The sequence below is a fragment of the Aeromicrobium sp. Root236 genome (assembly GCF_001428805.1).
Taxonomy (GTDB): Bacteria; Actinomycetota; Actinomycetes; order Propionibacteriales; family Nocardioidaceae; genus Aeromicrobium.
This window is the reverse complement of record NZ_LMIS01000001.1, coordinates 3,347,799-3,405,469: the sequence shown is the minus strand read 5'-3', so window position 1 is coordinate 3,405,469 and position 57,671 is coordinate 3,347,799. Positions and strand designations below refer to the sequence as shown.

The window sequence follows — 57,671 nt, the reverse complement described above, 5'->3', positions numbered from 1 at the left end:
GGCGAGCTTGACCGCGTCGTCGACGTTCTGGACGCCCTTGACGACGACCTTGCCGTGCCACTGGTCCTTGATCCAGGCCAGGTCGTCGAACGTGACGGTCGGGTCGAACATCGTGTCCAGGAGCTCGGCGACCGTGCCCGACCACTTGTCGAGCGACGCGAACGCCAGCGGCTCGGTGGTCAGGAAGTTGAGCCACCACGCGGGCCGTGGGATCGCGTTGAGCACCGTGCGCGGCGAAAGGGTCGGCGGGATCGTCATGCCGTTGCGGGTGTCGCGCAGGCGCGCACCGGCGACCGGCACGTCGACGGTGACCAGAAGCGTGTCGAACCCGGCCTTGGCGGCCCGGTCGACGAGGGCCATCGAGCGGTCGCGGTCCTTCCACATGTAGAGCTGGAACCAGTTGCGTCCGCCCGGCGCCGCGGCGGCCAGGTCCTCGATCGCGGTGGTGCCCATCGTCGACAGCGAGTACGGGATGCCGGCGGCCTCCGCGGCCGTGGCGCCGGCGATCTCACCCTCGGACTGCATCATCCGGGTGAAGCCGGTCGGTGCGATCCCGAACGGCAGCGCCGAACGGGCGCCGAGGACCTCGACCGAGGTGTCGACGACCGAGACGTCACGCAGGATCGCGGGATGGAACGTGATGTCCTCGAACGCCTGTCGCGCCCGCGCCAGCGACAGCTCGGCATCCGCGGCGCCGTCGGTGTAGTCGAACGCCGCCTTGGGCGTACGCCGCTTGGCGATCGCCCGCAGGTCCCACACCGTCAGAGCGCGCTCGAGCCGCCGACGCGTCGGGTTGAGCACGGGCTTCTTGAACTTGAGCAGGGGCAGGAAGTCACGCGGGCGCGGGAAGCGGCGGTGCTGCTTGACCAGGGACGAGGCCATGGTGGTCCTTTCGGGGACTGCGTTCCACTAGGCTGTGGTTGGACCACACGATACCTGTGGTCCAACCACACGGCAAACCAAGGAGGCCGAGGTGACCGCACAGGCGTACGAGACCGTCATCGAGGAGATCGAGTCGATGATCCGCTCGAAGCGGCTCAAGCTCGGCGACCGGCTCGAGGGCGAGCGCGTGCTGGCCGACCGGCTCGGCGTCAGTCGTACGTCCGTGCGTGAGGCGATCCGGGTGCTCTCGACCCTCGGCATCATCCGCAGCGCTCCTGGATCCGGCCCGTCGGCCGGGGCCCAGGTCATCGCTGACCCGGAGGTCGCCCTCAGCGCCTCGCTGCGGCTCCACGTGGCCGTCGACTCGCTGTCGGTCGGCGACGTCATCGACGCGCGCGTGATGCTCGAGTCGTGGGCCTACCGGCAGCTCGAACGACTCCCCGACGACGTGCTGGCGCCCGCGCGCGAGCTGCTCGACGCGATGGACGCCACGGACGACCCCGTCGAGTTCCACCACATCGACACCCAGTTCCACCTCGAGCTCGTGCGACTGGCGGGCAATCCCCTGGTCAACGCCATCATGTCCTCGCTGCGCGCCTCGATCGAGAGCTACGTGCTCGACGCGGCACCGCAGCTCGAGGACTGGCAGGCGATCGCGGCCCGGCTACGTGCCGAGCACCGGGCGATCGTCGCCGCGATCGGTGAGGGCGACGGCGATCGGACCGCCTCGCTCGCCGAGGGTCACATCCTGGCGTTCGCCCGTGACGCCGGGCTCATCGCCCAGCCCGGCTAACCCGGGATCACGACGGAGTCGGGGCCGCGGCCCTCGAGCAGGTTGCCGACCTGACGGCGGATCACGGCGTCGATCCGGGGCTGCATCGCGGTGGACATGCCGCCGACGTGCGGCGAGATCAGCACGCCCGGGACCTCCCACAGCGGGTGCTCCGCGGGCAGCGGCTCGGGGTCGGTGACGTCGGTGGCGTACCGGATGCGGCCGGCCTGGCGCACGACCGCGTCGGTGTCGGTGATCTTGCCTCGCGAGACGTTGACGACGATCGCACCGTCGGGCAGCGCGCCGAGGAAGTCGTCGTCGACCAGGCCGACGGTCTGCTCCGAGAGGGGCACGGCGACGATCACGGCGTCGACGGTCGGCAGCAGCTCGGCGAGCTCGTCGGCGCCGTGCACGACCCCGCGATCGTCCTCGCGGCGGCGACCCGCGACACGTACGAGCTCGGCGTCGAAGCCGTCGAGGCGCCGCTCGACCTCGGTGCCGATGCCGCCGTGGCCGAGCAGCATGACGCGGCGGTCCTGCAGGCTCGGCGACCAGCGCCGGTTCCACTCGTGCCGCTCCCGCGCGAAGCCGTCGATCTGCCGCTGAGAGGCCAGGAGCAGCGCCACCGCGAGCTCGGCCGTCGAGCCCTCGTGCACACCAACGGCGTTGCAGACCGTCACACCGGCTGGCAACGCCTCGGGCACCCCGTCGAAGCCGAGCGTCTGGAGCTGCAGCACTGCGAGACGGTCGGGGTCGATGCGGCTCAAGCCTTCGGTCGCGTTGGGATAGGTGCTGACCGCGAGGTCGACGTGGCCCTCGGGCTGCGGATCCTGCGAGATGTCCCAGACGCCGAGGTCCACACGGTCGGTCAGATCGGGGAAGCGTTCGATCCAGCTGGCGTGGGGAAGGGTCACACGAAGAGGCATGGTCCGATCATGCTCTGGGCTCGTAGCGCGCGAGATCGTGGGTGCGCGCGATGAGCGACCGAAGATCCTCGAGGGAGCCGGAGATCGCGCCGAGCGTACGTCCTTGGACCAGCACGTTGCCGAGCGCCGTCGCCTCGACGGGTCCGGCGAGCACCGGGCGGCCGCTGCGGTCGGCGATGGCCTGGCACAGCAACCGGTTGAGCGAGCCGCCGCCGACGACGTGCACGATCCGGATCGTCCGGCCGGCGAGCCGCTCGGCGGTGTCGAGCGCGGACCCGAAGGCGTACGCGAGGCTCTCGACGATGCTGCGCATCAGCTCGGCCTTCGTCGCCGGTGGCCGGGCGCCCTGCTCGTCGCAGAGCTCAGCGATGCGGCCGGGCATGTCTCCCGGCGGGAGGAATCGCGGGTCCTGGACGTCGAACACCGGCACGTCGGTCGTCACGCCAGCGGCGGCGGCGAGGATGTCCGGCAGCGACACGTTGAAGCCGGCGCGCTCCCACTCGCGGAGCGTCTCGCTGATGAGCCAGGTGCCCATGACGTTGGTGAGGAAGCGGGTACGCCCGTCGACGCCGCCCTCGTTCGTGAAGTTGGCGTTGCGCGCCTCGTCGGTCAGCACCGGCGCGTCGAGCTCGAGGCCCACCAGCCCCCACGTGCCGCACGAGATGTAGGCCGCGTCGTCGCCCTGCATCGGCACCCCGACGACCGCCGAGGCGGTGTCGTGCGAGCCGACCGCCGTGACGGCGAGCCCGGGCACGCCGATCTGCTCGCCGACCTCGCCGGTGACCGTGCCGATCGTGGTGCCGGGGTCGACGAGGTCCGTGAACAGCGACTGACGCAGCCCCACCTGCGCCATGAGGTCGGTGTCCCACTGCCCCGTGCGTACGTCCAGCAGTCCGGTCGTCGAGGCGTTGGTGCGCTCGGTGACCATCTCGCCGGTCAGCCAGTAGCCGATCAGGTCGGGGATCAGCAGCATCCGCTCGGCCTCGGCGGCGAGGCCGTCGGCGGCGAGCTGGTAGATCGTGTTGAACGGCAGGAACTGCAGGCCGTTGCGGGCGTACAGGTCAGCGAACGGCACGCGGGCGTGGATGCGCTCCACGCCCGCGGCCGTGCGCTCGTCCCGGTAGTGGAACGGCACGCCCAGCATGCGGTCCGCCCGCATGAGGGCGTAGTCGACCGCCCACGAGTCCACCGCCACGCTCTCGAGCCCGTCAGGGGACGAGCTCGCGGCAGTCCACAGGCCGCTGAGAGCGTGGCGGTAGAGCTCGAGGGGGTCCCAGTGCAGCCCGTCCGACGTGCGTACGGGCTCATTGGCGAATCGCGCGACGGCACGCAGCTCGAGGTGATCGGCTCCGACCTCACCGACCATGACGCGGCCGCTGGAGGCGCCGAGGTCGATCGCGGCAACGGTGTGCCGCTTCGAGGAGGTCATGGCTAGCGCAGGAACGCCGCCGCGACACCGGCGTCCACGGGGATGTGGAGGCCGGTCGTCTGCGTCAGGTCGGGTCCGACCAGGGCGTACACCGCGTTGGCGACATGGTCCGGCAGGACCTCGCGCTTGAGCAGCGTGCGCTGGGCGTAGAACGCGCCGAGGTCCTTCTCCTCGACCCCGTAGACCGCAGCGCGGTTGGCGCCCCAGCCGCTGGAGAAGATGCCCGAGCCCTGCACGACGCCGTCGGGGTTGATGCCGTTGACGCGTACACCGTGCTCGCCGAGCTCGGCGGCCAGCAGGCGCACCTGGTGGGCCTGGTCGGCCTTGGTCGCCGAGTACGCGATGTTGTTGGGCCCGGCGAACACCGAGTTCTTGGACGAGATGTAGACGATGTCGCCGCCGAGTCCCTGCTCGATGAGCGCCTTCGCCGCGGTCCGCGAGACCAGGAACGAGCCCTTGGCCATGACGTTGTGCTGCAGGTCCCAGTCGGCGACCGTGGTGTCGAGCAACGACTTCGAGAGCGACAGCCCAGCGTTGTTGACGACGAGGTCGAGCCCGCCGAACGCTAGGAGCGTCGCGTCGACCGCGGCCTTGACCGCGTCCTCGTCGCTGACGTCGGCCTGCACGCCGACGGCGACGTCCGTGCCGCCGATCTCCGCCGCAGCGGCCTGCGCCTTGGCGAGGTCGAGGTCGGCGATCGCGACGACGGCACCTTGCGCGGCCAGCTTGTGCGCGATGGCCTTGCCGATGCCGGACGCGGCGCCGGTCACAAGGGCGATGCGGGTGGCCAGCGGCTTGGGCGCGGGCATGCGCTGCAGCTTGGCCTCCTCGAGCGCCCAGTACTCGATGCGGAACTTCTCCGCCTCGTCGATCGGGGCGTACGTCGACAGGCCTTCGGCGCCGCGCATGACGTTGATCGCGTTGACGTAGAACTCGCCGGCGACACGGGCGGTCTGCTTGTCCTTGCCGAAGCTGAACATGCCGACGCCGGGCACCAGCACGATCAGCGGGTCGGCCCCGCGGATCGCAGGCGAGCCGGCGACGGCGTTGCGGTCGTAATAGGCCTGGTAGTCCTCGCGGTACGCCGTGTGGAGCTCACGCAGCCGCGCGATCGACTCCTCGACCGTCGCCGATGAGGGCAGGTCGAGCACGAGCGGCTTGACCTTCGTACGCAGGAAGTGGTCCGGGCAGCTGGTGCCGAGCGCGGCGAGCCGCGGGTGCTCGCTGGAGGCGAGGAAGTCGAGCACGACGTCGCTGTCGGTGAAGTGCCCGACCATCGGCTTGTCGGCCGAGGCGATCGAGCGGATCGTCGGGACGAGCGCGGCTGCCTTGGCGCGGCGCTCTGCCTCGGACAGCCCGGCGTAGCCGTCGAGCGCGGGCCCGAACGGCTCGGGCCGCGAGTGCTGGTCGATGTACGCCGCAGCGGTCTCGATGATCCACAGCGAGTTCTGCTCGGCCTCATCGCTGGTGTCGCCCCACGCCGTGATGCCGTGACCGCCGAGGATGCAGCCGATGGCCTCGGGGTGCTTGGCCTTGATCTCGGCGATGTCGAGGCCCAGCTGGAAGCCGGGTCGGCGCCACGGCACCCACACGACCTTCCCGCCGAAGACCGTCTCGGTCAGGGCCTCACCGTCAGCGGCGGTTGCAATGGCGATGCCGGAGTCGGGGTGCAGGTGGTCGACGTGTGCAGCGTCCACGAGGCCGTGCATCGCAGTGTCGATCGACGGCGCGGCGCCGCCCTTGCCGTGCAGGCAGTAGTCGAACGCGGCGACCATCTCGTCCTCGCGGTCGAGGCCGGGATAGACGTCGACCAGCGCGCGCATGCGGTCGAGCCGCAGCACGGCGAGGCCGCTCTCGGTCAGCGTGCCGAGGTCACCGCCGGAGCCCTTGACCCAGAGCAGCTCCACGTCCTCGCCCGTGACCGGGTCGGTCTCGGTGCCCTTGGCGGACGTGTTGCCGCCCGCGTAGTTCGTGTTCCTGGGGTCAGAACCCAGACGGTTGGACCGGGCGATGAGCTCGGCTGCTGCGGTGTTCGTCATCAGTTCCATCCTGCTTGGGTGCCGCCGACGCGGTCGGCCTCGATCTGTTCCTGGTAGCCGCTGGCGAGGTAGGCCTTCAGCGGGTTCGCCGGCAGGCCCTTCTCCTCGCGCCACGCGGCGAGATCCGCACGGATGTCGGTGTAGAACGCGTCCATGAAGATCTCGTTGGCGAGCAGCACGTCGCCCTCGGCCTGCGCCTTCTCCAGCGCGCCGGCGTCGACGAGCAGCGCACGGGCGGTCATCTCCTGCACGTTGAGCACCGAGCGGATCTGCCCGGGGATCTTCTTCTCGATGTTGTGGCACTGGTCGAGCATGAACGCGACGCCGCTGTCCGGCCCGTAACCACCACCGCGGATGACCTCGTAGAGGATGCGGAACAGCTGGAACGGATCGGCCGCACCGACGATGAGGTCGTCGTCGGCGTAGAAGCGGCTGTTGAAGTCGAACGAGCCGAGCTTCCCGAGGCGCAGGAGCTGCGCGACGATGAACTCGATGTTGGTGCCCGGCGCGTGGTGGCCGGTGTCGAGGCACACGTACGCCTTGTCGCCCAGCGCGGCCACCTGCACGTACGACGTACCCCAGTCCGGGACGTCGGTGTGGTAGAACGCCGGCTCGAAGAACTTGTACTCCAGCACGAGGCGCTGGTCGTCGCCGATGCGCTCGTAGATCGTCGCGAGCGACTCGGCGAGCCGGTCCTGCCGGGACCGCATGTCACCCTGGCCGGGGTAGTTGGTGCCCTCGGCGAGCCAGATCTTGAGGTCGCGCGAGCCCGTCTGGTCCATGACGTCGATGCACGCGAAGTGGTGGTCGATCGCCTTCTGGCGGATCCGCGGGTCGGTGTGCGTCAGGGCGCCGAGCTTGTAGTCGTCGTCCTGGAACGTGTTGGAGTTGATCGTGCCCAGGCCGATGCCGTGGTCCTCGGCGTAGCGGCGCAGCGCGCCGAAGTCGTCGACCTGGTCCCACGGGATGTGCAGCGACACGAGCGGCGCCAGGCCGGTGAACTCGTTGACCTTGGCGGCGTCGGCGATCTTCTCCTCGACCGTACGGGGGGTGCCGGGGCTGCCGAACACCTTGAACCGGGTGCCGGAGTTGCCGTATGCCCAGGACGGGACCTCGATCGCCTGTCCCTCGAGCTGCGCGCTGATCGCGCTGAAAGTCGTCATCTCACGTCTTCTTCTCGTCGTTCGAATGGGGCTCTGTGTCGTACGCCTGCGTCGTGCCCCGGTCGAGCCGGGCGAGCTGGTCCTCCAGGTGGAAGACCTCCTCGAGCACGAGAAATCCCTGATCTGGCTGCTGATCGCCGAGGTCCACGAAGAACTCGGCCATCTCGGCCTGCCAGCGGCCGTTGACCTCCGTGCGTGCCATGCCTGCCCGGGCGTCCTCGATCGAGGGCGTCTCGACGTACCCGATCAACAGGCCGTCGTCGCGCAGGAACAGCGAGTAGTTGTGCCACCCCGTCGACGCCAGCGCCTGCAACATGTCGGGCCAGACCGCCGCGTGCCGCTCGCGATACTCCGCGATCCGGTCGGGCTTGACCTGGAGCTGGAAGCACACTCGCTGCATCTCATCGGCCTCTCGGGGTGGGTGTGGTGCCCGGCCGGCAGGGAGGAAGCTGCCGGCCGGGCACCGCGAGCATCAGAAGTTGAACTTCGCGATGTTGCCCTTGTTGAACTGGAACGGGTCGCCCAGCAGGACGGTCGCGTCCTTGCCCACGGTGAACTCGCCCAGCTTGCCGGCCTTGAAGGTGTCGCCTTCCTTGCCGGTGATCGTCTTGTCGACGAGCGCCTTGGCCGCGTACGCCGCCAGGTAGCCGAGGTCCTCGGGGTTCCAGAGCGCGAACGCCTGGACGGTGCCGTCCTCGACGTACTTGCGCATCTGGTTCGGCGTGCCGAGACCCGTGACCTGGACCTTGCCCTTGAACTCCGAGTCGGACACGTAGCGCGCGGCCGCGGCGATGCCGACGGTCGTGGGCGACACGATGCCCTTGAGGTTCGGGTACTTCTGGAGCAGGGCCGACGTCTTGTCGAACGACGTCTGGTCGTCATCGTTGCCGTAGACCGTGGCGACGAGCTTGATGTTGGGGTGGTTGGCCGACAGGTCCTTCTTCATCAGGTCGATCCAGGCGTTCTGGTTGGTCGCGTTGGCGGCCGCCGACAAGATGGCGATGTCGCCCTTGTCACCGATCTGCTTGGCGATCATGTCGACCTGCACCTTGGCGATGCCCTCGGCGGTGGCCTGGTTGATGAACAGGTCGCGGTACTTCGGGTCGGTGTCGGAGTCGAACGTCACGACCTTGGTGCCCGCGTCGCGCGCCTCGTTGAGCGCGTCGCCGATGGCCTTGGGGTCGTTGGCCGAGACGACGAGGGCGTTGATGCCCTTCTGTGCCGCGGTGTTGATGAACGGGACCTGCGCGTCGGGGCTGGCCTTCTCGGGACCGACCTCGGCGTACGTGCCGCCGAACTCCTCGATCGCGGTCTTGCCGCCCTTGTCGCTGGTGTCGAAGTAGGGGTTGCCGAGGTTCTTCGGCAGGAACGTCACCGAGATCTTCTTGCCCGACCCGCTGCCACCCTTGTCGCCGTCGCTGTCAGAGCCACCGCCACAGGCGGAGAGTACGAGCGCCGCGCTGACGGCGAGGGCACCGATTGCGCTTGCTTTCCTTCTGTTGAACTTCATCAGTTCTTCCCTTCGTGGTGAGCTGACGCCAGCTGCTGGCGTTCATCGGAGCTCTTGGAACTGCGTTTCTTCATTCCTGCCGACGCCCGAGTGACCAAGGACAGGAAGCTGGTGGACATCACCGAGAGCACGAGCAGCAGCCCGATGATGATGTTGATGACGTTGACCGTGACGTCCTCGAGGCGCAGGGCACTCGAGATGACGCCGATCAACAGGACACCGGCGATGACGCCGTACAGGGCACCGCGGCCGCCGAAGATCGACACGCCTCCGAGCAGCACGGCGGCGATGACCTGGAGCTCGAGGCCCGTCGCGTTGTCGCCGCGGGCGCTGCCGTAGCGGAGCGTGATGTAGATGCCCGCGAACGCCGAGACGGCGCCGGAGAGCACGAACAGGATGAACTTGGTGCGCGCGACGTTGACGCCGGTGAAGTGCGCCGCCTCGGAGTTGAGGCCGATGTCGTACACACCGCGGCCGAACGAGGTGAAGTGCAGCAGCAGGGCGAACAGGATCGCGAGCACGAGGAACGGGATCATGATGACCGGATAGCTGCTGTCGCCGATGTGCTGCTTGGCGAGGTCGGTCCACTTCTGCGGGAAGTCCGTGACGGCCTTGGTGCCGAGCGTGCCGACCGCGATGCCGCGATAGAGCGCCAGGGTGCCGATCGTGACCGCCAGCGAGGGCAGTCCGACGTACGCCACGAGGAAGCCGTTGAACGCCCCGCAGACCACTCCGGCCAGGATCGCGACGAGCCCGGCCATCGGGATCGACATGCCGTGCTGGTGCAGGTCGCCGACGAGCACGCTGCTGAGGGCCACGGTGCTCGCGACCGAGAGGTCGATCTCGCCGGTGATGATGATCATCGTCATCGGCAGTGCGATGAGCAGGATCGCGGCGGCGTCGAGCAGCAGGTAGTAGACCGTCAGCGGGCCGTCGAACGCCGGCACCTCGCTGCGCGAGTAGAGATAGACCACGACGAGCAGCGCGATGATCGCGAACTCGCGCGTCAGGAGCGCGCGCTGCCAGAGCGGCTTCGCGTGTGCGGCGTACGTGCGCACGGCGGTGGTGGCGGTCATGATGCGTCCCTCGCTTCGACGAGCTTGCGTGATCTGCGTGCGGCCAGCACCCGGTCGAGCACGATGGCGCCGAGGATCAGCGCGCCGACGACGGCCTGCTGCCAGAAGTCCTGCACGCCGAGGATCGGCAGCGCGCGGTTGATCGTGATGAGCAGCCAGGCGCCGATCGCGGCGCCCCAGACCGAGCCGCTGCCGCCGAAGATCGCGACGCCGCCGATGACGGCTGCCCCGACGGCCTGCAGCTCGATGTCCTGGCCGGCGCCCGAGCTGATCGTGCCGTAGCGCGCCGCGTACACGACGCCCGCCAGCCCGGCGAGCGAGCCGCACAGGACGAACGCGCCGATGACGCGGCGGCGGACCTTGAGGCCGTAGAGGTTGGCGGCGTCCGGGTCGGACCCGATGGCGTACAGCTCACGGCCGCCGCGTGCGGTGCGCAGGTAGTAGCCCACGATGCCGAGCACGACGAGCGAGATGATCGTGAGCACTGGGATCGTCAGGATCGACTTGGTGCCGAGCGACAGGAATCCGTCGGGCATGTCGGACGCGTTGATCCGGTCGGAGCCGGCCCACGAGAGCACGACGCCGCGGTAGATGTAGAGCGTGCCGAGCGTGATGACCAGCGCGGGCACCCGCCCGAGGGCCACCAGCAGGCCGTTGATCAGGCCCAGCCCGGCGCCGGCCAGCATGCCGATCAGGACGACCAGGATGATCGGGATCCCCGGGTTGTCGACGAACAAGCGGCCGGTCAGGTATGCCGTGAGGGCCAGCGTCGAGCCGACCGAGAGGTCGACGTTGCGCGTGATGATCACGACGGCCTGGCCGGTCGCGAGCAGCAGGAGGATCGCCGGGGTCAGCAGCAGGTCGCGCCAGCCGTCCTCGCTGAACAGGAAGCTCTTGGTGTTGAGCGTCGCAGCGGCGACCACGAGGATCAGCACGAACGCGATCGCGGACTCGCGCGAGGTGAGGAGCGTCGACACCGCGCGCTGCGCGGTGCTGCGGCGGCTCGGTGCCACCAGGGTCTCGGTCATGCCGAAGCTCCCTTTGAGGAGAAGGAACGGTAAGGGAGCATCGGCATGACGTACCTTCGTTTCGCTCGCTGGCGCTCGCTCATGCGGGGACTTCCATCGTGTTGGTGGCGGCGGTCATGACGCTCTCGGGCGTCGCGTCCGCGCGGTCGAGGTTGGCGGTGATGTGGCCCTCGTGCACGACGAGCACCCGGTCGGCCATGCCCAGCACCTCGGGCAGCTCGGACGAGATCATGAGGATCGCCATGCCCTGGCCCGCGAGCTCGGAGATCAGGCGGTGCACCTCGGCCTTGGTGCCGATGTCGATGCCGCGGGTGGGCTCGTCGATGATCAGCAGCGAGGGCTGCGTCGCGAGCCACTTGGCGATGACGACCTTCTGCTGGTTGCCGCCGCTCATCGTCGTCGCGTGCATGTCGAGGGCGTTGGTCTTGACCTCGAGGCGTCCCGCCCACGGGCCGGCCGTACGCGTCTCGCTGCCGTTGGTGAGGAGTCCCCAGCGGGCGATGCGCGAGCGGATCACCGCAGCGACGTTGTGGGCGACCGACGCCTCGGTGACCAGGCCCTGCTGGCGGCGGTCCTCGGGGACGAACCCCATGCCGGCGCGGATCGCAGCGCGCGGGCTGCGCGGGCGTACGACCTTGCCGTTGAGCTCGACCCTGCCGGAGTCGTAGCCGTCGACGCCGAAGATCGCGCGGGCGATCTCGCTGCGGCCGGCTCCGACCAGTCCGGCGAGGGCGACGATCTCACCGGCGCGCACCTCGAAGCTGACGTCGTGGAACACGCCCGCTGACTCGAGGCCCGTGACCGTGAGGACCGGATCGCCGATCTCGGCCGGAGTCTTGGGGAACAGGTCGCCGACCTCGCGGCCGACCATCTTGGCGACGATCTGGCTGCTGGTGGTCTCGGCGATCGGATCGGTCGAGATGTAGTCGCCGTCGCGCATCACGGTGACGGTGTCGCAGAGGGCGAACACCTCGTCGAAGCGGTGCGAGATGAAGACCAGCGCACGACCTTCGTCGCGCAGGCTGCGGGCCACGGCGAACAGCCGCTCGACCTCGACGCCGCTGAGCGCCGCGGTGGGCTCGTCCATGATCAGGACGCTGGCGTCGAGCGAGATGGCCTTGGCGATCTCGATGATCTGCTGGTCGGCGATCGACAGGCCCTCGGCGAGGCGGCGCGGGTCGAGGTTGACGCCCAGGCGCTTGAACAGGCCCAGCGCCTCCTCGTGCATCGCCTTACGGTCGATGCGGCGGCCGGCACCGAGGGGCTGGCGGCCCATGAAGATGTTCTCGGTGACCGAGAGGTCCGGGAACAGGGTGGGCTCCTGGTAGATCACGGCGATGCCGGCGTCCTTGGACGCAGCCGTCGACGAGAAGTCGACGCTCTCACCGTGCAGCAGGAACTCGCCACCGTCGCGCTGGTAGACGCCGGCGACGATCTTGACGAGGGTCGACTTGCCGGCGCCGTTCTCGCCCACGAGGGCGTGGATCGAGCCGGAGTGGACCGTGAGGCTCCCCGACCGTAGGGCGACGACCGGACCGAACGACTTGCGCACCTGCTCGAGCTGCAGGGCGACAGGACCGCTCGCATTCATGTGGGCTCCGTGACTTCGGGGGACTGTTTCGCGGCGCGATTGAATCGTTCTAATTCGCCTTCCGGCACTGTATGACGCCCATCACAGTTCCGTCAACCCACAATGTTGAATCGTGTTAACCTCCTCGTCATGGCCGTGGCTCAGGTACGCGATGTCGCCGCTCTCGCCGGGGTCTCCCCCGCGACCGTGTCGAACGCCCTCAACCATCCGGCGAAGGTCTCCCCCGCCACGCTCGCGCGCATCCAGGCCGCGATCGACGAGCTGGGCTACATCCGCAACGACGCGGCTCGTCAGCTGCGTGCCGGCACCAACGACGCGATCGGCATGATCGTGCTCGACATCGCCAACCCGTTCTTCACCGACGTGGCACGCGGCGTCGAGGACGTCCTGATCGCCGAGACCCGGCCGTTGATCCTCGGCAACAGCGCCCAGGAGCCCAGCCGCGAGACGTCGTACCTCGACCTGTTCGAGCAGCAGCGCATGAGCGGCGTCCTGATCACGCCCGTCGGCGACGTCATGGATCGCCTCCGCCGCCTGCGCGACCGCGGCACCAGCGTCGTCCTGGTCGACCGGATGAGCCGCGCCAAGGAGTTCTCGTCGGTGTCGATCGACGACAAGTTGGGCGGCCGCATCGCCACGGAGCACCTGCTGGAGATCGGTCGCCGTCGCATCGGCTTCATCGGCGGACCCGCCGGGCTGGCGCAGGTCAAGACCCGACTCGCCGCTGCGCGTGCCGCCGCAGAGAAGCACGGCTCCGGCGAGATCGTGTTCGTCGAGACCGAGACCATGAACGCGCAAGCCGGTCGCTGGGGCGCCGAGCAGCTGCTCGAGCTGCCCCGCAAGCAGCGACCTGACGCGGTGTTCGCCGCCAACGACCTGGTCGCGCTCGGCGTGCTGCAGGCGCTGACCCTCGCGGGCGTACGCGTGCCCGACGACATCGCGATCATCGGCTACGACGACATCGAGTTCGCCGCCTCGGCCGCGATCCCGCTGTCGTCCGTACGCCAGCCGGCCCAGCAGCTCGGCTCCGCCGCGGCGACCCTGCTGCTCGACGTCATCGCCGATCCGGCCGGCTCGAAGGTCAAGCACACGACCCTCAAGCCCGAGCTCGTCGTGCGCCGCTCCACCGCCGGCGCCTGAGGGACCCTTCAGGTACGCGCTGAGCCTGACGTTTCTGTCGCGACACGCCGTGCGCGTACGCCGAAACGTCAGACTCAGCGGGTTCTCCCGTCAGGTCACCGGACCCTGATGTGCCTTGCCGTCGAGGTCGAGCCGTAGACCGTCGAGGTGCCGACGTAGACGACCTTGACCGAGCGGAGGCCCTTGGTGCGCATCGTCAGCGAGTACGACGCCTTGCCCGTCGAGGACAGCGTCACGCTCGCGATCCGCTTGCCGTTGTCGTAGACCCGCACGGTCCCCCGCGGAGTCACGGTGCTCGACGAGACCGCGATCGACAGCCGGAACTTCTGACCCTTCTTGACCGACGTGTCGGAGTAGCCGACCGTGACCTTCGTCCGAGCCTTCGTCACCTTGGCGGTCTGCGCCGAGGTCGACGTCGCATCCGCCTTGCCGGGCTTGGACGCCGTGACCCGCACCGAGAGGTGGCGACCGATGTCGGTCGACGTGAGCCGGTACGTCGTCGCGGTCCGGCCGGTCACGACCTTGCCATCACGCAGCCACTGGTAGGCGTACGTCAGGCCCTTGGTGTTCCAGGAGCCGGGCGTGGCGGTCAGCGTCGAGTTGTACGTCGCGCTGCCGGTGACCTGCGGCGGCACGATCGCCTGGATGACGTCCACGTCCGCCAGGTCGACGGTCGTGGTGCGCAGCGGCTCGGGGTTGCCGGCCACATCGGTCGAGAAGTAGTCGATCGTGTGGAGGCCGTAGCCCTCGACGACCGGTTCCTCGTCGCCCAGCACCTTCCAGGCACCGCCGTCGATCCGGTACGTCGTGGCCGCGACGCCGCTCAGCGCGTCCTGCGCCGTGAGCTTGAGCGTCGCCCTGTCGGAGTTGTCGACGCCCGAGCCCCGGGTCACCGCGACCTGCGTCGCCGGCGGCGTGCCGTCGATCCAGACCGGCACCTTCTGCTCGCCGGTCGAGTTCCCGGCAGCGTCCTTCGCCCGGTACGACAGCACGTGCTTGCCGTCACCGCTGACCGGCACCGGTGCGACGTACGGCTCCCAGCCCGCGCTCTCGCCGGTCTCGACGACCGGGGTGCCGCCGCGGTTGTCGACCGCGGTGACCGCGACCGTCGCGTCGCCGCGATACCAGCCGTTGTCACCCGGCGCCGCTGCGCTGCTCACCGAGGCCGACGCCAGCGGCGCGACCGTGTCGGCGGGCACCGGCAGCACCCAGCTGTCGGCGATCGACGGGTCGAAGTAGCCCGACGCGTCGAGCGGGAAGTCGTACTTGATCCGCACCTTGCCGTCGCTCGTGGCGGCGATCGCAGCCGGGTCGTCGATGACGACCTGGTACGTCTTGGTCGACTGCCCGCCGACGGTCTGCTTCAGCGTGTACGTCTTGGCGAGGACGTCGTCGACCCAGATGTTGTACTTCTTGCTCTTCGCCCCGTCGAACGTCTCGAGGTTGCGCAGCAGGAACGGCTGGCCCGGGGTCACCGCGTACTCGGCGGAGTACCACGATCCGGGGAAGCTGGCGTTCGCGTAGCGGCGGTCGAGGCCGGCCTCCACGTTCGTGCCGCTGTTGGGCGCGGCCATGAGGTTGTGCGCCGTCTCGGACGCCGCCTTGCCGAAGTCGACGTGATCCGTCGCCTCCTGCGTCGGCGGAGTCGGCAGGCTGACGGTGACCTTGTCGTCCTTGGACGCCAGGGTCACCCCCTGGTCCACGAAGTCGACCGTCACCGGCTGGTCGCCGCCAACCGCGTCGAGCCCGACGAACAGCGGCAGCACGACCTCCTTCGTGGCACCCGGCTCGATCGTCACGCGGTCGGATGCCGGCGCCGTCGTCCAGCCGTCGGGCAGCTTCGCCGCGACCTGTCCGGAGACGGCGGCGTCGCCCGTGTTCTTGACCGTCGCCGTGAGCGTGGCGCGCTCCTCGGAGTCCGCGACCGGGCTCTGCGAGGTCACACCGGTGATCTGGACGCCGGAGTCGACCGACACCCACGGTGTCGCGTCCTTGAGCGTGAACGTGCCGTACGTGTTGGTGAACGTCAGCGCGACCGCTGCGTCGTACGTCCCCGGCTTCTGGTGCTTGGGCACCTCCACCGTGAACGGGAGCTGGACGTGGTCGCCGGCACCGATCGCGTCCGTCCTGATGGTGATCGGGTCGACCTTCCAGTCCTTGACCGTGACCTTGGCCTCGATGTCGCTGAGGGCGACGTCACCCTCGTTGGCGACCTCGACGGTGCCGGCAACGGTCGTGCCGGGCTGTGCCGCGTCGGCGACCGGCGGGATGACCACCGAGACACCGAGGTTGCTGGCGACGGCCGAGCCGAACATCGTCTCGAGCTTCTCCAGCCGCGTCGTCAGGTCGCCCTTGACCGGGCCGTCGATCGCCGATCCGGCGACCCAGGTCTTGAGCTCACGGATCGCGCCGAGGGCGTCGCTGAGGTGCTGCGACACGGCACCCTTGTCGCCGGCGATGTCCGCGGCCAGCGCGTCCTCGACGTCGTTCTTGGCGGCGCCGAGTGAGTCGCCGACGTGCGTCCGCGCCTCGGCCGAGAGGTCTCCCGCCGTGGCGAGGTCGCCTGCGTGGTCGTCGGTCTTCTTGATCTCGTCGAGGATGCTGCCGAACAGACCGCGCTTCGCGTCGGACCGGAACGAGTACGACCCGGAGCCCACCGTGAACGTCGCGACGCCGTCGGCGTACGTGATGTCACTGACGCCGGCAGCGTCCGCGAGTGAGGTGCTGCCTTCGGTGATCGAGGTCAGGTTGGCGGCCGGGATGCTGACGGTCGAGGTCGTGTTGACCGGGACCTTGACGTCGAGCGTCAGGTCGTCGCCCTCGGTCTTCCAGTCCGACGAGATCGTGCCGTAGACCGAGTCGTACGTGCCGTGGCCGCTCGTCAGGTCACCGCCGACGACGGGGGCGATCCGCGACTTCTTGTAGCCGGCCGTGACCGCCGAGATGCCACCGATGTTCTGGTACATCCAGGCGCCGACGGCACCGTACGCGTAGTGGTTGAACGAGTTCATGCCCTCGTCGCCGAAGCTGCCGTCGGGGCCGATCGAGTTCCAGCGCTCCCACATCGTGGTGGCGCCGTGCTCGATCTCGTAGCCCCACGACGGGTAGTCCTTCTTGAGGATCATCGTGTACGCCAGGTCGGACCGGCCGATGCTCGAGAGCGCCGGCAGGAGCCACGGCGTGCCAAGGAACCCGGTCGTCAGGTGGTAGTCGCTGGTCTTGAGCTTGGCGACGAACTTGTCGCCGACCTTCTCACGCAGGGCGGGGTCGGTCACGAGGTCCATGCCCAGCGCCATCGCGTACGCCGTCTGGCTACCGCTGCCGACCGTGCCGTCGGACGAGATGAGCTCGTCGGTGAACGCCTCGCGAACCGCCTTGGACAGTGCCGCGTACTCCGCCGCGTCGGCGTCCTCGCCGATCGACTTCGCCATCTCCGACAGCATGCGGGCGTCCTCGGCGAAGTACGCCGTGCCGAGCACGTCCGTTGCAGTGTTGTCGTCGAGGTTGAGCCAGTCGTTCCAGTTGCCGCGTGCCGTGTCGATCAGGTCGGCGCCGGCGCCGGTCTTGACGAACCCGAGGAACTTCTTCATCGCGGCGTAGTTGTCGCGCACGATCGCGTTGTCACCCTGGGCGTGCCAGACCGCGTACGGCACCGTGACCGCGGAGTCGGACCAGCCGAGGCCGCTGCCGAGGTCGATGCCGGGCGGCACCGGCGCGATGCCGGGAAGGTTGCCGTTGCCGAGCGCCGAGTCCCGCAGGTCGGTCGTCCACTTGCCGAGGAACGCCCTGGTGTCGCGCAGGTAGCTCGCGGTCGGCGCGAACACGTTGATGTCGCCGGTCCAGCCGAGCCGCTCGTCGCGGGCCGGGGTGTCCGTCGGGATCGACAGGAAGTTGCCGCGCTGACCCCACGAGATGTTGCTGGTGAGCTGGTTGAGCATCGGGTTCGACGTCTCGAGCTCACCCGTCGCCTTGAGGTCCGAGCCCCACACCACCCCGGTGACGTCGCTGATCTCGGGCGGCGTGCTCGCGCCGGAGATCTCGACGTAGCGGAAGCCGTGCTGCGTGAACTTCGGCGTGTAGACGACCGTGCCGGTGGTCTTGAACGTGTAGTAGTCGGTGACCTTGGCCGCGCGCAGGTTGCCGACGTAGAACTCGCCGTTCTGGCGGAGCTCCTCGGCGTACCGGATCTTGACGGTCTGACCGGCGACGCCCTGGATCCGCATGCGGGCGACGCCGACCATGTTCTGGCCGAGGTCGTAGATGTAGCCGTTGGTCACACCGGGCGAGGTCGTGCGCTTCAGTGCCGGGCGCTCACCCGTCACCCGCACCGGCTCGTCCGGCTGGGGCACCAGCTTCGCGGTGTCGGACGTGGCGATCGTGACGGGGTTCCATGCGGAGTCGTCGTAGTTCGGGTGGTCCCAGCCGGGCTGCTCGGCGTTGGCGTCGTACGTCTCGCCGTCGATGTTGTCCGCGGCGACCCACGGCCCGAAATGACTCTTCCACGTGTCGTCGGTCTTGATGACCTGGTGAGTCCCGTCGGTGTAGTCGATGCGCAGCTGCGCGATCAGGCCGACGTTGCTGCCGTACATGCCGGGGCCCCACATGCCGACCTTGCCGGCCCACCAGCCGTTGCCGAGCTCCGCGCCGAACGCGTTCGCGCCGTTGTTGAGCTGGTCGGTCACGTCGTACGTCTGGTACTGGATGCGCTTGTTGTAGTCGGTCCAGCCGGGTGCGAGGTACTGGTCGCCGACGCGCTCGCCGTTGAGCTGCAGCTCGTAGACGCCGTGCGCCGAGGCGTAGACCCGCGCCGACTTGATCTCCTTGCCGGACTCGGTGGCGAACTCCTTGCGGAGCAGCGGCTTGTTGGAGTCGTTGGTCTGCAGCAGGACGTCCTTGCGGTCGCCGACCCGCAGGCCGTCGGGCGTGACGGTGCCGCCGTTGAAGGGGTTGCCCGCGGAGAAGTCGGTGTCGAGCAGCACGTCGCCGTTCTTGGCGGTCACCTTGACGGCCTTGACGTCGGCCGTCTCGTTGACGTTGTTGGCGAAGTCCTGACGGAAGCCCACGAAGCCCTTGGCGAACGACGTGTCGGTCCGCTGGTCGATCTGCGTGCCGTCGAGCTTCGTCGTGATGGTGCTGCCGTCGACCGTGACGGAGAGCCGGTGCGTGCCGTTGAGCAGCGCCGCGGACGAGATGCTGGTGATCGGCTTGTTGTCGAGCAGCGTGTACGTGTTGTTGACCCGCTTGTGCGGGCGGAACTTCGGCACGTCGGTGCCGTCGGCGGTCGAGATCTGCCACATGTACGCGTTGCTGGTGTCCTTGGCCCGCAGGAAGACGCCGATCGCCAGGTCCTTGATGTCGAAGTCGATGTCAGCCGTGTAGTCGGTCCACTTGTCGACCTCGCCGCTTGCGGACTTGCCGATCCAGTCGCCGGTCCACTCGCCGGCGTTGAGGATGCCGGTCTCGAACCACGTGGGCGTGCTCCAGTCGCTGGCCTGGTCGTCACCGTCCCAGACCTTGACCTGCCAGAAGTAGCGGGTCTGTGACGCGAGGTCGGGACCTCCGTACCTCACGTCGACCTGGTTGGCCGAGTCGACCTTGCCGGAGGACCACACGTCATCCGCGCCCTCGCTCGTGCCGACCCGCACCTCGTACGCGCTCTGCACGACACCGCGGGCGCTCGACGTGGACTTCCAGCTGAACGTCGGGTCGTCGCCGGAGATCCCCAGCGGCTTGGTGCGCGCGTTGGTCTGCAGGCTGCCGACCGCGATGCCGTCGGCTGCGGTGGCGCTGCCTGCGCCGGCCAGCAGGGTCGCGGCGACGAGCACCAGCGAGACGATGACGCCCAGAGCTCGGCGTGCGGCGGGCCGTGGGGCGACGGAAGAGGACTGGACCATGACGCAAGCACCCATTCATTAAAACGATTCAACGGACGTGACGGGGCTCACGCTACCCACGGGTCACCTGGGCTGACAAGAACCCGTCCATGCCAGTGCCCCGGCGGACGAGGTCGCGAAATGCCTGATTTTCCTGAGATTCCAGCGACGACCTGTGACCGCGAGCTGACCGGTCCCGGCCACCGGTTGAAGTCATTGAAACGTTTTAGTAACGTGCGCAACGTCGTGTGACGCGCCTCACTGGGGACAGCGCGCCGGATGTCCGAAGGGGGAATCGATGGCTCGGACCGCAGACGTGACCGACGACGACCTCGCGGTGCTGAGGCTGCTGGGCCGCGGCCTCACGACCGACGCCATCGCCCGCGAGCTCGGTGTCTCCGAACGTACGCTGCGCCGTCGCGTGCGGCTCATCTGCGACCGCCTGGGCGTCAAGACTCCGATAGAGGCGGTCGTCTGGGCCGCCCGGAACCGTCTGATCTGACTGAGCAAGCGGCAGGTCAGCCGACGATGTCCCAGGCGATGCCGTCGAGGATGTCGTGCTCACTGACGACCATGGTGTCCGTCGAGAGTGGGACGAGGTCGACGAGCCGGTCGAGGATCAGTGCGCCGGCCCCGATCACGTCGGCACGGCCGGGATGCATGAACGGCAGGGCTCGCCGGTCCGCGACCGACATGCGTACGAGCGACAGGCACGCCTCCCGCACGTCGTCGAGCGCGAGCTTGGCCCCGTGAATCGTGGCCGAGTCGTACGACGGCAGGGCGAGCGAATGGGCCGCCACCGTCGTGATGGTCCCCGCGACGCCGACGAACGAGCCGACCGGCTCCAGCCCTCGGACCACGGGCGCGAGGACCGCGTCGAGATGACTCATGCAGGCAGTCACCTCGGCGACCGACGCCCGGTCACTGGACAGGAATCGCTCGGTCAGGCGCACCGATCCGATGTCGAGCGACACCGACCACTCGATGTCCTGACCGGCGCCGACCACGAGCTCGGTCGACCCTCCTCCGATGTCGACGACGAGCGTGCGCGTCTGCTCGAGGTCGCGGGTCGCACCCAGGAACGACGCGCGCGCCTCATCGAGGCCGGCGAGCACGACCGGGCGCACGCCGAGGATCCCCTCGATCGCGTCCTCGAACTCAGTGGCGTTGTCGGCATCGCGGACCGCCGAGGTGGCGCAGAACCTGATCTCGTTGGCGCCGAACATCGCGATCAGCTCGGCGTACTCGCGGGTGGCCTGCAGCGTACGGTCGATGGCCTCCTCGGCCAGGTGACCCGTGCGATCGACGTCCTGGCCCAGGCGGACGATGCGCATCTCGCGCACCAGGTCGACCTTGGCGTCGGAGCCGACGTCGCTGACCAGCAGGCGGATCGAGTTGGTGCCACAGTCGATCGCGGCGACGCGTGTGCGCTGGTCAGGCATGCAATGAGCGTATCGGCACCCGGCACGGCGAAGGCGGGGCCACCGGGATGTCCCGGTGGCCCCGCCGTGCGCGCGTCGCCTCGATCAGACCTTGGCCGGGATACGCGGGGCCGCGTCGGGCCCGCCCGCCTCGACCGCCACGGGCTCGGCCGTCGCCTCGACCTCGTCGTCGGTGTCGATCATCGTCGACTCGTCGAACGGGCTCTCGCCGGACAACGCCCGGTTGAGCTGATCACGGTCGAGCGTGTGCGTCCACGTGGCCACCAGGACCGTCGCGACGGCGTTGCCGGAGAAGTTGGTGACCGCACGGGCCTCCGACATGAACCGGTCGATGCCGACGATCAGGCCGACGCCGTCGAGCAGCTCCGGGCGGTGCGAGCTGAGCCCGCCGGCCAGCGTCGCCATGCCGGCGCCGGTGACTCCCGCAGCACCCTTGGAGGCGACCATCATGAACAGCAGCAACGAGATCTGCTCGCCGATCGACAGCGGGTTGCCCATCGCCTCGGCGATGAACAGCGACGCCATCGTCAGGTAGATCATCGTGCCGTCGAGGTTGAACGAGTAGCCGGTCGGCACGACGACACCCACGGTCTGCTGGGACACGCCGGCATGCTCCATCTTGGCGATGAGACGCGGGAGGGCCGACTCGGACGACGAGGTGGAGAAGATCAGCAGGAACTCACGGCCGAGGTACTTGAGCAGCGAGAAGATGTTGACCCCGGCAACCACGCGCAGGATCGTGCCGAGGATGACGAACACGAACACCGCGCAAGTGGTGTAGAAGCCGATCATGATGACCGCGAGTGCCTTGAGGGCGTCCACGCCGGTCTCGCCGACGACACCGGCCATGGCGCCGAACGCGCCGATCGGTGCGGCCCACATGATCATCGCGAGGATGCGGAAGACGACCTTCTGGAGGTGACCGATGCCGGTCAGGACCGGCTTGCCCGCCGAGCCCATGGCCTGCAGCGCGAAGCCGAACAGCAACGCCACGAGCAGCGTCTGGAGGATCTTGCCCGACGTCAGCGACGACGCCAACGTGTCGGGCACGATGTGCAGGAGGAAGTCGGTGGTCGACTCGGCGTCGCTCGACACCTGCGCGCTGCCGGCGGAGGCGACGTCAGGCGTGATCTTGAGGCCGTCGCCGGGGTGCAGGATGTTGCCAACCACCAGACCGATGCTCAGCGCGACGAACGACATCGTCACGAAGTAGCCGAGCGCGAGCCCGCCGACGCGGCCGACCTGCGACGCCTTGGCGACGGAGCCGACGCCGAGGACGAGGGTGCAGAAGATGACCGGGGCGATCATCATCTTGATGAGGTTGACGAACCCTGTGCCGAGAGGCTTGAGCTCGACTGCGAAGTCCGGCGCCACCAGGCCAACGGTGATGCCGGCGATCACGGCGCCGATGACGGCGAGGTAGAGGTAGTGCGTGCGGTCCTTGCGGGCCGGGCGCAGCGCATTCGTTGACATGAGTCCTCCTGGACGGTGAGGGGTTGCGTCCTCAGAATGGGTCCGCATGTGACCCCGCTCACCGTTGTGTTCGTAAAGTTCGTGACCGCCGTCACAGCAGGCCCTCGGTGCGCGCGCCGGGATCGTGGACAATGCGAGGGTGGCCCGGGCTCGCGGACGTACCGTCGCACGGCAGATGCTCGTGTGGCAGCTGCTCGTGGTGCTGGTCGTCGTCGTGGGCGGCACCGCTCTCGCCTGGTTCGACGCGAGGCAGGACAGCCGGGCCGACGCCCGTGCACAGACCCTCGACGTGTCGCTCGCCGTCGCCGCCTCCCCCACCGTGCTGGACGCGCTCGACGACCCTGCGCCGAGGGACGTTCTCCAGCCGTACGCCGAGCGGGTCCGGAAGGCGACCGGGACCGACTTCGTGGTCATCATGGACAAGAACGGGATCCGCTACTCACACCCGAACCCCGACAACATCGGCAAGAAGTTCATCGGCCACACCGCCGAGGCGCTCAAGGGCAGGAACTTCACCGAGGACTTCACCGGCACGCTGGGCCCGTCCGTACGCGCCGTGGTGCCGATCATGGACCACGGCAAGGTACGTGGGATGGTCTCGGTCGGCATCAAGACCAAGAAGGTCGACGAAGAGGTGCTGTCCGTCCTGCCCCGCATCGTCATCGCCGCCCTCGCGATCGGGGTCCTCGGGGCGATCGGCGCGGCGCTCGCCAACCGACGCCTGCGTCGCCAGACCCACGGTCTCGGCGAGCAGGAGATCACCCGCATGTACGAGTACTACGACGCAGTCCTGCGGGCCGTGCGCGAGGGACTCCTGCTGCTCGACCCGGCCGGGCGGCTCACCCTGATGAACGACGAGGCGGCCAGGCTGCTGGACCTCGACCCGTCGTTCGTCGGGGCGACGATCGACCGCCTCGGCCTCGAGCCGGCACTGGTCGCCGAGCTCACCTCGGGCCGGTCGCTGCAGGACGCCGTGCACGTGGTCGGCGACCGGGTGCTGGTCGTCAACCAGGCGCCGGCGCACTGGGACGGCCGCGACGTCGGCTCGGTCGTCACGCTCCGTGACCGCACCGAGCTGCAGAGCGTGACCGCCGAGCTCGACACGGTCCGTGGCCTCGCCGAGGCACTGCGTGCGCAGAACCACGAGTCGTCCAACCGCATGCACACGATGGTGTCGCTGATCGAGATCGGCCGGAGCGAGGAGGCGATCGACTTCGCCACCCGCGAGCTCGACGTCGCCCGTCGGCTCACCGATCGCATGGTCGAGTCGATCGACGAGCCGGTCATCGCCGCCCTGCTGCTCGGCAAGAGCGCCCAGGCCGCCGAGCGAGGAGTCACCCTCACGATCGGGCCCGAGACCCGCGTCACCGGGCTCACCACGACAGCCCACGAGGCCGTGACGATCCTCGGCAACCTGGTCGACAACGCGATCGACGCCGCCCAGTCCTCGTCCGACCGCCAGGTGGCCGTCACGGTCACCTCGACGACGGAGGTGCTGCACGTACGCGTCGAGGACAGCGGGCCGGGCGTCGAGCCGCAGGACCGCGAGACGGTGTTCGTCCGCGGCTGGTCGACGAAGCCCGACGAGGGCACCGGCCGGGGCATCGGCCTGGCACTGGTCGGCCAGCTCGTACGCCGTCACGGTGGCGAGGCGACGATCGGCGAGAGCCAGCTCGGCGGGGCCGCCTTCGACGTGAGGATCGGCGCATGACGATCCGGGTGCTGATCGTCGAGGACGAGGCCATCGCCGCGCAGGCGCATCGGACGTACGTCGGGCGGATGCCGGAGTTCGAGGTGGTCGCGGTCGCCGAGTCGTTCCAGGAGGCGGCGCGGGTCCTGGGCAGCCAACCGGTCGACCTCGTGCTGCTCGACATGCACCTGCCCGACGGTCACGGCCTCGACCTGCTGCGCCAGCTCCGCGCGACGGGGCGCCCATACGACGTCATCGCGGTGACCTCGGCGCGTGATGTCGACGTCGTGCGCCAGTCGGTGTCGCAGGGCGTCGTCGCCTACCTGCTCAAGCCGTTCACGTTCGCCATGTTCGAGGCCAAGCTGCGCCAGTACGCGGCGTTCCGGCGCACCCTGGAGGCCGGCGAGTCGATCGACCAACGCGGCGTCGACGCGGTGTTCGGCGCGATGCGGCCGGCACCCGACGACGAACGACTGCCCAAGGGGCTCAGCGCCGAGACGCTGGAGGCCGTACGCACGACGCTCGCCGAGGCGGACGACGGACTCACGGCAGGCGAGGTCGCCGGGCTGATCGGCTCCTCACGCGTGACGGCTCGGCGCTACCTCGAGCACCTGGCCGACCTCGGTCAGTCGGCACGAGCCACCCGGTACGGCGGCACCGGCCGCCCCCACGTGGAGTATCGCGCCGTCAGGTCGTGACGGTGGCGGCGGTCGGGCCGCAGGCGTTGCCGGTCCACCAGTCGCCGAGCAGCTCCAGCGCCTCGTCGCCGAGCGGGTTGACGCCGGGACCCTTGGCCAGCGAGTGGCCGACGAGCACGTGCAGGCACTTGACGCGCGTCGGCATGCCGCCGGCGGTGATGCCGTCGATCTCGGGCACGTGCGCGATCGCCTCCCGTTCCGCGAGGTAGGCCTCGTGGGCGCGAGCATAGGCAGCCGCCAGCTCCTCGTCCTCCGCCAGCCGGTCGCTCATCTCCTTCATCAAGCCTGAGGCCTCGAGCGTGCCGATCTCGCCGGCGAGCCGGTCGCACGTCAGGTAGAACATCGTGGGGAACGGCGTGCCGTCGTCGAGCCGCGGCTCGGTCTTGACGACGTTGGGGTGGCCCGAGGGGCACCGGGACACGACCTCGAGGATGCCCCTGGGCGTACGGCCGAGCTGCTCCGCAACGGCGTCCAGGTCGGCTTGGTCGACGGTCACTTCTTCTTCAGCACCTTGTCGGGATCGGTGGTGGGCTTGACTGCCTTGGGCGTCTTGCCGGACTCCTTGACGCTGCCCCACAGCTTGTCGTACCACTCGGTCTTGGTCGTCGCGGTGGGCGGTGCATCGAGCGTCGGGACGTTGCCCTTGACCGTGCCGTCACTGCCGATGACGCGGTAGCCGACCTCGCCGGGGATCACCCAGCCGAAGCGTTCCTTGGCCTGCTGCTTGATGTAGGCCGGGTCGTTCCAGCGGTCCTTCTGGTCCTCCAGGCCGGCGATCTGCTGCTTGCGCATGACGATCTCGGCCTTGGTGCCCTGGATGTCGGCCCGCTGCTCCCACCAGGCGTGCAGCGTCGATGTGTAGGAAGCGATCAGCAGCAGCACGACGGACAGCAGCACGATCGCGCGCGTCGTGAGCTGCGGTCCGGTGCCGGCGCTGACCGTCGCCACCTTGGGCGTACGGTTGCGCGCCGCCCCGCGAGCCCCACGCTCGGCCGGACGCCGCCCGCGCTCGGGCGGCCTCCGGCCGGGGCCACGTGGGGGACGCGAGGCCATCGGTCCTAGAGCGCCAGCCGCGGGAAGGCGGAGGCGCCGGCGTAGACCGCGGACGACCCGAGGGCCTCCTCGATGCGCAGCAGCTGGTTGTACTTGGCGACGCGGTCCGAACGAGCCGGCGCACCGGTCTTGATCTGACCGCAGTTGGTCGCGACCGCGAGGTCGGCGATCGTGGTGTCCTCGGTCTCGCCCGAGCGGTGGCTCATCATGCAGGCGAATCCGTGACGGTGCGCGAGGTCGACCGAGTCGAGCGTCTCGGTCAGCGAGCCGATCTGGTTGACCTTGACGAGCAGCGCGTTGGCGGCACCTTCGGCGATGCCGCGGGTCAGCCGCTCGACGTTGGTGACGAACAGGTCGTCGCCGACGATCTGGACGTCGTCGCCGAGGTTCTCGGTCAACGTGGTCCAGCCGGCCCAGTCGTCCTCGTCGAGTGGGTCCTCGATCGAGACGATCGGGAACGCCGCGACGAGCTCGGCGTAGTAGGCCGACATCTCCTCGGCGGTCTTCTGCTTGCCCTCGAAGGCGTACGTGCCGTCGGCGAAGAACTCCGAGGCGGCGACGTCGAGCGCGAATGCGATGTCGGTGCCGACCTTGAGGCCGGCCCCCTCGACGGCGGTCGAGATGAGCTCGAGCGCTGCACGGTTGGAGTCGAGGTTGGGCGCGAAGCCGCCCTCGTCACCGAGACCGGTCGACAGTCCCTGCTTGTTGAGGACCGACTTGAGCGAGTGGTAGACCTCGGCGCCCATGCGCAGGGCCTCGGAGAACGTCGGCGCACCGATCGGCGCGATCATGAACTCCTGGATGTCGACGTTGCTGTCGGCGTGCGAGCCGCCGTTGACGATGTTGAGCATCGGGACCGGCAGGACGTGGGCGTTGGGCCCTCCGACATAGCGGAAGAGCGGCAGACGCGCGGAGTCGGCCGCGGCCTTGGCGGCGGCGAGCGAGACGCCGAGGATCGCGTTGGCGCCCAGCTTGGCCTTGTTGTCGGTGCCGTCCAGGTCGATCATCGCCTGGTCGAGCGCGCGCTGGTCGTCGGCGTCGAAGCCGACGAGCGCGGGACCGATCTTGTCGTTGACACCGGCGACGGCGTTGAGCACGCCCTTGCCGACGTAACGGTCACCTCCGTCGCGGAGCTCGACGGCCTCGAACGCGCCCGTGGAGGCGCCTGAGGGCACGGCCGCGCGGCCGATCGTGCCGTCGTCGAGGGCGACCTCGACCTCGACGGTCGGGTTGCCCCGTGAATCCAGAATTTCCCGTGCGCCGACGGCGTCGATGCGTGCCAAGACTGCTCCTCGTTAGCGGATGAACGTGCGGCCTCAAGCCTAGTCCTGTCGGCCTGAGGTCCGGCACCGCCTCGCCAGCGTGGACACCTCGGTGCGTGCGGGCGGTGAGCTGGTGCGGGCCAGGCAGCTCGTCGCGGTCGCGGATGCGATCGGCGGTGACCTGGGTCGAACCTCAGACCCCCGCGTTCGACTTAGGTCACCGCCCATGATCGACCTCGCAGTCGCCGGTGACTTGGTCGAACCTCAGAGCTCCCCGTTCGACCTGGGTCACCGCCCATGATCGACCTCGCAGTCGCCGGTGACCTGGATCGAACCTCAGACCTCCCCGTTCGACCTAGGTCACCGCCCATGATCGACCTCGAAGTCGCCGGTGACCTGGATCGAACGTCAGACCTCCGCGTTCGACCTAGGTCACCGCCCGCAACGGGACAAGGTCGATCGCGGCGTTTGCCGGTGACCTGGATCGAACCTCAGACCACCCCGTTCGACCTAGGTCACCGCCCATGATCGACCTCGCAGCCGGCGGTGACCTGGATCGAACCTCAGACCTCCGCGTTCGACCTAGGTCACCGCCCGCAACGGGACAAGGACGGTCAGCCCAGCAGGCGTACGGCTTGGCGCAGGACCTCTTCGGCGTCCTGCCCTTGGGCTCGGGCCTCGGCGACGAGCGCCAGCAACCGTGCACCGAGGTCGTCACCGCTGATGTCGACACCATCGAGCCGGCTGAGGACCTTGTCGGCGTACGCCAGCGCGGGCAGCGTCGCGGGGATGCCCTCGAGGACGGAGGCGCGCCGCTTCTCGGTGGCCTTGAGGCGCTGCCAGTTGGCGTCGACCTCCCCGGCGCTCGTGACCGTGGCGTCGCCGAACACGTGCGGGTTGCGGTAGACCAGCTTCTCGGCGATCCCGGCCGCGACGTCGTCGATGTCCCAGCCCTCACCCTCGGCGGCGATCCGCGCGTGGAACACGATCTGCATCAGCAGGTCGCCGAGCTCTTCACGCAGGTGCTCGCTGTCGCCGTTGTCCAGCGCCTCGAGCGTCTCGTGCGCCTCCTCCAGCAGGTAGTGGCTGAGCGTCTCGTGCGACTGCTGGGCGGTCCACGGGCACTCGCGACGGAGGCGATCCATGATCTCCACGACGTCGAGCAGCCCGGAGCCCGGCAGGTCGTACGAGCCGAACACCACCTCGATGTCGGAGGCGGCTCCCCCGCCGTCCATCAGGTCGTCGGCGATCGACCGGGCCCAGGCGGTGTCACCCGTCGGGGCGATCCACACGGTGTCCGTCTCGTACGTCGGAGGGTCCGCCGTGATCTCGACGTCGATGCCCGACGACACGATCGCGCGTACGTGCGGGTCGTCGACGGCGGCGCGTACGGCCGAGGCGTCCCGCAGCGCGTCCCACGCAGCCAACGTGAGGATCCCCGGGGCGACCCGAGGGCTGAGGACGACGATGCGCATCAGGAGCAGCGTTGGGCTTTGGGCAGCGCGTCGGCCTTGTCGTCACCGTCCGACGGAGCGACCGCCAACGAGCCGGTGTCGGCGACGGTCTTGGCCGTGGTGTTGCTCAGGCCGAACCGCGGTGCGAACTTCACGTCGTTGTCCTTGAACGCCTTGGTGATCTCGGCCTGCCCCGCCTCGGCCAGCTGCGAGACGTTGTCGGCCGTGCGCGCCTGACCCGTGCTCTTCTCGCCGAGCGCGACCGAGATGGCTGACAGCTCCTGGCCCTTCTCGATGAGCTTCTTGAGCTCGTCGGCGTTGTCGTCAGGGAACGCCTTGGAGATCTGGTCCTCCTGCTGCGTCGTGAGCTCGTACTCCGCGGGCTTCGGCGTGACGTCCTCCTGTTTGGCGAGCTTGCGGGCCACCACCAGTGACACCAATGTCGTCACGGTCTGGCGCCGCACGTCGGCGTTGCCGGGGACGGTCGCACCTTGGCTCTTGGCACTGGCAAGGGTCAGGGTGCAGTAGGCCTCGGCCGTCTTGTCGAGCGTCTTCATCGAGATGGTCTGGTCGTCGACCACCGCAGCGGCACCGGGGTGGACGTTGCCGCAGGCAGCAAGCGTCAGGCCCGCGAGGACGAGGACAGCAGCGCGCGCACGAGTGAGCATGCTCACACGTTATCCGAGCACCCTCAGGCCTCGACGACGTCCCTCCCATCCGGCTGCGTCCCGGTGGGTCAGTCGCCTGTCAGGCGCCCGGTTGGGCGACCAGGTCACCGCTCCCGGGGTCGGGACCCCGTTCAGCTGACGGGCGCAGGAGCCGGAACGAGTGTGTCGATCACGGTGCGGGTCCACTCGAGCAGCTCGCGGCCGACGAGCGGCTTGCCACCGACCGGAGCGGTCTTGGGCCGCGGCACCAGGGCCACCTCGGCGGCGACCTTGTAGGTGCTGCGCGGATAGATCCGCTGCAGGCGCATCTGCGCCGAGTCGGGCAGCTTGAGGGGCGCGAAGCGTACGTTCGGGCCTGCTGCGGTGACCTCGGTCAGGCCGGCCTCGCGCACCCGTACGCGCAGACGAGCGACGTCCAGCAGGACCTCGACCGCCTCGGGCGGCTCGCCGTAGCGGTCGACCAGCTCGGCGCGCAGCTCGTCGACGTCAGCCAGCGCGCGTACGTCTGCCAGTCGCTTGTACATCTCGAGGCGGAGCCGCTCGCTCTGGACGTACTCGTGCGGCAGGTGCGCCTCGATCGGCAGCTCGATCTTGACCTCACGCTCGGGCTCGGCGTCGCCGCGGAACTCGGCGACCGCCTCGCCGACGAGGCGTACGTAGAGGTCGAAGCCGACGTCGGCGATGTGGCCGGACTGCTCGCCGCCGAGCAGGTTGCCCGCCCCGCGGATCTCGAGGTCCTTCATCGCCACGGCCATGCCGCCGCCGAGCTCGGAGTGCTGCGCGATCGTCGCGAGCCGGTCGTGGGCGGTCTCGGTGAGCGGCTTCTCGGGCGGGTAGAGGAAGTACGCGTAGGCGCGCTCGCGTGAACGCCCGACGCGGCCGCGGAGCTGGTGCAGCTGCGAGAGACCGAGGGTGTCGGCGCGCTCGATGATCATGGTGTTGGCGTTGGACACGTCGAGGCCGGACTCGACGATCGTGGTGCACACCAGGACGTCGTAGCGCTTCTCCCAGAAGTCGACCATGACCTCCTCGAGCTGGTGCTCACCCATCTGGCCGTGGGCCGCGGCGACCCGCGCCTCGGGCACGAGGTCCTTGATCTTGGCGACGGCCTTGTCGATGCTCTGCACCCGGTTGTGGATGAAGAACACCTGCCCTTCGCGGAGCAGCTCGCGGCGGATCGCGGCGATGACCTGCCGGTCCTCGTACGGACCGACGAACGACAGCACCGGGTGACGCTCCTCCGGCGGCGTGGCTATCGTCGACATCTCGCGGATGCCAGTGATGGCCATCTCGAGCGTGCGCGGGATCGGCGTGGCGGACATCGACAGCACATCGACGGCGGCGCGCAGCATCTTGAGCGCCTCCTTGTGCTCGACGCCGAAGCGCTGCTCCTCGTCGACGATCACCAGGCCGAGGTCCTTGATGCGTACGCCCGGCTGCAGGAGGCGGTGCGTGCCGATGACCAGGTCGATCGTGCCGTCCGCGAGGCCGGCGAGGGTCTCCTTGGACTCCTTCTCGGTCTGGAACCGCGACAGCGGCCGGATCTTGACCGGGAACTGGCCGAACCGCTCGGCGAACGTGGCGTGGTGCTGCTGCACCAGCAACGTCGTCGGGACGAGCAGGATGACCTGCTTGCCGTCCTGGATCGCCTTGAACGCCGCGCGCACCGCGATCTCGGTCTTGCCGTAGCCGACGTCGCCGCACACCAGCCGGTCCATCGGCACGGTGCGCTCCATGTCGCGCTTGACCTCGTCGATCGTCACCATCTGGTCCGGCGTCTCGACGAACGCGAAGGCGTCCTCGAGCTCGGCCTGCCACGGTGTGTCGGGCCCGAACGCGTGACCCTTGGTGGCCTGCCGCGCGGCGTAGAGCTTGATCAGCTCGCCGGCGATCTGGCGTACGGCCTTGCGCGCCTTGTTCTTGCGGGTCGTCCAGTCCGAGCCGCCGAGCCGGTCGAGCGACGGCGACTCACCGCCGACGTAGCGGCTGATCTGGTCGAGCTGGTCCATCGGCACGAACAGCCGGTCGGCCGGTTGTCCGCGCTTGGACGGGGCGTACTCGATGACGAGGTACTCGCGCGCCGCACCCTGCACGACGCGCTGCATGAGCTCGACGTAGCGACCGACACCGTGCTGCTCGTGCACGACGAAGTCGCCGGTCTTGAGCTCGAGCGGATCGACCTGCTTGCGTCGCCGGGCCGGCATCTTGCGCTCCGTACGATCGGCAGCGCGCTGACCCACGAGGTCGTCGTAGGTCAGGACGGCCAGGCCGAGCGGGGGCGAGACGAACCCGTGGTCGAGCTCGCCACAGGCGACCTGCACGACACCGGGCGTGGGAGCCGTGATCTCGTCGTCGAGCGCGGCGGCCACGTCGTTCTCGGCGAGCCACTCGCTCGTACGCTGGGCCTGGCCGTGCCCGGGGGCGACGAACACGACCCGCATGCCGGCGGCGACCCACTTCTTGATGTCCTCGAGCGCCGACGTCGTGTCGCCGCGATAGGCCGCAGCGGCCTCCATCTCGACGGCACGGGTCTGATCGTCCGTGTCGAGCCCGAACGGCGACACCGTGAACCAGGTGTGGCCGAGGCCGAGGGTCTCCAGCTGCACGTCCTCGAGCGTGCGGAACGCCGCTGAGCCGAGGTCGATCGGCGCCTCGGCGCCTGTGGCCGCGGCAGCCCACGAGGCCTGCAGGAACTCCTCGCTCGTCGCCACCAGGTCAGCAGCGCGAGCGCGGATGCGTTCCGGGTCGCACAGCACGATCGCCGAACGCTCCGGGAGCAGGTCGACGAACAGCTCCATTCCCCCGCCGGCTACGCCCTCTGTGGCGGGGGTACCCCCATTGTCGACCAGGACAGGCGTCAGCGACTCCATCCCCTCGACGGCGTGACCCTCGGCGATCTTGGTGAAGATCTCGGCCAGCGACGGGTGCGCCTCGGCGAGCTCAGCGGCCCGCGCCCTGACCTGGTCGTCGAGCAGCAGCTCACGGCACGGCGGCGCCCACACGTGCGTGACCTCCTCGAGCGTGCGCTGGTCGGCGACCGCGAACCGGCGGATCTCGTCGACCTCGTCGCCCCAGAACTCGATGCGGAGCGGGTGCTCCTCGGTCGGCGGGAACACGTCGATGATCCCGCCGCGCACCGCGAACTCGCCGCGCCGCTCGACCAGGTCGACCCGCGAGTAGGCCGCTGCGGCGAGCTGCCGGACGACCTCGTCGAGGGCGATCTCGTCGCCCTTGTGCAGCTCGACCGGCGTGAGGTCGGCGAGGCCCTTGACCTGCGGTTGGAGCAGCGAGCGTACGGGCGCGACGACGACCCGCAGCGGGCCCGTGGAGGTGTCCTCGTCGTTGGTCTCGGTGGGGTGCACCAGGCGGCGCAGGACCGCGAGCCGCCGTCCGACGGTGTCCGAGCGCGGCGAGAGCCGTTCGTGCGGGAGCGTCTCCCACGCCGGGAAGTACGCAACGGCGTCGGGCCCGATCAGCTCGCCGAGCTGCGCCACCAGGTCCTCGCCCTCACGGGCCGTGGCAGTGACCGCGAGAACGGTCGACTGCTGCGCCAGCGCGGACGTCAGGAACGGCCGCAGCGGTTCAGGCGCCTGGATGTTGAGCGTGCTGAGCCCGTCGGCCCGGTCCTGAAGGGCCTGCTGGACCGTGGGTTCGGCGGCGACGAGGGCCGCGAGTCTGGAGAGAGTCATCGCTAACGGTTGAACGCGCTCTGCGTGGCTTCTAGTCCCTGCGTCATGAGGCTCTCGACCGCATCGGCGGCCTCCTCGACGTACGTCGGCAGGTCCTTGCGCTCGGCGGAGCTGTAGGGCTTGAGGACGAAGTCGTGCACGCTCTGCTGGCCGGGCGGGCGACCGATGCCGACGCGTACGCGATAGAAGTCGCCCGTGCCGAGCGACTGGCGGATCGACCTGAGCCCGTTGTGGCCGTTGTCTCCGCCGCCTACCTTGACCCGCAGCATGCCGTAGTCGATGTCGAGCTCGTCGTGGATCACCACGAGGTGGTCGGGCTCGACGTCATAGAACTTCGCGAGCGTCGACACGGGTCCGCCGCTCTCGTTCATGTAGGACCGGCAGCGGCCGAGGATCGCGCGTTCACCGGCCAGGCGTCCTTCGATGACGTCGGCGCGGCCGGACTTGTGCTTCTTCCAGGATCCACCCGTGCGGGCGGCGAGCACGTCGGTCACGAGGTAACCGACGTTGTGACGAGTGCTGGCGTACGTCGGGCCCGGATTGCCGAGCCCGACGACCAACCAGGTCACTCGGACTCGGAGCTCTCCGCAGCCTCGCCCTCGGCCGGTGCCTCGGCAGCAGCCTCGGCCTCTTCGGCGTCGGTCGCGTCGTGCTCGATGCCGGCCTCGGCCTCAGCCTCGGCGAGCTCGGCGTCGAGCTGGGCCTCGGTGGGAGCCGCGGTGATGTTGACGATGAGGATCTCGGGGTCGACCGCGAGCGTCGAGCCCGTGGGCAGCTCGAGGTCGCTGGCGTGGATCTGCGCGCCGGCGTCGAGGCCCTCGACCGAGACCTCGAAGGACTCGGGGATGTGGGTCGCCTCGGCCTCGACGGCGATCGTCGAGTTCTCGAGGATGACGAGGTTGCCGCTGATGGCTTCGCCGATGACGTTGATGCGGACGTCGACGGTGACCTTCTCGCCCTTGCGGACGATCAGGAGGTCGGCGTGCTCGATGAAGCCCTTGAGCGGGTCGCGCTGCACCTGCTTGGGGATCGCAAGGTGCTGCTCGGTGCCGAGGTCGATCGTCAGCAGCGCGTTGGAGTTCTTGAGCGCCAGCATGAGCTGGTGGCCCGGCAGGGTCACGTGGACGGGGTCCGAGCCGTGGCCGTAGAGGACGGCGGGCACGTTGTCGGCGCGACGGATGCGGCGGGCGGCGCCCTTGCCGAACTCGGTGCGCGCCTCGGCGGCGATCTTGATCTCAGCCATGGGGAAATGTCTCCTGAAGAGTGTTGCGTGAAAGTCGGCTGTCACCAGGCGCTCGACACAGCACTCCGTGGAGCGCCCTGTCGATCACGGCCCGAAAGGACCCTCGCCGAGGCAACTTCACGATCTTATCGCAGCGCACACGACCTGACGAAATCGTTGGCTAGCGAGGCCGCCCGCGGCCGAGCGGGAGCGAGCCCTGCGAGCGAAGCGTGGTGAGATGATCTCCCAAAGCGAGCCTGAACCCGTACGCCCCTTCGGTCGCTCGTTCCTCGCTCCCTCCCAGTCGGCCGCGGGCGGCCTCCTTAGGGGACGGCTAGGACTTGAACAGCGAGGTGACGGAGCCTTCTTCGAAGACTGCCGCCGTGGCCTGCGCCAGCAGCGGGGCGATCGACAGCACCGTGAGCTTGTCGAACCGCTGGTCGTCGGCGATCGGCAACGTGTTGGTGACGATGACCTCGCACGCCGTCGAGTTCTTGAGCCGGTCGACGGCGGGCCCGGAGAACACCGCGTGCGTCGCGACGATCACGACGTCCTCGGCGCCGTCGGCCATGAGCGCCTCGGCGGCCTGGACGATCGTGCCGCCGGTGTCGATGAGGTCGTCGACCAGGATGCAGACCCGGCCCTCCACGTCGCCGACGACGCGGTTGGCCTTGGACTCGTTGGGCTTGCGGGGGTCGCGGGTCTTGTGGATGAACGCCAGCGGTGCACCGGCAAGGGCAGCGGCCCACGACTCGGCGACCTTGATGCGGCCGGCGTCGGGCGACACGACGGCGAGCGGCTTCTTGCCGTACTTCTTCTTGACGTGCCGGGTCAGGATCGGCATCGCCAGCAGGTGGTCGACCGGGCCATCGAAGAATCCCTGGATCTGCGCGGTGTGCAGGTCGACCGTCATGAGCCGGTCGGCACCGGCGGTGAGGAACAGGTCGGCCATGAGACGCGCCGAGATCGGCTCGCGGCCGAGGTGCTTCTTGTCCTGTCGGGCGTAGCCGTAGAACGGCAGGATCACCGTGATGCGCTTGGCCGAGGCGCGCTTGAGCGCGTCGATCATGATGAGCTGCTCCATGATCGCGTCGTTGATCGGCGCGGCATGGCTCTGGATGACGAACGCGTCGCAGCCGCGTACGGACTCGTCGAAGCGCACGTAGATCTCGCCGTTGGCGAAGTCGTAAGCCGTCGTCGGGACGAGGTCGACCTCGAGGAGGTCGGCCACCTCCTGCGCCAGCGTGGGGTGCGAGCGGCCCGAGAAGACCAGCATGTTGCGGGTCGGCGTGCGTTTGGACAGGCTACTCACCGGAGGTCTCCTCTGCCGCGTGGTCCTGCGCCGCGCGGGCGGCACGGGCGGATGCGGTGTCCGGACGTTTGTCGGCCACCCACCCCTCAATGTTCCTCTGTGCACCAGCACTCACGGCCAGCGCCCCCGGTGGTACGTCCTCGCGGATCGTCGAGCCGGCTCCCGTGAACGCTCCGTCGCCGACCGTGACGGGTGCGACGAACGTGTTGTTGGAGCTGGTCTTGGCGTGCTTGCCGATCGTGGAACGGTGCTTGTTGACGCCGTCGTAGTTGGCGAAGATCGTGCCGGCGCCGATGTTGGCGCCCTCGCCGATCTCGGCGTCGCCGACGTACGTCAGGTGCGGCACCTTGGCGCCCTCGCCGATCGTCGAGTTCTTGACCTCCACGAACGTGCCGATCTTGCCGCCGGCGCCGAGCTCGGTGCCGGGGCGGAGGTAGGCGAACGGGCCGACAGTGGCCTCGTCGCCGATCACGGCATCGGAGCCGTGCGTGCGTACGACCGTGGCGCCGGCGCCGACCTCGATGTTGCGCAACGTCGTGTCCGGTCCGATCGTGGCGCCCCGGGCGACCGCCGTGGCGCCGAGCAGCTGGGTGCCGGGCAGGACCGTGACGTCGGGCTCGAGCGTCACGGCGGAGTCGATCCACGTCGTGGCCGGGTCGACGATCGTGACGCCCTCGGCCATCCAGTGCGCCGTGATGCGGCGGTTGAGCTCGGCGCCGAGCCGGGCGAGCTGGGCGCGGTCGTTGACGCCTTCGGTCTGCCAGACGTCCTCGAGGACGTGGGCGCCCACCGGCCGCCCTTCGGCGACGGCCTTGCCGATGATGTCGGTCAGGTAGAGCTCGCCCTGCGCGTTGTCGGTCTCGAGCCGCGCCACGGCGTCGGTGAGGAACCTGCCGTCGACGACGAGGATGCCGCTGTTGATCTCGCGCACGGCGCGCTCCTCGTCGGAGGCGTCCTTGTGCTCACGGATCGCCGTCACGGCGCCGTCGGGACCGCGCAGGATGCGGCCGTAGCCCGTGGGGTCGTCGACCTCGGCGGTCAGGATCGTGACGGTGTGGCCGGCGGCGCGATGGCCGACCAGCAGCTCGGCGAGCGTCTGCGCCGACAGCAGGGGCACGTCGGCGTACGTCACGATGACCGTGCCGTCGGGCGCGCTGTCGAGGGACTCGAGGGCGACGTGGACGGCGTGGCCCGTGCCGTTCTGCTGCTCCTGCACGGCCTGGATGATCGAGGGGTCGTACGCCGTGATGGCCTCCGACACCTGCTCGCGGTCGTGACCGACGACGGCGACCGTCGTGTGGACGCCCGCACCGGCGACCGCCACGAGAGCGTGCTCGAGCATCGTCCGCCCGGCGATCTCGTGCAGGACCTTGGCGCGCGAGGACTTCATCCGCGTGCCCGCTCCCGCCGCCAGGACGATGGCCGTTACTCGATCGCTCACCAGACTCCTTCGTCGACGGACCTTGCTGGCTCCCCGGGTAGGAGTCGAACCTACGTCGCTTGTCCGCATTCAAAGTGCGGCGGGCCCTGCCGGCAGACCAACCGGGGATCGTCCCCGAAACCAGAGGAACGCAGCAGCCAGCGTACCGGAGTCAGGCCTCGCGGCGGGCGACGGCAAACGTACGGCTGAACGGCAGCACCGTGCCCCATGCCTGCGCGGGATAGGCCTCCCGAAGTGCGGCTTTGTAGTCGGCGACGAACTCCTCGCGCAGACCGTCCGGCAGCGCCTGGAGGATCGGGCGGGCCCCGGTGCCCGAGATCCACTCGAACACGGGATCTGCGCCCTGCAGGACGTGGAGGTAGGTCGTCTCCCACGCGTCGGTCGTCCAGCCGAGTCCGGCGAACAGGTCGAGGTACGCCTCGGCGTGCGTCCCGCGGTCGCCGTGGAGTCCTTCGGTGTGCTCGCCGTACGGCGGCCGCGAGGAGACCTCGTGGAGCAGCCGGTGGCTCGGGGCGTCGTAGTTGCAGGGCACCTGGAGCGCGAACGTGCCGCCGGGGGTGACGAGCCCGGCCAGTCGCCGGATGACCGCGAGCTGGTCCGGCACCCACTGGAAGAGCGCATTCGACACGACCAGGCCGACCGGCTCGGCGCTGGTCCAGGCGGCGACGTCGGCCAGCTCGTACGTCGTCCGCTCGTCGTCGTTGTCAGCGTCGGCCTTGGCGATCATGTCCGGCGACGAGTCGACGCCGTGGACCGTTGCTTCGGGCCACCTCGCGCGGAGGACAGCGGTGAGGTGGCCGGGTCCGCAGCCGAGGTCGACGATGCTCGACGGCTCGCCCTGCACGCGAGCCACGAGGTCGACGAAGGGCCGGGAGCGGTCGTCGGCGAACTGCAGGTAGCGGTCGGGGTCCCATGTCGTCATGCGGTCGACCGTACGACCCATATATCTTGATGTCAAGATACTTGACGTCAAGCGTTGAGCCGCTCCAGCTGGCCGGCGAGCGACATCAGCTGCGCGTCCTGGCCGCGCGCCGCGATGAGCTGCACCGCGAGCGGCAGCCGCTCGTCCGTCGCGCCTACGGGCATCGAGACCGCAGGGACACCGGCGTGGTTCCACTGCGCGGTGTAGGGATAGAAGACGTTCATCGAGAGCACCGTCGCGAGCGGGCCCTTGCCGCGCCAGTGCTCCACCTCGACCGCGGGGCCCGACATGACCGGGGTCAGCAGGACGTCCACGCCGAGGTCGCGGTGCACCGCGTCGCCCCACGAACGGCCCTGCCGCTTGGCCCACTCGACCGACCGGCGGCCGAACGGGCGGCCCAGGCGCGCGATGCCCCTCGTACGTTTCTCGAGCCGGCCCGGGTCGTCGGTGCCGTCGGCGCCGTCGCGGATGCCCGCGAGATAGCGGACGGTCAGCGCCTTGGAGCCGAGCGGGTAGGGGATCTTGACCTCGGTCACCGTGTGACCGGTCGCGCGGAGCTGCTCCGCCGTACGCTCCATCGCTGCTCGTACGCGCGGGTCCAGCGGCTGCGCCTTGGTCGCCGCAGCGGCGCTGAACGACAGGCCGATGCGCAGGGGCGCCGGATCCTGGGCTGCGGCGTCGACGAGCGAGGTGTCGAACGTGCCGAACGCGTCGAGGAACAGGGCACTGTCGGCCACCCTCGCGGCCAGGCAGCCCTGCGTCGACAGGTCGTGCCAGCCGCCCGAGCTCGGCACGGTGCCCTGCGTCGGCTTGAACCCGACGAGCCCGCAGCACGCGGCCGGGATGCGGATCGACCCGGCGCCGTCCGAGGCGGTCGCGATGCCGACGGCACCGGCGGCGACCAGCGCAGCCGAGCCGCCCGATGAGCCGCCCGACGTGTGGCCGAGGTTGAGCGGGTTGCGCGTGATGCCGTGCGCGGCGGACTCGGTGAACCCGAAGATCGCGAGCTCCGGCAGCGCCGACTTGGCCACGACGACCATGCCCGCGGCCTTGAGCGCGGCGACGAGCTCGGCGTCCTGGCTCGCCGGCGCCACCATCGCCTTGCTGCCCTTACCGGTGACCGTGCCGCCGATGTCGAGGTCGTCCTTGACCGCGATCGGCACGCCCAGCAGCGGCCCGCTCTCACCTGCCGCACGGCGGCGATCCGCCTCGTCCGCGGCGGCGAGCGCCTCGTCGGCGTACACCGCGACGGCGGCGTTGATCGCCGGGTTCTCCCGTTCGATCGCGTCGAGGGTCGCCTGCGTGAGCTGTCGCGAGGTGAGCTTGCCGGCGGCGAGGAGCTCGCCCTGTCGCGTCGGTCCGGCGGCCACAGCCTCGGCAGGAGTCATGCCGAGAGCGTAGTCACGATCAACAATCTCTACATCAAGAATCTTGACGAACTAGGATGGACTCGTGGAAGACGACGTCGATCGGCTGATCGCAGCGTGGCAGCGGGAGCGTCCCGACATGGACGTCTCCCCCATGCACATCCTCAGCCGGGTCACCCGGCTCGCGCTCCATCTCGACCGCGCCCGCAAGCAGGCGTTCGCCGACCACGACCTCGAGCCGTCGGAGTTCGACGTGCTCTCGGCGCTGCGCCGCTCCGGCGAGCCCTATCAGCTCTCGCCGGGCCAGCTCGTCCAGGAGACGCTCGTGACCAGCGGCACCATGACCAATCGCGTCGACCGGCTCGTCCGCAAGGGCCTGGTCGAACGGCTCCCGGATCCTGCCGACCGCCGAGGCGTACAGGTCAGGCTCACGACGCCGGGCAAGAACGCCGTCGACGGAGCCCTCGACGCGCTGCTCGGCCACGAGCAGGAGCTCCTCGCCGGATTGTCCGCGGACGAGGCCACGGCATTGGCCGGTGCGCTGCGCACGCTCTCGCTACCCTTCGACCGCTGAGCGCACACCACCGCCGAGGGTCCGACGCGACCTTCGGTGCCGTGGTTCTGTGGCGTCAGTGACCGGGGACGACGCCTTCCTGGACTGGGATCAGCTGATCGGCAAGCAGTCCGTGCGCCTCGCGGTGCACGCGCTCGGCCGACTCGGCGTCGGGTGCGTCCACGAGACAGAAAACCTTGCCGGAATCCTCGTCGAACCAGTACTGCTTGTAGTCGACGCCGTACTGGCCCTGGATCTCGAGGTCCTTGGCGTGGGCGCCGGCGACGGCGTCAGCGGTGAGTCCTTCCACCTTGTTGTGAACATCCATGAACAGTGCCATCGGAGTTCTCCTTCCGTGAATGAGTCACCCACAATCGTGCGCCTACGACCCGGCCGAGGGACATGGCCCGGAAGAACCAGCTTGTACGTACGTCCGTGGCCGCAGAGCGTGGTCGAGCGGCCGCGCTGCGCCGCCTAGACTTCTTCGGTGGCACATCTCCTCGGCGTCGAGTCCATCGCGCTCGACTTCCCGACCAAGACCGTCTTCGAGTCCGTGACGATCGGCATCGACGAGGGCGACCGGATCGGCATCGTCGGCCGCAACGGCGACGGCAAGTCGACGCTCCTGCGCATCCTCGCCGGTCGCATGCAGCCCGACTCGGGCCGCGTGACGACCCGCGGCGGCGTGCACATCGGCATGCTCGACCAGACCGACACCCTCGACCAGACGCAGACCGTCGGCCACGCGATCGTCGGCGACAAGCCCGACTACGAGTGGGCCGGCGACGCGAAGATCCGCGACGTCATCGCCGGGCTCGTCTCGGACATCCCGTGGGACGCCACGGTCGGCAACCTCAGCGGTGGGCAGCGGCGGCGGGTGGCGCTCGCGGCCCTGCTCGTGGGCGACGACGACGTGTTGTTCCTCGACGAGCCGACCAACCACCTCGACGTCGAGGGCATCACCTGGCTCGCCGACCACCTCAAGACCCGGTGGTCCTCGAACGCCGGCGGGCTGCTGGTCGTGACGCACGACCGGTGGTTCCTCGACGAGGTCTGCAACGCCACCTGGGAGGTCCACGACGGCATCGTCGAGCCCTTCGAGGGCGGATACGCGGCCTACATCCTGCAGCGCGTCGAGCGCGACCGGCACGCCTCGGCGACCGAGTCGAAGCGGCAGAACCTCATGCGCAAGGAGCTGGCCTGGCTGCGTCGCGGAGCCCCCGCGCGTACGTCGAAGCCGAAGTTCCGCATCGATGCCGCCAACGAGCTGATCGCCAACGAGCCGCCGCCGCGCGACCCCATCGTGCTCAAGCAGATGGCGACCTCACGGCTCGGCAAGGACGTCGTCGACATCCTCGACGTGTCGGTGTCGTACGACCACGAGGTGCTCAAGCACGTCGAGTGGCGCGTGGGACCCGGTGAACGTACGGGCATCCTCGGTGCCAACGGTGCCGGCAAGTCCACGCTCCTGGGCTTGGTCACGGGTGCTGTGCAGCCGACCTCGGGGCGGGTGAAGCGCGGCAAGACCGTCAAGGTCGTCACCCTGACCCAGGAGCTCGACGAGCTCAAGGACGTCGGCTCCGACCGGGTCAGCGACGTCGTGGGGCGCCAGCGCACCGCGTACGTGTCAGGCGGCAAGGAGATGACGCCGTCGCAGCTGCTCGAACGACTCGGCTTCTCCAACGAGCAGATGGCCACGCCCGTCCGGGACCTGTCGGGCGGGCAGAAGCGACGCCTTCAGCTGCTGCTGATCCTGCTCGACGAGCCCAACGTCCTCGTGCTCGACGAGCCGACCAACGACCTCGACACCGACATGCTCGCGGCGATGGAGGACCTGCTCGACTCGTGGCCCGGCACGTTGCTGGTCGTCTCGCACGACCGCTACCTGCTGGAGCGGATCACCGATCAGCAGTACGCGATCCTCGACGGCCACTTCCGGCACCTGCCCGGAGGCGTCGACCAGTACCTCCGCCTCCGCAAGGAGCAGGACTCCCCCGCCGCGTCGAACCCCTCGACGGCCGGGCACACGGCGAGCACGCCCAAGCTGTCGAGCGCCGAGCTCCGCAACACCAAGAAGGAGATCGGCTCGATCGACCGCAAGATGGAGAAGCTGTCGGCCCGCATCGACGCGTTGCACGTCGAGATGGCGCAGCACGATCCGACCGACGCCGCCGGTCTGGCCGGCATGGTCAAGGCCGTCGCCGAGCTCGAGAAGCAGGTCGAGGAGCACGAGCACCGCTGGCTCGAGCTCACCGAGCTCGTCGAAGGCTGATCCCCGACCCCGCGATTTGTGGACGTGAAGGCGCTTCGGGGCGTCCGAGACGCCTCCAACCTCACAAATCGCGGGAGTCAGCTCGTGCTGCGGGCTCCGGGGACGGGGCCACGTGACTGGACGACGTCGGCGCACCCGGCGGCGCTGCTGAGGGCGAATGCGATGTCGAGGCTGTGCTGCTCGTCGGAGGCGAGGAACAGTGCCGTCGGACCGGATCCCGACAGGATCGCGCCCAGGGCCCCGGCCTCGATGCCGATCTCGAGGGTGTCCTGCAGCTCCGGCCGCAGCGACAGGGCGGCCTCGGTCAGGTCGTTGGAGAGCGCGTCGCCGAGCGCTTCGGCGTCACCGGCGCGCAGCGCGGCGAGCAGCGCATCGGGCACCACCGGATCCGGTACGCGTGAGCCGTCGTTGAGCCGGTCGAACTCGGCGTAGACCGCCTTGGTCGACAGTCCTTCGTGCGCCATGGCGAACACCCAGTGGTACGACCCACGCGCCAGCACCGGGCTGATGGTCTCGCCGCGTCCACCGCCGACCGCGTTGCCGCCGTGCAACAGGAACGGGACGTCGCTGCCGAGCTGGGCGGCGATCTCCTCGAGCTCGGACCGGGTCAGACCGGTCGCCCACACGTCGTTGCAGGCGACGAGCGCCGCGGCGGCATCGGCCGAGCCGCCGGCCATGCCACCCGCGACCGGGATGACCTTGCGGATCGCGAGGTCGACGCCGTTCACGACGCCGGTGGTCTCGCGCAGCAGGCGCGCAGCCTTGACCGCGAGGTTGTCGTCGTCCTCCGGCACCAGCACCGACTCGGACCGCACGTCGAGCTCGCTGTGCACCGCGACGGTGATCTGGTCGTCGTCGCGGGCGGTCGCCCGTACCTCGTCGTGCAGGTCGACGGCCTGGTAGACCGTGGCCAGCGGGTGGTAGCCGTCCTCACGGACCGGGCCGACACCGAGGCACAGGTTGATCTTGGCGGGGACGCGGACGGTGGCGGTGCTCACCAGCCCAACCTAGTGGCCCGCCGGGTCGGCGACCGGCGGCGGGGCGAACTCGCCTAGAACGTCTTGTCCTCGACGACGTCGAGGTTGTGGAACGTCGGTGGCCCGTCGACGAGCGCCATCATCTTCTGCGAGAACTCGTTGGTCTCCGGCAGGTTGGAGTTCTCCATCGCCGACTCGTACGAGTCGAAGAAGACGATGACCATGAATCGGCTCGGGTCGTCGCGATCGCGGGTCCGGATCGAGCGCCGCAGTGTGTGCCCACCGAGGTCCTGCCCCTCGAACTCCTCGGTGAGCGCCTTCATCTCGTCGAAGTGGCTCGTGCGGCCCTCGATGATCTGGATGAATGCCATGACCTGCTCCTTTGCAGTCGTGCCCTCAAGGGCACGCTAGGACGCCGGTCGCCACACCGCCATGGCTCGATCAGGCCATCCAGATCGCAGGAGTCAGTACGCCGTGCGGCTGCTGTTGGCGAGCCACGCCTCGAACGGAGCCGGGGCATCGTCGGGCCGCTTCTCCTCGATCAGCGTCGGCCAGGTCGCCCGGTCCCGTCCGAACAGCTCGTAGAACTCGCGGTCGTCGAACCCGCCGCGAGCCGCGTCGTTACGGTCGGCGGCATAGACCACCCGGTCGAGGCGCGCCCACAGCGCGGCCGACACGCACAGCGGGCATGGCTCGCAGGACGTGTAGAGCGTCATGCCGGCCAGGGAGAAGTCTGCTGTGGGCGCGGCAGGCATGGCGGATCGCCTGCACCTCCGCGTGGGCCGTCGGATCGAGGTCGCGGGTCACTCGGTTCTGTCCGGTGGCGACGATCTCGCCGTCCTTGACCACGACGGCCCCGAACGGCCCGCCGCCCTCGGCGACGTTGTCGACGGCGAGCTGGATGGCGCGGGCGAGCCAGGCCTCGTCGGTGGTCATCAGCGGTTCTCGATCTCGCGCAACGACCGGTAGGACGCGTCGATCATCGTGGTGCGCTGCACGCCGGCCTTCCCGGCGAGGTCGAGGACCCGGTCGGCCAGCACCGCGGCGACGCTCATGGCCACGGCGTAGCTGTCGAACGCGAGATCGGTCGCCAGCGGACACTCCAGCCACACGTCGGCGCGAGCCGCGAGCGTACGGGCTGACGGGTCGGCGAGCAGGATCGTGGGCACACCGGCCTTCTGGAGGATCTCCAGCAGCCCGTCGACGTTGTCGGGCCGGCGCCGGAACGAGACCACGACAGCGGCGTCCTTGGGGCCCAGGCCGATGAGCTCGTCGGACAGCGCCTGCCCGGGCTGCGGGGCGAGCGTGACACCGAAGCGGGCCTGGCCCAGCGACTGGCGCAGGTGCAGGGCGACGGGATAGCCGGACCGCAGCCCGACGACCACGACGCGTTGGGCGTCGTGCACGAGCTTCGCGGCGGTCTCGAGGCCGCCGTCCTCCAGCCCCGCCAATGCCTTCTGCAGGTTGCCGGTCTCCTGCTCGAGGTGCGCTGCGAGGCTGGGCGCACCCTCGAGATTGACCGGGACGCCGTGGCTCCGGAGCGTACGCAGGTGGTCGCGCACCTCGGTGAAGTCGTCGAAGCCCAGGTGCCGGAACAACCGGCTCATCGTCGCCTTGGAGACCCCGGCGAGCTCGGCCAGCTCGGCGGCGCGATAGATCGCGAGGTCGTCGAGGTGGACGAGCAGCACGTCAGCGGCCCGCCGTTCCTGCGGCGACAGGTCGGCGTACTTCTCGGCGATCCGCTCGTCAATCCTCACATCACGAAACGGTAGTGCACAGATGTGAAGATGACTGGCACCGTGATTTCACGGGCGTTACATCCCGCTCAGACTGGGGTGAGGAACTGGCCGAGGCGGAAGAACTCCTCGACGCCCAGCTGCTCGCCCCGCGCCTGCGGCGAGATCCCCGCCGCGACGAGGGCTTCCTCGGCCGCGGGGCCCGAGCCGGCAAGCTCCGACAGCGCGGCGCGCATGGTCTTGCGGCGCTGCGCGAACGCGGCGTCGACCACCGCGAACGTCCGCAGGCGCTGCGCCTCGTCGCCCGGTGGCTCCCGGCGGGTCCACGCGACCAGCGCCGACTCGACGTTGGGCATCGGCCAGAACACGTTGCGCCCGATCGACCCGGCAAGCCTCAGCTCGGCGTACCAGGCGGCCTTGACGCTCGGCACCCCGTACGTCTTGGAGCCCGGACCAGCCGCGAGCCGGTGCGCGACCTCTGCCTGCACCATGACCAGGCCGGTCAAGATCGTCGGGAACCGCTCGAAGAACGTCAGCAGGACCGGCACCGACACGTTGTAGGGCAGGTTGGCCACGAGCGCCGTGGGCGTCGGCCCGGGCAACTCGGTGACCTGCATCGCGTCGGCCGTGACGAGGTCGAAGTGAGTCGCCTGGTCAGGGGCGTACTCGGCGATCGTGCCCGGCAGCTGCGCCGCCAGCACCTCGTCGAGCTCGACGGCCGTGACGTGCGCGGCCACCTCGAGCAGTCCGAGCGTCAGCGAGCCGAGGCCGGGACCGATCTCCACGACGACGTCATCGACGCCGACCCCGGACGTACGCACGATGCGCCGGACGGTGTTGGCGTCGATGACGAAGTTCTGCCCGCGTTGCTTGGTCGGGCGGATGCCGCAGAGCTCGGCCAGGCGTCGGACGTCAGCAGGCCCGAGCAGCCGAGGTGGCGTCAGTTGAACCTCGCCCCGGCACAGCCCCACTGGCCCCAGCCGGACCGGGCCTGGAGGATCTTGGCGCGCTTGATCTGCTCTTCGCGGCTGTGGTCGCTCGGCAGACCCGTGCCGCCGACGCTGTGCCACGTGGCGGCGCTGAACTGGAGCCCGCCGTAGTAGCCGTTGCCGGTGTTGATGTGCCAGTTGCCACCGGACTCGCACTGGGCGATCTTGTCCCAGACGCTGTCGGACGGGGTCGTGCTGGTGCCCCGCTCGACGATCTGCGGCCGCGGCTCGGCCAGCGAGCGCGAGACCAGGACGATCCGCTCGCGCAGCTTGCCGTCGGCGTAGATCAGCGTGACCTTCTCGCTCGCCTTGCCCTTCTTGCCGGGCTGGACGACGTTCTCCTCGCCGACCGACGACTCGGGATCCTCGCGGACCGTCGTCTTGAAGCTGACCGGGACGGTCTCGGTCTTGGTGACCTTCTTGATCCGCACGACGCGAAGCTGCGCGTCCGGCTTGACGAAGGCGTCCTTGCCGGGCTTGACCTCGTCGTCGGAGTCCAGGCTGACGTCGACCTTCTTGAGCACGGCGGCAACGGTCGGCGCGTTCGAGGTGATGGTCTTCTTCTTGTGGTCGGCGATGACGGTGAGCGACTTGGTGCTGCTCACGACGATCTGCGCGCCCTTGCGGGGGATGACGCTCGAGGTCTTGGCCGAGAGGTAGGAGCCCGACTTCGGCTCCACGCCAAGGGTGTTGAACGCGTCACCGACGGTGCGGTCGTAGACCGTGTGCTCGGTGACGGTGCCGTCGACCGCGAGGGTGATGGGCTTGGCGTACGAGACGGTGATCGTGTCACCGTCGGAGATCGAGTCCGACTTCGGCTTGCTCAGCCGGTCGGAGGGCCGCAGGGTGATGTCCTTGGACTTGAGGACATCGGCGACGTTGTCGCTGAAGGTGCGGATCTTGTCGCTCTTGCCGTCGACGGTCAGGGTGACCGTGTGGCTCAGGGCGCCGTAGGCGGCGGTGCCTCCCGCGACGACGAGAACGATCGCGAGGTTGAGGGCGAGAAGCGGGAAAGACTTGCGATGACGACGCTTTCCGTGGGTGGACGTGCGTCGGGCGGTTGACTCTGGCTGCACAGAATTCCTTGACAGTCGGTGACGGGGCCGACTTTCAACCATACGGATGCCCCTTCCTGGGTCAAATTCTGTGAGGCCAGTCACCACCGAATGCAGAAACCGTGTTCGCATCGATGTCCCGACACATTTCCTCGACCGTTTTGCCTGCAATCCCAGCCATGAACCGAACCGTGAGCGGAATCAGGAACGAAGCGTTCGGGCTTCCGCGGTGCGGTGTCGGTGTGAGGAAAGGCGCATCGGTCTCGACAAGGATACGGTCCGGCGGCGCGATCCGGAGCGCTTCGCGGAGGTTCTCAGCGTTCTTGAAGGTGACCGTGCCGGCGAACGACAGGTAGGCCCCGCGGTCGAGGCACTCCCGCGCGAACGCCGCATCGCCGGAGAAGCAGTGCATGACCGTACGTTCGGGGATGCCCTCGTCGTCGAGCACCGCGAGCACGTCGTCGTGCGCGTCGCGGTCGTGGATCACCAGTGTCTTGTCGTGCCGCTTGGCCATGCGGATGTGCTCACGGAACGACACGTGCTGCGCCTCGCGGCCGCCCTCACCGGTGCGGAAGTAGTCGAGACCCGTCTCACCCACCGCCCGCACGTGCGGCGACTGGGCCAGCGCGTTGATCTCGGCGAGCGCCTCGTCGAGGTCACCCTGCTCGGCATGCTTGGGCGCCTCGTTGGGGTGCAGCGCGACGGCGGCGACCACGGAGTCGTACGCCGTGGCAGTCTCGACGGCCCATCGCGACCCCTCGAGGTCGCAGCCGACCTGCACGATGCGAGTCACACCGACGGCGGCCGCCCGGTCGAGCGCCTCGTCGACCGGGATCAGCAGCCCACCTTCGACCCCTTTGGCGTACGCCCGGTGGTCGAGGTGACAGTGGTTGTCGACGACCGGGGACGGCAGCGGCTCCGGCGCCTCCGGCCAGCCCTCGGTGACCGTCACTCGGCCGCGGCCTCGATGCGCGGGAACAGCGACGCCGGCTTGGTTATCGTCGCTCCGGCGGGCAGCTGGCTCCACGCCGCGACGCCGTCGATGCGCTGGTCGGCGAGGGCGCCGAGCGTCGGCTCCGCGCCGAGCGAGTCCCACAGCACCGCGGATGCCTTGGGCATGACCGGGTTGAGCAGGACCGCGAGGACCCGCAGCCCCTCGGCGGCGGTCGCGAGGATCGTGGCCAACCGGTCGCCGGCCGACTCGTCCTTGGCGACCTGCCACGGCGCCTGCTCGGTGAGGTAGCCGTTGAGCTCGTCGACGATGCGCCAGACCGCGGACAGCGCGTCCTGCGGCGCCACGGCCTCGATCGCGGCGTCCGCCTCGGCGACGGCCTCAGCGACGAGGTCGATGACCTTCTGCTCGGCGGCCGTCGTCTCGCCGGCAGCGGGCAACGAACCGTCGAAGTACTTGCCGATCATCGCCGCGACCCGCGAGGCGAGGTTGCCGAAGCCGTTGGCGAGCTCGGCGTGGTAGCGGGCGTGCATGTCCTCCCACGAGATCGACCCGTCGCTGCCGAACGTCAAGGCCCGCGCGAAGTAGTAGCGATAGGCGTCGGAGCCGAACGTGTCGACGATCTCGTCGGGGCGGATGCCGTTGGCCTTGGACTTGGACATCTTCTGCCCGCCCACGAGGATCCAACCGTGCGCGAACACCTGGTGCGGCACCGGCTGTCCGGCGGCCATCAGCATCGCCGGCCAGATCACGGCGTGGAAGCGCGCGATGTCCTTGCCCACGATGTGGATGTTGGCCGGCCACAGCTCCTTGAAACGTTCGTCGTCGACGCCGTAGCCCGCGGCTGTCACATAGTTCAGGAGCGCCTCGATCCACACGTACATGACGTGCTTGTCGTCCCACGGCACCTGGATGCCCCAGTCGAACGTCGAACGCGAGATCGACAGGTCGCGCAGGCCGCGCGAGACGAACGAGATGAGCTCGTTGCGGACCGACTCGGGCTGGATGAAGTCGGGGTTGGCCTCGTAGAAGTCGAGCAGCTTCTGCTGGTAGTCGCTGAGCCGGAAGAAGTAGTTGTCTTCCGTCATGTGCTCGACCCGGCTGCCGTCGAGCTTGGAGACCTTGAAGCCCTCGTCGTCACCCTCACCGTCGGCCACGTCGTCATCGCCGACGAACTCCTCGGCGCCGACGCTGTAGTAGCCGCTGAACGAGCCCTTGTAGACCGCGTCACGCTCGTACAGCGCCTGCCAGAACGCCTTGGCGCCGTCGAGGTGGCGCTGGTCGGTGGTTCGGATGTAGTCGTCGTTGGCGATGTCGAGCGTCTCGAGGAGCGGCTTCCACTCCTCCTCGACCAGCTTGTCGACCCATTCCTGGGGGGACACGCCGTTCTGGTCGGCCTTGCGGAGGACCTTCTGGCCGTGCTCGTCGGTGCCGGTCAGGTACCAGACTCTCTCGCCCCGCTGCCGGTGCCACCGCGTGATGATGTCGGCCATGACCGTCGTGTAGCCGTGCCCGATGTGGGGCGCGTCGTTGACGTAGAAGATCGGCGTGGTGACGTAGAACGTGGAATCTGACACGTCCTCAATCCTAGTGCGGGGCTTCCGGTGCCCTACGAGTGCGCGGCGTCGTAGACGTCCTTCTTGCGTACGCCCGTCTCGCCCGCGACCTGCTCGATCGCGTCCTTGCGGCTGAGCCCCTCGGCCTGCCGCGCGGCGACGAGCTCCCGCAGGTCGTCCGGCCCGTACGTCCGGGTGTCCGGCGCGGCTCCGCCGACGACGATCGTGACCTCACCGCGTACGCCCTGCTCCTGGCCGGCGGCCCACTCGACGAGCTCGGCGAGGCCGCCGCGGGCCACCTCCTCGTACGTCTTGGTGAGCTCGCGGCACACTGCCGCGGGCCGGTCGGCGCCGAGCACCTCGGCCATCGCACGCAGCGACGCCTCGGTGCGGTGCGGCGACTCGAAGAACACCATCGTGCGGCGCTCGGCCACGAGCTCGGTCAGTGCGCGCGTACGCTCCCCTGCCTTGCGCGGCAGGAACCCTTCGAAGCAGAACCGGTCGACCGGCAGGCCTGACACCGCGAGGGCGGTCAGCACCGCGGACGGTCCCGGGATCGCCGTCACCGCCACGTCGGCGGCGATCGCCGCGACGACGAGCCGGTAGCCGGGGTCGGACACGCTCGGCATGCCCGCATCGGTCACCAGCACGACCGTCGAGCCGTCCGCCAGCATCGCGGCGAGCTCGGGGGTGCGGCGTTCCTCGTTGCCCTCGAAGTAGGACACCACCCGGCCGCCGATCTCGATGCCGAGCTCCGAGGCGAGCCGCTTGAGCCTTCGGGTGTCCTCGGCCGCCACGACGTCAGCGGTCGCCAGCGCCTCGCCGAGCCGGCCGCTGGCGTCGGCGACCTGGCCGATCGGCGTCGCCGCGAGGATGAGCATGCCGCCAGCATGTCAGGTCATCCGCCGCTCAGGGTGCTCCCCTACGCTTGGCGCGTGACGTTGCTGGCGAGGCTGTCCCCGTTGTCGTGGCCAGAGCGCGTCTGGGGCTGGATCGGGCCGATCGCCGTCGCACTCCTCGCCTTCGTCCTGCGCGTCTGGAACGTCGACAAGCCGCGCATCCTGATGTTCGACGAGACCTACTACGCCAAGGACGCCTGGTCGCTGCTCCAGCACGGGTACGTCCAGGACTTCACCGAGAACGCCAACAAGCAGATCCAGAGCGGTCACACCAGCAACCTGATGACCGGCGAGCCGACGTGGATCGTGCACCCCGACGGCGGCAAGTGGATCATCGCGATCGGCGAGAAGCTCTTCGGGCTCGACGCGTTCGGCTGGCGCATCGCCGCTGTCGTGATCGGCTCCCTGACGGTCCTGGTGCTGGCTCGGCTCGTCCGACGCATGACCGGGTCGACGGTCATGGGTTGCCTCGCCGGCCTGCTCCTGACGTTCGACGGCTTGCACTTCGTGATGTCGCGGGTGGCCCTGCTCGACGTCTTCCTCGCCTTCTGGGTGGTCTGCGGAGTCGCCTGCCTCGTCGCCGACCGCGACTGGATCCGCGACCGGCTCTGGCGCTACCGGGCGTTCCGGCCGTGGCAGCTCGCCGCCGGCGTGTGCTTCGGCATGGCCTGCGGCACGAAGTGGAACGGGATCTTCGTGCTGGCCGCGTTCGGCCTCATGACGGTGATCTGGGAGGTCCTCGCCCGCAAGCTCGGACATGACCCGGCCATACGGTCGAACGGCTGGGTCGTCACGACACTGCGTGTCGGCGTGCCGGCGTTCGCCTCGATCGTGCTGCTCGCCGGAGTCGTCTACCTCGCGACCTGGACCGGGTTCCTGATCCACCATCACGCGTACGAGGCCAGGTTCGGGCACGGCTATGGAGACTCGTCGCCGCCCTGGGGGGCATATGTCGACAAGCCGACCCCCGGGTTCCTCGGTGAGACCCGCGACGCGTTCCGCTCGTTGTGGCACTTCCACGTCATGGACTGGAAGTTCTCCGCGACTGGGCTCGACAGCGCCGAGCCTCATCCGTACGAGTCGAACCCGATCGGCTGGCTCGTGATGGAGCGTCCGGTCGTCATGGACTACAAGGGCAACTTCCCGCTCACGGACTGCAACCCCGGCGTCGGCGGGTCGTGCGTCCGCGAGGTGACGATCATGGGCAACCCGATCGTCTGGTGGTCCGGCGCCCTGGCCCTGCTGGCGTCGCTGGTGGCCTGGCTCGTGACGCTGAGCTGGCGTTGGGGCGTGCCGGTCGTGGCCGTCCTCGTCAGCTGGGTGCCGTGGTTCTTCTTCACGGCGCGGCCGATCTTCTCCTACTACGCAGTCGTCATGATCCCGTTCACGGTCATCGCGATCGTCCTGGTCATCAACGAGCTGATGCGCGCCGCCCACACCCCACGGCACCGCTATGTCGTGGGGCTGTTCAGCGGCCTGTTCCTCACCGCCGTCGTGATGTCGTTCTGGTTCTTCCACCCCGTGCTGACCGGCAAGATCATCCCGTACGACTCGTGGCACGACCGCATGTGGTTCGACCGCTGGATCTAGGGCGGTCGGCCGCGCGTCACCCGGAGTTCGTACGATCAATCCCTCAAGGATCAGCGCGAGACCCTTTCACGCTTCATACTTGATAGTCGACGACGATCTCTGGAGGGAGAGCCCGTGAGCAGTTCGCTGTCCGCACCGCGGCGGCGACGCCGTGCTGCACTCGCGGCGATGCTCTCGATGATCGCCGTGCCCCTGGTGGCCTCGTCGACCGCCGATGCTGCCGACACTGACTGTGCCCAGGGCCAGGCCTGCGTCGAGGTCCGCGTCGTGTCGACCACCGGCGGCAAGGAGACACGGCTCTCGACCTCCTACTTCACGGTCGCCGACCTCACCAGCGGCGCCGGCATCGTGCAGAACCCGGAGTACTGGACCCGCAGCAGCGCCAAGAAGGCGGCAAAGCCGACTCCACGCCCGGCCACCGCCCTGCCCCTGCGTGCGCTGCTCCAGCGCGTCACCAACCCGCCGTCGAAGCCCCCTACGTTCTCCGAGGTGCCGCTGCGTGGCATCCCGTCGGTGCTCTCCGAGGACGAGCTGCGCGCCGGTGATGACGAGAAGCAGCCCTTCCTGGACGACCTCGAGCCGAGCCTCTTCGCGTTCTCCAGCAACCGCATCGGCTACATCCGGCCGCAACGCACCGAGGAAGACCTCAACCGCAGCGACTACTTCGTCACAGGGGCCGGCGGGCGGCTGGTCCTGACCTTCCACACCACCGGCAAGCTCCTCGCACCCACGCTCAGCGTCGGAGCCACGACGGTCAACACCAAGACCAAGAACGCCTTCACCGTGAACGTCCCCGAACCCGGCACGCGCATCTCCCGCTATCGCTGGACCTTCGGCGACGGCACCGAGTACGGCTCCAGGGACAAGGCCCGCACGCACCGCTACGACAAGGTCGGCACCTATCCGGTCTATGTCCAGGTCCGCGGGGAGAACGGGTCGTACGGCCGCACCGCCCCGACCGAGATGAAGGTCGGCAAGCCGCCCAAGCCGCCGTCGACCACAGGCGGTGGCGGCACCGGAGGCGGCGGTGGCATCGGCGGCGGAGGCGGCGGTGGCGGCTACATCCCGCCGTACGTGCCGACCCCGCCGAGCGTCGACAACCCGCCGTCGGTCGACACCCCGCCCACGAACGACCTCCCGACCACGCCCGTCGACGACGGTCTCCAGGAGGTCGAGGGCTTCGTGCTCGCCGGCGCCGGAGCCGAGCAGGGCGACAGCATCCCCGGCACGCAGGCCTCGGTCCAGCCGACCAAGGCCAGTGAGCTGTCCACCAGCCGCAAGATCAGCGGAGCGGTGATCGGCGCCCTCGCCGTCATCCTGCTGCTGGGACTCGGCGCCGAGATCGAGACACGATGGGCCAGCACGAGGCTGGCGCACCTGAGGAGACGCGCATGAGCGACGGTATCTACGACATCATCTTCCACGTGGCGGAGTCGCTGGAGCTGCCGGTGGTGATCCTGGCCCTCCTGGCCCTGGCCGCGGTGCTCGTCGAGACGGGGATGTTCATCGTCGAGCTCGTCAAGCGCCGCCGCCGTACGTTCTCCGCCCTGTCCCGCTCGGGCGCATCGGCCCGCGAAGCCGTCGACGCCGGCCGTACGACCGAGGCGTCTGCGCTCCTGCAGACCGTCGCGTGGAGCAGTGCCGTGGGCGCCGCGTTCAGCGTCATCGTCAAGGAGGTCGGCAAGCCGGGCGCCGACACCCGCATCGCCAAAGAGCTCGCCGACTTCGACTTCTCCCGCCAGGGCCGTCTGTCCCGCACGCGCCTGCTGGTCCGTGTGGGCCCGGCCCTCGGCCTGATGGGCACGTTGATCCCGCTGGCACCCGCCCTCGACGGACTCGCCCGCGGCGACGTCGACGCGCTGACCGACAACCTGCGGCTCGCGTTCTCGATCACGGTGCTCGGCATCCTGATCGGCGTGCTGGCGCTCGGGCTGTCGCTCGTACGCGAACGCCTCTACGGCCAGGACTTCTCCGACCTGGAGTACATCGCCGCCGTGCTGACGGACGACGGCACCGGTGCCTCGGCCGTGACCCCGGTGCCGACCAGACCGGCGCCGACGGCGACGCTGCGCGACCCCGCGCCGCTCACGCCCAAGGCCGACCTGCCGCCGCTGTCGGAGACGACGTCATGATCCACGTGACGCCGCGGGCGCGCATCTCGCGCGACAACGCCGGTGACCCGCTCGACGGCCTGGTCAACATGTTCGACATCGGCATCGTCCTCGCCGTCGCGTTCCTGCTCGCTGCTCTGTCGTCGCTCGGCCTCGAAGGTGCGGTCAGCGACAAGGGACTCGTCAAGCCCGCCCTCGGGGAGGTCACGACCAAGCCGGGTGAAGAGGTCAAGGACGTGCCGCCCAACGGCACCAAGACCGTCGGCCGCGGCACGCCGGTCGGCACGGTCTACCGCCTGGCGGACGGCCGCCTCGTCTACGTCACGCAGGATGCGGCAGGCGGCGACACTCCGACGCCCACGCCGTCCGACGTGACGCCGACCGTCCCGACACCGAGCACCCCGACGCCCAGCTTCCCGACCACGCCGAGCTTGCCGACGACGCCTTCGCCGTAGCTGGGACTCAGCCCACGTCGAGGTCGACCTTGCACTCGTCCTTGGCGTGCTTGGCGACTGCTTCGAACGCGTTAGACACCTTCTCGGAGCCGATCTTCATGAACTCCTTGACGATCTTCTCCATCGCGTCCGGATCGAGACCACTCGTGTCGCCCGAGCCGATCTTGGTCATGTCCGAGGGCTTGAGCCCGGCGTCCTTGAGACCCTTCTCAAGCTGCGTGAACGCCTGGTCGACCGTCTTCCAGTCGCCGGCGATCTCGTCCGGTGCCTTGTCGGCGAGGTCGTGGATGTCCTTGAAGTTCTCGGCCCAGTCGGTGCCGGGTGCCGCGCCGACACCGCTCAACGCCGACGTCGAACGCTTGAGCTCCTTGCAGTAGTCACCGCTTCCGCCGCTGCCACCACCATCACCTCCGCCGCACGCAGTCAGGGTGCCGGCAAGCAGCACGACGCTCGCCAAGGCCACAGGTACGTTCATCGGGTTCTCCTTCGCGTGACGCCGGCAGCAACAGCCTGACTGGAACGGCCAGCATGGCAGAGCAGCGTTTCGCCCGCGGCCAAATCGCGAATCGTCAGGTGTGACACCGCGGAAGCGCGGTTGCGGCGGAAGGTCGAGAATCCACCGCTCAGGGTGACTCGGTCCCCATCAGCAACGCGCCTTCGCAGGCGGCGCGGATCCCCTCGACAGGGGCCGTCCCCGCGGCCATGCGCTCCCGCACGACGTCGAGAAACCGGGCCAGTCAAAGCATGAACGGGACGTCATCCTCGGGCGTAGCCTCAGCCCATGAGGGAGACCAGGTCAGGTCTGACGGATGCCGACCACAGCAGGCCGGGTCGAACCGCAACGCTCCGACGGGGGCTGCTTGTCGGCGTCTTCGTGCTGCAGTTCTTGATCCCGCTGGTCGTCCTCGTCGCCAGTCCGGCACCGTCAAGGTTCGGCTTCCAGATGTACTCCGGCCAAGGGGATGTTCACGCCTACGTCATCGATTCCTCGGGCCATCGCACGTCCATCGACTTCGACGATCTGGTGGCGAACGGCCGAACCGAGATCGACTGGATCTCCAAGCTGCACCAGGACTACGTGTGCCACACCCTGCCGCGTGCAGCCAAGGTGGTCGTGAGCCAAGTCAACTCGCGCGGCACGAGGACGGCGAGGTTCACATGCGACAGGAACTGAGAGTGGATCCCAGACCCGTCGCGTTCGCGCGGATCTGCATCGGGATCGCTGCCATCTCGCTTGCGGTCGAAGGCAATACCTTCCTCATCACGATCGTCGACGGCCGACTGGCGGTTCCTGTCGTCAGCTGGTGGCCAGGCCCCTCCGAGCTTCCCCTGAGGGCGATGCTCTTCATCGGCATGCTTGCGGGGGTCTTCCTCGCCATCGGCTGCTGTGCCAAGTGGTGTGCTGCGTTGATCGCGGCGCTACAGGTCGTGATGGTCCTGTCCGACCAGCAGCTGTACAGCAGCCACCGGATCCTGCTCTTCCTCTTGTGCTGTCATCTGGTTTTCGCGCAGTCGGATGCCGCGTGGTCACTGCGGGCTCGTTACCAAGGCCGCCGTCCCTCGGTTCCCTTGGGACCGCAAGTGCTGATGATCGGCGCCATCTCGTCGCTCTACCTCTTCGCCGGCATCAGCAAGATCAACGGTGTCTTCCTCTCGGGGGACGTGTTGCGAGATCAAATGGTGATCCACCTGGACGGTGCCTTCTACCACCTCATCGCCGGCCTGACCGTGGGCACCGAGATCTTCCTCGGCCTCGGCCTCTGGTTCAGACGCACCCGCTTGCTGGCTGTCATGGTGGGCGTCGCGTTGCACATCTCGATCATCGCGCTGCTCGGCGACCCGGTCGTCCTGTCATCGTTCGGCCTGCTCTGTGTCGGGCTCTACCCCATGGTCCTGAGCCGACCCCTGCCCGAGCGATTCCCGATGGGGGAACCACGTCTGCGGCCGGCGCTCCGTGCGGAGCCCAACTCCTCAGTCGACTGACTCGGCGCCCTTCAGCGCCAGGCCGGTGATCCAGGCGATCTCGGCGGCGGCCTCGTGGGCCGGCTTCGACGGACGGGTGATTGCCGACAGCACGAGGCGTACGACGACCTCGACGGCGACCTCCAGCTCGGCGTCGGTCAGCGGCGACGGCGGGTAGAGCTCGACGACGCACTGCTTGACCACCGCGACAGCGGCCTCCACGATCTCGCCGGACTCCGTCGTCAGGATCTGCAGGAAGTCCGCGTCCTGCTCCTCGGGCAGCGAGGTGACGATCGTGCGGACGAGCAGGCTCTGCTCCCCCATCAGCAGCGCACCTTCACAGGCAGCGCGGATGCCCTCGACGAGGGTCGTCTCCCCAGCCATCCGTTCGCGGACGACGTCGAGGAAACGCGCCAGCTCACGCATCGCCAGCTGCTCGGCGAGCCCGTGCTTGTTGCTGAACTCGTTGTAGACGGTCTGCCGACTCACTCCGGCTCTCTCGGCGACGCGTGCCATCGTGACGCTCGACCAGCCGGTGTCCTCGATCATGGCCTGGGCTGCGTCGAGGAGTCGCTCGCGGACCGGGGCGACGGCGGTGCTCGTCATGCCCCGCCCTCCAGCGCGTCCTCGAGCCGCTGACCTGCGGCGATCCACGTGCCGGCCGCCCGGATGTCGCGTGGCCGGCCGATGCCGACCGCACCGCGTACGACACCGTCGTCCAACAGGTAGGCGATGAAGTCCCGCTCGTCGAGCGAGCCCTGGATCACGAGCTCGTGCGACGTCTCTGGCCACCCCGTCACCTGGAGGTTGTGGCCGTACTGGTCCGACCAGCACCACGGCACCTCGACGAACGGCTCCTCAGCGCCCGCCATGACCTTGCCGACCGCACTCCCGTGGTTCTGCGCGCCCTGCCAGTGCTCGACGCGGTGCCGGCCACCGAGCACGCCGTTGGGCTGGTTGGCGACGTCGCCGGCCGCGAACACGTCGGGAGCCGACGTACGGCCGAACGCGTCGACGACGATGCCGTCGGCGACCTCGATGCCGGCCGCCTCGGCGAGCTCGACGTTGGGCTGCATGCCGACAGCGACCACGACGACCGGCGCCGACCACGTACGCCCGTCGATGGCACGTACGACCGTCCGGTCACCCTCGTCGACGATCGATGCGACCTCGACACCGGTGTGCAGGTCGGTGCCCTCGCTCTTGTGCAGGTCGACGTAGAGCTCGCCCAGCTCGGGCGGCAGCAGGCGCGGGAGCGGCAGCGCCGCGGTCTCCAGCAGCGTGACGTCGCATCCGGTCGTACGCGCGCTCGCGGCGATCTCGGAGCCGATGAGCCCGGCACCCACGACGATCAGGTGGTGCCCCGGTGCCAGCTCGGACTGCAGGCCGGGCGCGTCGGCGAGGCTGCGGAGCGTACGGATGCCGGATGCCGACCATGGGTT

The 57,671-nt window shown here is 69.1% G+C and carries 51 protein-coding genes, 1 tRNA gene and 1 pseudogene (2 of these 53 cut by a window edge); 13 read left to right on the top strand and 40 right to left on the bottom strand.

The features are described from left to right. Positions 1–882, bottom strand: partial view of an alpha-hydroxy acid oxidase gene (locus ASE12_RS17080; RefSeq protein WP_056403329.1) — the 5' portion only. It extends 369 nt beyond the left edge of the window; only the first 882 of its 1,251 coding nucleotides appear in the window; the start codon lies at positions 880–882; the stop codon falls past the left edge of the window. 91 nt (positions 883–973) lie between these two features. Between ASE12_RS17080 and ASE12_RS17075 the strand changes: the two genes are divergently transcribed. Next, positions 974–1,675, top strand: coding sequence for a FadR/GntR family transcriptional regulator (locus tag ASE12_RS17075; RefSeq protein WP_056403326.1), 702 nt, complete (start codon positions 974–976; stop codon positions 1,673–1,675). Here the strand turns inward: ASE12_RS17075 and ASE12_RS17070 are convergent. From ASE12_RS17070 to ASE12_RS17030, 9 genes are all read right to left on the bottom strand, one after another. Beyond that, the gene (locus ASE12_RS17070) at positions 1,672–2,580 is read right to left on the bottom strand and encodes an NAD(P)-dependent oxidoreductase (protein WP_056403322.1); all 909 of its coding nucleotides are present in this window, start codon (positions 2,578–2,580) and stop codon (positions 1,672–1,674) included. The two genes, ASE12_RS17075 and ASE12_RS17070, sit on opposite strands and share 4 nt — an antisense overlap. A 7-nt stretch (positions 2,581–2,587) precedes the next feature. Then, positions 2,588–4,009, bottom strand: coding sequence for a rhamnulokinase family protein (locus ASE12_RS17065; protein ID WP_056403319.1), 1,422 nt, complete (start codon positions 4,007–4,009; stop codon positions 2,588–2,590). Positions 4,010–4,011: 2 nt separating this feature from the next. Continuing rightward, positions 4,012–6,048: a bifunctional rhamnulose-1-phosphate aldolase/short-chain dehydrogenase gene (locus tag ASE12_RS17060; protein ID WP_056403316.1), complete on the bottom strand. Its 2,037-nt coding sequence runs from the start codon at positions 6,046–6,048 to the stop codon at positions 4,012–4,014. Then, positions 6,048–7,211, bottom strand: coding sequence for an L-rhamnose isomerase (gene rhaI, locus ASE12_RS17055; RefSeq protein ID WP_056403313.1), 1,164 nt, complete (start codon positions 7,209–7,211; stop codon positions 6,048–6,050). The genes ASE12_RS17060 and rhaI overlap by 1 nt, the downstream gene beginning before the upstream one ends. A 1-nt stretch (position 7,212) precedes the next feature. After that, the gene (locus ASE12_RS17050; RefSeq protein WP_056403310.1) at positions 7,213–7,611 is read right to left on the bottom strand and encodes an L-rhamnose mutarotase; all 399 of its coding nucleotides are present in this window, start codon (positions 7,609–7,611) and stop codon (positions 7,213–7,215) included. Positions 7,612–7,683: 72 nt separating this feature from the next. Continuing rightward, a complete protein-coding gene (rhaS, locus tag ASE12_RS17045) occupies positions 7,684–8,721 on the bottom strand; it encodes a rhamnose ABC transporter substrate-binding protein (protein ID WP_056403307.1) in 1,038 nt (345 codons plus the stop codon). Beyond that, positions 8,721–9,797 carry an ABC transporter permease gene (locus ASE12_RS17040; protein ID WP_056403304.1) on the bottom strand — a complete coding sequence of 359 codons (1,077 nt, stop codon included), beginning with the start codon at positions 9,795–9,797 and terminating at the stop codon, positions 8,721–8,723. The genes rhaS and ASE12_RS17040 overlap by 1 nt, the downstream gene beginning before the upstream one ends. Beyond that, a complete protein-coding gene (locus ASE12_RS17035) occupies positions 9,794–10,825 on the bottom strand; it encodes an ABC transporter permease (RefSeq protein WP_056403301.1) in 1,032 nt (343 codons plus the stop codon). Before ASE12_RS17035 ends, ASE12_RS17040 begins: the two co-directional genes overlap by 4 nt. 79 nt (positions 10,826–10,904) lie before the next feature. Then, on the bottom strand, positions 10,905–12,416 hold the full coding sequence (locus tag ASE12_RS17030) for a sugar ABC transporter ATP-binding protein (RefSeq protein ID WP_056403299.1): 1,512 nt from the start codon (positions 12,414–12,416) through the stop codon (positions 10,905–10,907). A gap of 129 nt (positions 12,417–12,545) precedes the next feature. Between ASE12_RS17030 and ASE12_RS17025 the strand changes: the two genes are divergently transcribed. After that, entirely contained in the window at positions 12,546–13,556 is a 1,011-nt protein-coding gene (locus ASE12_RS17025) for a LacI family DNA-binding transcriptional regulator (protein WP_056403297.1), read from the top strand. A gap of 95 nt (positions 13,557–13,651) precedes the next feature. Here the strand turns inward: ASE12_RS17025 and ASE12_RS17020 are convergent, their stop codons facing one another. Then, entirely contained in the window at positions 13,652–19,450 is a 5,799-nt protein-coding gene (locus tag ASE12_RS17020) for a family 78 glycoside hydrolase catalytic domain (RefSeq protein WP_056403294.1), read from the bottom strand. A 277-nt stretch (positions 19,451–19,727) separates the two neighbouring features. Between ASE12_RS17020 and ASE12_RS17015 the strand changes: the two genes are divergently transcribed. After that, entirely contained in the window at positions 19,728–19,931 is a 204-nt protein-coding gene (locus tag ASE12_RS17015) for a response regulator transcription factor (protein ID WP_056403288.1), read from the top strand. A gap of 16 nt (positions 19,932–19,947) precedes the next feature. Here ASE12_RS17015 and ASE12_RS17010 read toward each other — a convergent pair whose 3' ends face one another. Then, positions 19,948–20,871 carry a Ppx/GppA phosphatase family protein gene (locus ASE12_RS17010; RefSeq protein ID WP_056403285.1) on the bottom strand — a complete coding sequence of 308 codons (924 nt, stop codon included), beginning with the start codon at positions 20,869–20,871 and terminating at the stop codon, positions 19,948–19,950. A gap of 84 nt (positions 20,872–20,955) precedes the next feature. Further along, a complete protein-coding gene (locus tag ASE12_RS17005) occupies positions 20,956–22,344 on the bottom strand; it encodes a cation:dicarboxylate symporter family transporter (protein ID WP_056403281.1) in 1,389 nt (462 codons plus the stop codon). 139 nt (positions 22,345–22,483) lie between these two features. On the opposite strand from ASE12_RS17005, the gene ASE12_RS17000 reads away from it, so the two are divergent. Together ASE12_RS17000 and ASE12_RS16995 are read left to right on the top strand one after the other, a co-directional pair. After that, positions 22,484–24,055 (top strand): sensor histidine kinase, encoded by a 1,572-nt coding sequence (locus ASE12_RS17000; RefSeq protein ID WP_235508937.1) that lies wholly within the window; start codon positions 22,484–22,486, stop codon positions 24,053–24,055. Beyond that, entirely contained in the window at positions 24,052–24,732 is a 681-nt protein-coding gene (locus ASE12_RS16995) for a response regulator (RefSeq protein ID WP_056403276.1), read from the top strand. The genes ASE12_RS17000 and ASE12_RS16995 overlap by 4 nt, the downstream gene beginning before the upstream one ends. On the opposite strand, the gene ASE12_RS16990 is transcribed toward ASE12_RS16995, so the two are convergent. The 13 genes from ASE12_RS16990 to ASE12_RS16930 all read right to left on the bottom strand — a co-directional run bounded on the left by ASE12_RS16990 (position 24,722) and on the right by ASE12_RS16930 (position 39,143). Next, a complete protein-coding gene (locus ASE12_RS16990; protein WP_056403274.1) occupies positions 24,722–25,228 on the bottom strand; it encodes a DUF501 domain-containing protein in 507 nt (168 codons plus the stop codon). The genes ASE12_RS16995 and ASE12_RS16990 overlap by 11 nt on opposite strands. Beyond that, positions 25,225–25,785: a septum formation initiator family protein gene (locus ASE12_RS16985; protein ID WP_082582358.1), complete on the bottom strand. Its 561-nt coding sequence runs from the start codon at positions 25,783–25,785 to the stop codon at positions 25,225–25,227. The genes ASE12_RS16990 and ASE12_RS16985 overlap by 4 nt, the downstream gene beginning before the upstream one ends. A 5-nt stretch (positions 25,786–25,790) precedes the next feature. Further along, on the bottom strand, positions 25,791–27,068 hold the full coding sequence (eno, locus tag ASE12_RS16980; protein ID WP_056403269.1) for a phosphopyruvate hydratase: 1,278 nt from the start codon (positions 27,066–27,068) through the stop codon (positions 25,791–25,793). Positions 27,069–27,661: 593 nt separating this feature from the next. Next, the gene (locus ASE12_RS16975; RefSeq protein ID WP_056403266.1) at positions 27,662–28,522 is read right to left on the bottom strand and encodes a MazG family protein; all 861 of its coding nucleotides are present in this window, start codon (positions 28,520–28,522) and stop codon (positions 27,662–27,664) included. Continuing rightward, on the bottom strand, positions 28,522–29,169 hold the full coding sequence (locus ASE12_RS16970; protein WP_056403262.1) for a hypothetical protein: 648 nt from the start codon (positions 29,167–29,169) through the stop codon (positions 28,522–28,524). Before ASE12_RS16970 ends, ASE12_RS16975 begins: the two co-directional genes overlap by 1 nt. 131 nt (positions 29,170–29,300) lie before the next feature. Continuing rightward, complete coding sequence (gene mfd / locus ASE12_RS16965) at positions 29,301–32,858, bottom strand: transcription-repair coupling factor (protein WP_056403261.1); 3,558 nt, start codon at positions 32,856–32,858, stop codon at positions 29,301–29,303. Positions 32,859–32,860: 2 nt separating this feature from the next. Beyond that, positions 32,861–33,427: an aminoacyl-tRNA hydrolase gene (gene pth, locus ASE12_RS16960; RefSeq protein ID WP_056403258.1), complete on the bottom strand. Its 567-nt coding sequence runs from the start codon at positions 33,425–33,427 to the stop codon at positions 32,861–32,863. Then, on the bottom strand, positions 33,424–34,101 hold the full coding sequence (locus ASE12_RS16955; protein ID WP_056403255.1) for a 50S ribosomal protein L25/general stress protein Ctc: 678 nt from the start codon (positions 34,099–34,101) through the stop codon (positions 33,424–33,426). The genes pth and ASE12_RS16955 overlap by 4 nt, the downstream gene beginning before the upstream one ends. A gap of 313 nt (positions 34,102–34,414) precedes the next feature. Further along, positions 34,415–35,383, bottom strand: coding sequence for a ribose-phosphate diphosphokinase (locus ASE12_RS16950; RefSeq protein ID WP_255355487.1), 969 nt, complete (start codon positions 35,381–35,383; stop codon positions 34,415–34,417). A gap of 1 nt (position 35,384) precedes the next feature. Beyond that, positions 35,385–36,833, bottom strand: coding sequence for a bifunctional UDP-N-acetylglucosamine diphosphorylase/glucosamine-1-phosphate N-acetyltransferase GlmU (glmU, locus tag ASE12_RS16945; RefSeq protein WP_056403251.1), 1,449 nt, complete (start codon positions 36,831–36,833; stop codon positions 35,385–35,387). Positions 36,834–36,859: 26 nt separating this feature from the next. Next, positions 36,860–36,941: transfer RNA gene (locus ASE12_RS16940), tRNA-Gln, on the bottom strand. Between the two features lie 43 nt (positions 36,942–36,984). Then, a complete protein-coding gene (locus ASE12_RS16935) occupies positions 36,985–37,755 on the bottom strand; it encodes a methyltransferase domain-containing protein (RefSeq protein WP_056404940.1) in 771 nt (256 codons plus the stop codon). A gap of 47 nt (positions 37,756–37,802) precedes the next feature. Beyond that, the gene (locus tag ASE12_RS16930; RefSeq protein WP_056403248.1) at positions 37,803–39,143 is read right to left on the bottom strand and encodes an amidase; all 1,341 of its coding nucleotides are present in this window, start codon (positions 39,141–39,143) and stop codon (positions 37,803–37,805) included. A 64-nt stretch (positions 39,144–39,207) separates the two neighbouring features. On the opposite strand from ASE12_RS16930, the gene ASE12_RS16925 reads away from it, so the two are divergent. After that, positions 39,208–39,696, top strand: coding sequence for a MarR family winged helix-turn-helix transcriptional regulator (locus tag ASE12_RS16925; protein ID WP_056403245.1), 489 nt, complete (start codon positions 39,208–39,210; stop codon positions 39,694–39,696). Between the two features lie 55 nt (positions 39,697–39,751). Here the strand turns inward: ASE12_RS16925 and ASE12_RS16920 are convergent, their stop codons facing one another. Further along, complete coding sequence (locus ASE12_RS16920) at positions 39,752–40,015, bottom strand: DUF4242 domain-containing protein (RefSeq protein ID WP_157413033.1); 264 nt, start codon at positions 40,013–40,015, stop codon at positions 39,752–39,754. A 147-nt stretch (positions 40,016–40,162) separates the two neighbouring features. On the opposite strand from ASE12_RS16920, the gene ASE12_RS16915 reads away from it, so the two are divergent. After that, positions 40,163–41,947, top strand: a complete 1,785-nt coding sequence (locus tag ASE12_RS16915) for an ABC-F family ATP-binding cassette domain-containing protein (protein WP_056403242.1) — start codon at positions 40,163–40,165, stop codon at positions 41,945–41,947. A gap of 77 nt (positions 41,948–42,024) precedes the next feature. Here ASE12_RS16915 and ASE12_RS16910 read toward each other — a convergent pair whose 3' ends face one another. From ASE12_RS16910 to rsmI, 10 genes and pseudogenes are all read right to left on the bottom strand, one after another. After that, complete coding sequence (locus ASE12_RS16910; protein ID WP_056403239.1) at positions 42,025–42,945, bottom strand: 4-(cytidine 5'-diphospho)-2-C-methyl-D-erythritol kinase; 921 nt, start codon at positions 42,943–42,945, stop codon at positions 42,025–42,027. Between the two features lie 53 nt (positions 42,946–42,998). Further along, entirely contained in the window at positions 42,999–43,295 is a 297-nt protein-coding gene (locus ASE12_RS16905) for a hypothetical protein (protein WP_056403236.1), read from the bottom strand. A 93-nt stretch (positions 43,296–43,388) separates the two neighbouring features. Beyond that, entirely contained in the window at positions 43,389–43,679 is a 291-nt protein-coding gene (locus ASE12_RS20690; protein WP_255355472.1) for a hypothetical protein, read from the bottom strand. Between the two features lie 37 nt (positions 43,680–43,716). Further along, a pseudogene (locus ASE12_RS20685) lies at positions 43,717–43,860 on the bottom strand (nucleoside deaminase); the annotation flags it as partial. Next, a complete protein-coding gene (locus ASE12_RS16895) occupies positions 43,860–44,681 on the bottom strand; it encodes a MurR/RpiR family transcriptional regulator (RefSeq protein WP_056403233.1) in 822 nt (273 codons plus the stop codon). The gene ASE12_RS16895 and the pseudogene ASE12_RS20685, both read right to left, overlap by 1 nt. 68 nt (positions 44,682–44,749) lie before the next feature. After that, positions 44,750–45,631 (bottom strand): 16S rRNA (adenine(1518)-N(6)/adenine(1519)-N(6))-dimethyltransferase RsmA, encoded by an 882-nt coding sequence (gene rsmA, locus ASE12_RS16890; protein ID WP_235508936.1) that lies wholly within the window; start codon positions 45,629–45,631, stop codon positions 44,750–44,752. Then, positions 45,601–46,725, bottom strand: coding sequence for a resuscitation-promoting factor (locus ASE12_RS16885; RefSeq protein ID WP_056403229.1), 1,125 nt, complete (start codon positions 46,723–46,725; stop codon positions 45,601–45,603). The genes rsmA and ASE12_RS16885 overlap by 31 nt, the downstream gene beginning before the upstream one ends. A gap of 61 nt (positions 46,726–46,786) precedes the next feature. Beyond that, positions 46,787–47,656 (bottom strand): TatD family hydrolase, encoded by an 870-nt coding sequence (locus tag ASE12_RS16880; RefSeq protein WP_056403223.1) that lies wholly within the window; start codon positions 47,654–47,656, stop codon positions 46,787–46,789. Then, positions 47,653–49,233 carry a methionine--tRNA ligase gene (metG, locus tag ASE12_RS16875; protein ID WP_056403220.1) on the bottom strand — a complete coding sequence of 527 codons (1,581 nt, stop codon included), beginning with the start codon at positions 49,231–49,233 and terminating at the stop codon, positions 47,653–47,655. Before metG ends, ASE12_RS16880 begins: the two co-directional genes overlap by 4 nt. Before the next feature lie 32 nt (positions 49,234–49,265). Continuing rightward, positions 49,266–50,093: a 16S rRNA (cytidine(1402)-2'-O)-methyltransferase gene (gene rsmI / locus ASE12_RS16870; protein ID WP_056403218.1), complete on the bottom strand. Its 828-nt coding sequence runs from the start codon at positions 50,091–50,093 to the stop codon at positions 49,266–49,268. A gap of 54 nt (positions 50,094–50,147) precedes the next feature. Here rsmI and ASE12_RS16865 point away from each other — a divergent pair, with 54 nt between their 5' ends. The 4 genes from ASE12_RS16865 (at position 50,148) to ASE12_RS16850 (ending at position 54,267) form a co-directional block, all read left to right on the top strand. Beyond that, entirely contained in the window at positions 50,148–51,701 is a 1,554-nt protein-coding gene (locus ASE12_RS16865) for a dolichyl-phosphate-mannose--protein mannosyltransferase (protein WP_162255514.1), read from the top strand. Between the two features lie 114 nt (positions 51,702–51,815). Next, complete coding sequence (locus ASE12_RS16860; protein WP_157413030.1) at positions 51,816–53,096, top strand: PKD domain-containing protein; 1,281 nt, start codon at positions 51,816–51,818, stop codon at positions 53,094–53,096. Continuing rightward, entirely contained in the window at positions 53,093–53,833 is a 741-nt protein-coding gene (locus ASE12_RS16855; RefSeq protein ID WP_162255513.1) for a MotA/TolQ/ExbB proton channel family protein, read from the top strand. Before ASE12_RS16860 ends, ASE12_RS16855 begins: the two co-directional genes overlap by 4 nt. Then, positions 53,830–54,267: a DUF2149 domain-containing protein gene (locus tag ASE12_RS16850; protein WP_082582353.1), complete on the top strand. Its 438-nt coding sequence runs from the start codon at positions 53,830–53,832 to the stop codon at positions 54,265–54,267. The genes ASE12_RS16855 and ASE12_RS16850 overlap by 4 nt, the downstream gene beginning before the upstream one ends. Before the next feature lie 7 nt (positions 54,268–54,274). Here the strand turns inward: ASE12_RS16850 and ASE12_RS16845 are convergent, their stop codons facing one another. Beyond that, positions 54,275–54,742 (bottom strand): hypothetical protein, encoded by a 468-nt coding sequence (locus tag ASE12_RS16845; RefSeq protein ID WP_056403209.1) that lies wholly within the window; start codon positions 54,740–54,742, stop codon positions 54,275–54,277. 399 nt (positions 54,743–55,141) lie between these two features. Between ASE12_RS16845 and ASE12_RS20260 the strand changes: the two genes are divergently transcribed. Together ASE12_RS20260 and ASE12_RS20255 are read left to right on the top strand one after the other, a co-directional pair. Then, positions 55,142–55,441, top strand: a complete 300-nt coding sequence (locus ASE12_RS20260) for a hypothetical protein (RefSeq protein ID WP_162255512.1) — start codon at positions 55,142–55,144, stop codon at positions 55,439–55,441. 2 nt (positions 55,442–55,443) lie between these two features. Beyond that, positions 55,444–56,250 (top strand): HTTM domain-containing protein, encoded by an 807-nt coding sequence (locus tag ASE12_RS20255; RefSeq protein ID WP_056403203.1) that lies wholly within the window; start codon positions 55,444–55,446, stop codon positions 56,248–56,250. On the opposite strand, the gene ASE12_RS16830 is transcribed toward ASE12_RS20255, so the two are convergent. Both ASE12_RS16830 and ASE12_RS16825 read right to left on the bottom strand, forming a co-directional pair. Beyond that, the gene (locus ASE12_RS16830; RefSeq protein ID WP_056403201.1) at positions 56,239–56,835 is read right to left on the bottom strand and encodes a TetR family transcriptional regulator; all 597 of its coding nucleotides are present in this window, start codon (positions 56,833–56,835) and stop codon (positions 56,239–56,241) included. The genes ASE12_RS20255 and ASE12_RS16830 overlap by 12 nt on opposite strands. Then, positions 56,832–57,671 carry the 3' portion of an NAD(P)/FAD-dependent oxidoreductase gene (locus tag ASE12_RS16825; protein WP_056403198.1) on the bottom strand. The gene runs 339 nt beyond the window's last position, so only the last 840 of its 1,179 coding nucleotides appear in the window; its start codon lies off the right edge, out of view; its stop codon occupies positions 56,832–56,834. The genes ASE12_RS16830 and ASE12_RS16825 overlap by 4 nt, the downstream gene beginning before the upstream one ends.

Excerpts from the sequence above, each read along its gene's own strand:
- ASE12_RS17070 (WP_056403322.1), bottom strand. The coding sequence starts at position 2,580 with ATGCCTCTTCGTGTGACCCTTCCCCACGCCAGCTGGATCGAACGCTTC.
- ASE12_RS17065 (WP_056403319.1), bottom strand. The coding sequence starts at position 4,009 with ATGACCTCCTCGAAGCGGCACACCGTTGCCGCGATCGACCTCGGCGCC.
- ASE12_RS17060 (WP_056403316.1), bottom strand. The coding sequence starts at position 6,048 with ATGACGAACACCGCAGCAGCCGAGCTCATCGCCCGGTCCAACCGTCTG.
- rhaI (WP_056403313.1), bottom strand. The coding sequence starts at position 7,211 with ATGACGACTTTCAGCGCGATCAGCGCGCAGCTCGAGGGACAGGCGATC.
- ASE12_RS17050 (WP_056403310.1), bottom strand. The coding sequence starts at position 7,611 with ATGCAGCGAGTGTGCTTCCAGCTCCAGGTCAAGCCCGACCGGATCGCG.
- rhaS (WP_056403307.1), bottom strand. The coding sequence starts at position 8,721 with ATGAAGTTCAACAGAAGGAAAGCAAGCGCAATCGGTGCCCTCGCCGTC.
- ASE12_RS17040 (WP_056403304.1), bottom strand. The coding sequence starts at position 9,797 with ATGACCGCCACCACCGCCGTGCGCACGTACGCCGCACACGCGAAGCCG.
- ASE12_RS17035 (WP_056403301.1), bottom strand. The coding sequence starts at position 10,825 with ATGACCGAGACCCTGGTGGCACCGAGCCGCCGCAGCACCGCGCAGCGC.
- ASE12_RS17030 (WP_056403299.1), bottom strand. The coding sequence starts at position 12,416 with ATGAATGCGAGCGGTCCTGTCGCCCTGCAGCTCGAGCAGGTGCGCAAG.
- ASE12_RS17025 (WP_056403297.1), top strand. The coding sequence starts at position 12,546 with ATGGCCGTGGCTCAGGTACGCGATGTCGCCGCTCTCGCCGGGGTCTCC.
- ASE12_RS17020 (WP_056403294.1), bottom strand. The coding sequence starts at position 19,450 with ATGGTCCAGTCCTCTTCCGTCGCCCCACGGCCCGCCGCACGCCGAGCT.
- ASE12_RS17015 (WP_056403288.1), top strand. The coding sequence starts at position 19,728 with ATGGCTCGGACCGCAGACGTGACCGACGACGACCTCGCGGTGCTGAGG.
- ASE12_RS17010 (WP_056403285.1), bottom strand. The coding sequence starts at position 20,871 with ATGCCTGACCAGCGCACACGCGTCGCCGCGATCGACTGTGGCACCAAC.
- ASE12_RS17005 (WP_056403281.1), bottom strand. The coding sequence starts at position 22,344 with ATGTCAACGAATGCGCTGCGCCCGGCCCGCAAGGACCGCACGCACTAC.
- ASE12_RS16995 (WP_056403276.1), top strand. The coding sequence starts at position 24,052 with ATGACGATCCGGGTGCTGATCGTCGAGGACGAGGCCATCGCCGCGCAG.
- ASE12_RS16985 (WP_082582358.1), bottom strand. The coding sequence starts at position 25,785 with ATGGCCTCGCGTCCCCCACGTGGCCCCGGCCGGAGGCCGCCCGAGCGC.
- ASE12_RS16975 (WP_056403266.1), bottom strand. The coding sequence starts at position 28,522 with ATGCGCATCGTCGTCCTCAGCCCTCGGGTCGCCCCGGGGATCCTCACG.
- ASE12_RS16970 (WP_056403262.1), bottom strand. The coding sequence starts at position 29,169 with ATGCTCACTCGTGCGCGCGCTGCTGTCCTCGTCCTCGCGGGCCTGACG.
- mfd (WP_056403261.1), bottom strand. The coding sequence starts at position 32,858 with ATGACTCTCTCCAGACTCGCGGCCCTCGTCGCCGCCGAACCCACGGTC.
- ASE12_RS16955 (WP_056403255.1), bottom strand. The coding sequence starts at position 34,101 with ATGGCTGAGATCAAGATCGCCGCCGAGGCGCGCACCGAGTTCGGCAAG.
- ASE12_RS16935 (WP_056404940.1), bottom strand. The coding sequence starts at position 37,755 with ATGACGACATGGGACCCCGACCGCTACCTGCAGTTCGCCGACGACCGC.
- ASE12_RS16930 (WP_056403248.1), bottom strand. The coding sequence starts at position 39,143 with ATGACTCCTGCCGAGGCTGTGGCCGCCGGACCGACGCGACAGGGCGAG.
- ASE12_RS16920 (WP_157413033.1), bottom strand. The coding sequence starts at position 40,015 with ATGGCACTGTTCATGGATGTTCACAACAAGGTGGAAGGACTCACCGCT.
- ASE12_RS16905 (WP_056403236.1), bottom strand. The coding sequence starts at position 43,295 with ATGGCATTCATCCAGATCATCGAGGGCCGCACGAGCCACTTCGACGAG.
- ASE12_RS20690 (WP_255355472.1), bottom strand. The coding sequence starts at position 43,679 with ATGCCTGCCGCGCCCACAGCAGACTTCTCCCTGGCCGGCATGACGCTC.
- rsmI (WP_056403218.1), bottom strand. The coding sequence starts at position 50,093 with ATGCTCATCCTCGCGGCGACGCCGATCGGCCAGGTCGCCGACGCCAGC.
- ASE12_RS16855 (WP_162255513.1), top strand. The coding sequence starts at position 53,093 with ATGAGCGACGGTATCTACGACATCATCTTCCACGTGGCGGAGTCGCTG.
- ASE12_RS16850 (WP_082582353.1), top strand. The coding sequence starts at position 53,830 with ATGATCCACGTGACGCCGCGGGCGCGCATCTCGCGCGACAACGCCGGT.
- ASE12_RS16845 (WP_056403209.1), bottom strand. The coding sequence starts at position 54,742 with ATGAACGTACCTGTGGCCTTGGCGAGCGTCGTGCTGCTTGCCGGCACC.
- ASE12_RS16830 (WP_056403201.1), bottom strand. The coding sequence starts at position 56,835 with ATGACGAGCACCGCCGTCGCCCCGGTCCGCGAGCGACTCCTCGACGCA.